This is a genomic window from Microcoleus sp. Pol8_D6, from assembly GCF_036700965.1.
Lineage (GTDB): Bacteria > Cyanobacteriota > Cyanobacteriia > Cyanobacteriales > Microcoleaceae > Microcoleus.
Window position 1 is genome coordinate 1 of record NZ_JAUBPW010000044.1, and the last position, 57,671, is coordinate 57,671.

At 46.4% G+C, this 57,671-nt stretch carries 46 protein-coding genes and 1 pseudogene; 21 read left to right on the forward strand and 26 right to left on the reverse strand.

Features of this window, described 5'->3' with window-relative positions:
* Positions 1-173 precede the first annotated feature (173 nt).
* Positions 174-494: a hypothetical protein gene (locus QUA10_RS17965; RefSeq protein ID WP_333083880.1), complete on the reverse strand. Its 321-nt coding sequence runs from the start codon at positions 492-494 to the stop codon at positions 174-176.
* On the opposite strand from QUA10_RS17965, the gene QUA10_RS17970 reads away from it, so the two are divergent.
* A complete protein-coding gene (locus QUA10_RS17970) occupies positions 384-1,085 on the forward strand; it encodes an MBL fold metallo-hydrolase (RefSeq protein ID WP_333086331.1) in 702 nt (233 codons plus the stop codon). The two genes, QUA10_RS17965 and QUA10_RS17970, sit on opposite strands and share 111 nt — an antisense overlap.
* A gap of 293 nt (positions 1,086-1,378) precedes the next feature.
* A complete protein-coding gene (locus QUA10_RS29155) occupies positions 1,379-1,549 on the forward strand; it encodes a ScaI family restriction endonuclease (protein WP_445243589.1) in 171 nt (56 codons plus the stop codon).
* Here the strand turns inward: QUA10_RS29155 and QUA10_RS17975 are convergent.
* Positions 1,508-1,669 (reverse strand): hypothetical protein, encoded by a 162-nt coding sequence (locus QUA10_RS17975; RefSeq protein ID WP_333086329.1) that lies wholly within the window; start codon positions 1,667-1,669, stop codon positions 1,508-1,510. The two genes, QUA10_RS29155 and QUA10_RS17975, sit on opposite strands and share 42 nt — an antisense overlap.
* A 290-nt stretch (positions 1,670-1,959) precedes the next feature.
* On the opposite strand from QUA10_RS17975, the gene QUA10_RS17980 reads away from it, so the two are divergent.
* Positions 1,960-2,181: a helix-turn-helix transcriptional regulator gene (locus QUA10_RS17980; protein ID WP_333083872.1), complete on the forward strand. Its 222-nt coding sequence runs from the start codon at positions 1,960-1,962 to the stop codon at positions 2,179-2,181.
* Positions 2,182-2,793 carry a ScaI family restriction endonuclease gene (locus QUA10_RS17985; RefSeq protein WP_333083871.1) on the forward strand — a complete coding sequence of 204 codons (612 nt, stop codon included), beginning with the start codon at positions 2,182-2,184 and terminating at the stop codon, positions 2,791-2,793. It abuts the gene before it with no gap.
* Here QUA10_RS17985 and QUA10_RS17990 read toward each other — a convergent pair.
* Positions 2,785-3,633 (reverse strand): site-specific DNA-methyltransferase, encoded by an 849-nt coding sequence (locus QUA10_RS17990; RefSeq protein ID WP_333083870.1) that lies wholly within the window; start codon positions 3,631-3,633, stop codon positions 2,785-2,787. The genes QUA10_RS17985 and QUA10_RS17990 overlap by 9 nt on opposite strands.
* 170 nt (positions 3,634-3,803) lie before the next feature.
* On the opposite strand from QUA10_RS17990, the gene ribBA reads away from it, so the two are divergent.
* The 7 genes from ribBA (at position 3,804) to QUA10_RS18025 (ending at position 15,030) form a co-directional block, all read left to right on the forward strand.
* Positions 3,804-5,495 carry a bifunctional 3,4-dihydroxy-2-butanone-4-phosphate synthase/GTP cyclohydrolase II gene (gene ribBA, locus QUA10_RS17995; RefSeq protein ID WP_333083869.1) on the forward strand — a complete coding sequence of 564 codons (1,692 nt, stop codon included), beginning with the start codon at positions 3,804-3,806 and terminating at the stop codon, positions 5,493-5,495.
* A 265-nt stretch (positions 5,496-5,760) separates the two neighbouring features.
* Complete coding sequence (locus QUA10_RS18000) at positions 5,761-6,216, forward strand: HAD domain-containing protein (protein ID WP_333083868.1); 456 nt, start codon at positions 5,761-5,763, stop codon at positions 6,214-6,216.
* A 48-nt stretch (positions 6,217-6,264) separates the two neighbouring features.
* A complete protein-coding gene (locus QUA10_RS18005) occupies positions 6,265-7,704 on the forward strand; it encodes a pentapeptide repeat-containing protein (RefSeq protein WP_333083866.1) in 1,440 nt (479 codons plus the stop codon).
* A gap of 98 nt (positions 7,705-7,802) precedes the next feature.
* Positions 7,803-9,536: an ATP-binding protein gene (locus tag QUA10_RS18010; protein WP_333083864.1), complete on the forward strand. Its 1,734-nt coding sequence runs from the start codon at positions 7,803-7,805 to the stop codon at positions 9,534-9,536.
* A gap of 879 nt (positions 9,537-10,415) precedes the next feature.
* Positions 10,416-11,420: an RNA polymerase sigma factor, RpoD/SigA family gene (locus tag QUA10_RS18015; protein WP_333083863.1), complete on the forward strand. Its 1,005-nt coding sequence runs from the start codon at positions 10,416-10,418 to the stop codon at positions 11,418-11,420.
* Positions 11,421-11,807: 387 nt separating this feature from the next.
* Positions 11,808-12,305, forward strand: a complete 498-nt coding sequence (locus QUA10_RS18020; RefSeq protein ID WP_333083862.1) for a hypothetical protein — start codon at positions 11,808-11,810, stop codon at positions 12,303-12,305.
* Between the two features lie 187 nt (positions 12,306-12,492).
* Entirely contained in the window at positions 12,493-15,030 is a 2,538-nt protein-coding gene (locus QUA10_RS18025; RefSeq protein ID WP_333083861.1) for a CHASE4 domain-containing protein, read from the forward strand.
* A gap of 46 nt (positions 15,031-15,076) precedes the next feature.
* Here QUA10_RS18025 and cobO read toward each other — a convergent pair whose 3' ends face one another.
* From cobO to QUA10_RS18040, 3 genes are all read right to left on the reverse strand, one after another.
* On the reverse strand, positions 15,077-15,700 hold the full coding sequence (gene cobO, locus QUA10_RS18030; RefSeq protein ID WP_333083859.1) for a cob(I)yrinic acid a,c-diamide adenosyltransferase: 624 nt from the start codon (positions 15,698-15,700) through the stop codon (positions 15,077-15,079).
* Between the two features lie 59 nt (positions 15,701-15,759).
* Positions 15,760-16,338 (reverse strand): Uma2 family endonuclease, encoded by a 579-nt coding sequence (locus QUA10_RS18035; RefSeq protein ID WP_333083858.1) that lies wholly within the window; start codon positions 16,336-16,338, stop codon positions 15,760-15,762.
* Positions 16,339-16,503: 165 nt separating this feature from the next.
* A complete protein-coding gene (locus QUA10_RS18040; RefSeq protein ID WP_333083856.1) occupies positions 16,504-17,121 on the reverse strand; it encodes a hypothetical protein in 618 nt (205 codons plus the stop codon).
* 117 nt (positions 17,122-17,238) lie between these two features.
* Between QUA10_RS18040 and QUA10_RS18045 the strand changes: the two genes are divergently transcribed.
* From QUA10_RS18045 to rimM, 3 genes are all read left to right on the forward strand, one after another.
* Positions 17,239-18,513, forward strand: coding sequence for a molybdopterin-binding protein (locus QUA10_RS18045; RefSeq protein ID WP_333083878.1), 1,275 nt, complete (start codon positions 17,239-17,241; stop codon positions 18,511-18,513).
* Between the two features lie 86 nt (positions 18,514-18,599).
* Positions 18,600-19,232: a response regulator transcription factor gene (locus tag QUA10_RS18050; RefSeq protein ID WP_333083855.1), complete on the forward strand. Its 633-nt coding sequence runs from the start codon at positions 18,600-18,602 to the stop codon at positions 19,230-19,232.
* A 190-nt stretch (positions 19,233-19,422) separates the two neighbouring features.
* On the forward strand, positions 19,423-20,064 hold the full coding sequence (gene rimM, locus QUA10_RS18055; protein WP_333083877.1) for a ribosome maturation factor RimM: 642 nt from the start codon (positions 19,423-19,425) through the stop codon (positions 20,062-20,064).
* A gap of 69 nt (positions 20,065-20,133) precedes the next feature.
* On the opposite strand, the gene QUA10_RS18060 is transcribed toward rimM, so the two are convergent.
* The 10 genes and pseudogenes from QUA10_RS18060 to QUA10_RS18105 all read right to left on the reverse strand — a co-directional run.
* Positions 20,134-20,592, reverse strand: a complete 459-nt coding sequence (locus tag QUA10_RS18060; RefSeq protein ID WP_333083854.1) for a phosphate-starvation-inducible PsiE family protein — start codon at positions 20,590-20,592, stop codon at positions 20,134-20,136.
* 366 nt (positions 20,593-20,958) lie between these two features.
* Complete coding sequence (locus tag QUA10_RS18065) at positions 20,959-21,270, reverse strand: RNA recognition motif domain-containing protein (protein WP_332948676.1); 312 nt, start codon at positions 21,268-21,270, stop codon at positions 20,959-20,961.
* A gap of 16 nt (positions 21,271-21,286) precedes the next feature.
* Positions 21,287-21,490, reverse strand: a complete 204-nt coding sequence (locus QUA10_RS18070; protein WP_333083853.1) for a hypothetical protein — start codon at positions 21,488-21,490, stop codon at positions 21,287-21,289.
* A gap of 409 nt (positions 21,491-21,899) precedes the next feature.
* Complete coding sequence (locus QUA10_RS18075; protein ID WP_333083852.1) at positions 21,900-24,071, reverse strand: nitrate reductase; 2,172 nt, start codon at positions 24,069-24,071, stop codon at positions 21,900-21,902.
* Positions 24,072-24,443: 372 nt separating this feature from the next.
* Positions 24,444-26,015, reverse strand: a complete 1,572-nt coding sequence (locus QUA10_RS18080) for a nitrate ABC transporter ATP-binding protein (RefSeq protein WP_333083851.1) — start codon at positions 26,013-26,015, stop codon at positions 24,444-24,446.
* 104 nt (positions 26,016-26,119) lie between these two features.
* On the reverse strand, positions 26,120-28,144 hold the full coding sequence (locus tag QUA10_RS18085) for a nitrate ABC transporter ATP-binding protein (protein WP_333083850.1): 2,025 nt from the start codon (positions 28,142-28,144) through the stop codon (positions 26,120-26,122).
* Between the two features lie 174 nt (positions 28,145-28,318).
* On the reverse strand, positions 28,319-29,188 hold the full coding sequence (gene ntrB / locus QUA10_RS18090; protein ID WP_333083849.1) for a nitrate ABC transporter permease: 870 nt from the start codon (positions 29,186-29,188) through the stop codon (positions 28,319-28,321).
* A 170-nt stretch (positions 29,189-29,358) separates the two neighbouring features.
* The gene (locus tag QUA10_RS18095) at positions 29,359-30,693 is read right to left on the reverse strand and encodes a CmpA/NrtA family ABC transporter substrate-binding protein (protein WP_333083848.1); all 1,335 of its coding nucleotides are present in this window, start codon (positions 30,691-30,693) and stop codon (positions 29,359-29,361) included.
* 91 nt (positions 30,694-30,784) lie between these two features.
* Positions 30,785-31,111: a 2Fe-2S iron-sulfur cluster-binding protein gene (locus tag QUA10_RS18100; RefSeq protein WP_333083875.1), complete on the reverse strand. Its 327-nt coding sequence runs from the start codon at positions 31,109-31,111 to the stop codon at positions 30,785-30,787.
* 18 nt (positions 31,112-31,129) lie between these two features.
* Positions 31,130-32,668 (reverse strand): annotated as a pseudogene (locus tag QUA10_RS18105) (ferredoxin--nitrite reductase); the annotation flags it as partial.
* A 612-nt stretch (positions 32,669-33,280) separates the two neighbouring features.
* Between QUA10_RS18105 and QUA10_RS18110 the strand changes: the two are divergent.
* On the forward strand, positions 33,281-33,496 hold the full coding sequence (locus QUA10_RS18110) for a hypothetical protein (RefSeq protein ID WP_333083847.1): 216 nt from the start codon (positions 33,281-33,283) through the stop codon (positions 33,494-33,496).
* Between the two features lie 937 nt (positions 33,497-34,433).
* Positions 34,434-35,336, forward strand: a complete 903-nt coding sequence (locus QUA10_RS18115; RefSeq protein WP_333083846.1) for a PEP-CTERM sorting domain-containing protein — start codon at positions 34,434-34,436, stop codon at positions 35,334-35,336.
* A gap of 160 nt (positions 35,337-35,496) precedes the next feature.
* On the opposite strand, the gene QUA10_RS18120 is transcribed toward QUA10_RS18115, so the two are convergent.
* The 7 genes from QUA10_RS18120 to QUA10_RS18150 all read right to left on the reverse strand — a co-directional run bounded on the left by QUA10_RS18120 (position 35,497) and on the right by QUA10_RS18150 (position 46,884).
* Positions 35,497-39,291: an FG-GAP-like repeat-containing protein gene (locus QUA10_RS18120; protein WP_333083845.1), complete on the reverse strand. Its 3,795-nt coding sequence runs from the start codon at positions 39,289-39,291 to the stop codon at positions 35,497-35,499.
* Positions 39,255-39,572, reverse strand: coding sequence for a DUF4347 domain-containing protein (locus tag QUA10_RS18125; RefSeq protein WP_333083844.1), 318 nt, complete (start codon positions 39,570-39,572; stop codon positions 39,255-39,257). The genes QUA10_RS18120 and QUA10_RS18125 overlap by 37 nt, the downstream gene beginning before the upstream one ends.
* Before the next feature lie 702 nt (positions 39,573-40,274).
* Complete coding sequence (locus tag QUA10_RS18130) at positions 40,275-42,929, reverse strand: C39 family peptidase (protein ID WP_333083842.1); 2,655 nt, start codon at positions 42,927-42,929, stop codon at positions 40,275-40,277.
* A 566-nt stretch (positions 42,930-43,495) separates the two neighbouring features.
* The gene (locus tag QUA10_RS18135; RefSeq protein ID WP_333083840.1) at positions 43,496-43,936 is read right to left on the reverse strand and encodes a peroxiredoxin; all 441 of its coding nucleotides are present in this window, start codon (positions 43,934-43,936) and stop codon (positions 43,496-43,498) included.
* Between the two features lie 399 nt (positions 43,937-44,335).
* Positions 44,336-45,823, reverse strand: coding sequence for a catalase (locus QUA10_RS18140; RefSeq protein ID WP_333083839.1), 1,488 nt, complete (start codon positions 45,821-45,823; stop codon positions 44,336-44,338).
* A gap of 352 nt (positions 45,824-46,175) precedes the next feature.
* The gene (locus tag QUA10_RS18145) at positions 46,176-46,658 is read right to left on the reverse strand and encodes a hypothetical protein (protein WP_333083837.1); all 483 of its coding nucleotides are present in this window, start codon (positions 46,656-46,658) and stop codon (positions 46,176-46,178) included.
* Complete coding sequence (locus QUA10_RS18150) at positions 46,651-46,884, reverse strand: hypothetical protein (RefSeq protein WP_333083836.1); 234 nt, start codon at positions 46,882-46,884, stop codon at positions 46,651-46,653. Before QUA10_RS18150 ends, QUA10_RS18145 begins: the two co-directional genes overlap by 8 nt.
* 656 nt (positions 46,885-47,540) lie before the next feature.
* Between QUA10_RS18150 and QUA10_RS18155 the strand changes: the two genes are divergently transcribed.
* The 3 genes from QUA10_RS18155 (at position 47,541) to ileS (ending at position 52,172) form a co-directional block, all read left to right on the forward strand.
* Entirely contained in the window at positions 47,541-47,951 is a 411-nt protein-coding gene (locus QUA10_RS18155) for an Npun_F0494 family protein (RefSeq protein ID WP_333083835.1), read from the forward strand.
* Between the two features lie 204 nt (positions 47,952-48,155).
* Entirely contained in the window at positions 48,156-48,320 is a 165-nt protein-coding gene (locus QUA10_RS18160; RefSeq protein WP_333083833.1) for a hypothetical protein, read from the forward strand.
* Between the two features lie 264 nt (positions 48,321-48,584).
* A complete protein-coding gene (ileS, locus tag QUA10_RS18165) occupies positions 48,585-52,172 on the forward strand; it encodes an isoleucine--tRNA ligase (protein WP_333083831.1) in 3,588 nt (1,195 codons plus the stop codon).
* Positions 52,173-52,255: 83 nt separating this feature from the next.
* Here ileS and QUA10_RS18170 read toward each other — a convergent pair whose 3' ends face one another.
* The 3 genes from QUA10_RS18170 to QUA10_RS18180 form a co-directional block, all read right to left on the reverse strand.
* Positions 52,256-52,528: a hypothetical protein gene (locus tag QUA10_RS18170; RefSeq protein ID WP_333086330.1), complete on the reverse strand. Its 273-nt coding sequence runs from the start codon at positions 52,526-52,528 to the stop codon at positions 52,256-52,258.
* A gap of 232 nt (positions 52,529-52,760) precedes the next feature.
* On the reverse strand, positions 52,761-53,273 hold the full coding sequence (locus QUA10_RS18175) for a dihydrofolate reductase family protein (RefSeq protein WP_333083828.1): 513 nt from the start codon (positions 53,271-53,273) through the stop codon (positions 52,761-52,763).
* 66 nt (positions 53,274-53,339) lie between these two features.
* A complete protein-coding gene (locus tag QUA10_RS18180) occupies positions 53,340-56,555 on the reverse strand; it encodes a leucine-rich repeat domain-containing protein (protein WP_333083827.1) in 3,216 nt (1,071 codons plus the stop codon).
* Positions 56,556-56,748: 193 nt separating this feature from the next.
* On the opposite strand from QUA10_RS18180, the gene QUA10_RS18185 reads away from it, so the two are divergent.
* The gene (locus QUA10_RS18185; protein ID WP_333083826.1) at positions 56,749-57,018 is read left to right on the forward strand and encodes a type II toxin-antitoxin system VapB family antitoxin; all 270 of its coding nucleotides are present in this window, start codon (positions 56,749-56,751) and stop codon (positions 57,016-57,018) included.
* Positions 57,015-57,434 carry a type II toxin-antitoxin system VapC family toxin gene (locus QUA10_RS18190; protein WP_333083825.1) on the forward strand — a complete coding sequence of 140 codons (420 nt, stop codon included), beginning with the start codon at positions 57,015-57,017 and terminating at the stop codon, positions 57,432-57,434. Before QUA10_RS18185 ends, QUA10_RS18190 begins: the two co-directional genes overlap by 4 nt.
* Positions 57,435-57,671 lie beyond the last annotated feature (237 nt).

Below are 57,671 nucleotides of genomic sequence, written 5' to 3' on the forward strand. Positions count from 1 at the left end.
GACTAATTATGAAATGGAACCGAAAGATAAAAAATAAAGGCAACTTAGTTAATGCAGTTTAGATGTTTGACAGCTTACTATTCTGATGTGCAGAGTTAAAGAAACTAAACATCGCAGATAATGACCTGATTGCAGCTGATAAAAGCGTGTTTATTTCTCCCAGTATTGGCGATTTAGCGAAGTTTTCTAATTGGATGCGAACTGAGGAATAAATGGTTCCCGCCTAAGTAATTTAGTACAGCACATTTATGCAAATTCATCATCTCAATTGTGGCTGTATGTGTCCCATTGGAGGGGCGCTTTTCGATGGCTTTAGTCGCGGCCTGACGGCTAACCTCGTCTGCCACTGTCTGCTTGTTGAAACGAATCAGGGACTGGTTCTGATTGATACCGGCTTCGGATTGCGGGATATCCAGTCCCCTTACTCTCGGCTCAGCCCGTTTTTCGTCCATTTTAATAATATCCAGTTTGATCGCAAGTACACGGCCATCCATCAAATTGAACAGCTCGGATTTTCACCAAGCGATGTGCGCCATATTGTGCTAACCCACCTCGATTTCGATCATGCCGGTGGTCTAGAGGATTTCCCGGAAGCCACGGTACACGTCATGCAGGCTGAAATCGATGCCGCACAGAATCGGCACGGTTTCATCACAAAAAGGCGCTATCGTCCGGGGCAGTGGGATGAAGTCAAACGCTGGAAATACTATTCGGCGGGTGGCGAACCTTGGTTCGGTTTTGAAGCAGTCCGCGACCTCGACGGGTTGCCGCCGGAGATTTTGCTAATCCCGTTGGTGGGTCACACGCGCGGTCATGCTGGCATTGCCATTGATACACCCGATGGCTGGCTTCTGCACGCAGGCGATGCCTATTTCTACCGACACGAGATGGATGCCGCTAACCGACGCTGCACGCCCGGTTTGCGCGCCTACCAATGGATGATGGAGGTCGATCGCAAGGCTAGGTTGCTCAATCAAGGCCGGCTGCACGAATTATCGGTGCAGCATAGTAAAGATGTGCGCCTGTTTTGCAGTCACGATGCTATTGAGTTAAAACCCTTCGTTGACGAGTCTAGGAGTTCTTAAAACTAGAAATTTCATCCTTACTATTGATTACGCAAAGTAGGCGGTTGGGGAAGTTGCAGCCGGACTGCGGTCTGAATTTTGAGACATCTTAAATTCAAAACTCATACTAAGTTGCGTTCAAAGAGCTTATTCTTAAATGTGGAAAATAAGTCATTTAGCGCCAGCGCTCCCGGTTAGATGGTAGATTGACAAGTCCTTGACCAAGTTCATCGACTACTACCTTAGACATTTACTTGAATATTCGGTTATTAAAGTAGTTTTCTGGTAAATCTTCCCACAGATGTTCAACTGGCATTAATTCCGGGCTATTTGAATCTAATCTAACGAGCAAAAACTATAAAATAGGTGTCGATTTATTTCCCAGACCCCAAATTATGGGGTACTTTTTGCACGAATTGCTGTTGGAGAGACAAAGCATTGGCTCATCCATGCATCTCTGGTGCCTTGCGAAACTTTTCCTGTAATTGCTTGTACGCAGTTTCTAAGGGGATTCCCTCACCCCGCGATAGTTCTGCCTCCGCTTCCTCCACCGAAGAGCGCACCTCCTCCACCCACTCCCAATAATGCTGGCGTGTTTGAGTCAAAGTCTGGAGGGCTTTTGTAATCACCTCTTCCGGCGAGCTAAACTGCCGCGCGTGCTAATTGCGCTTCGATCAATTTCATTTGCTCAGGACTCCAAGTAATATTGATAAGAATCTCCCGGAGTCTCGCTGACACAAATCTCTTTTCTAAGAATAGCGCTACTTTCTGGGCAGTGCGATCGTCCATAAAAATTGCTGGACAGTGCCGGATCTGCCAAGTTGATTGAAACTTTTTTAAAATTAACACTCATAGTGTGTAGAGTTAAAGCCGTTACAAGCTTTAGATTTTTTTAGTGATAAAAAATATAAAGCTTAAAATATTTGGCGAACAGGTTCGGAAATTGAGAAAAGCTAGGGGGCTAAGCCAAGAGGAGTTAGCTGAACTAGCAGAACTGCATCGAAATTACATTGGCGGCATTGAACGTGGCGAGAGAAATGTTGCACTTCTCAATATTGTGCGTTTAGCTAAAGCTTTGGAAGTACCGCTAAGCAAATTGTTGGAGGGGATAGAGTAAATGACTTCACCTTATGCGGGGCTTGCCACAGAAGATTGGGCAGTAAAAACGCGGGAACTGATAGAGATACATCCACTTAACCCGGATGAAATATATGAAGTAGTAATTCAAGTCTGGCGAGAAATATTTGAATCTAATCTAACCAGCAAAAACTATAAAATAGGTATAGATTTATTTCCCCACCCCCAAATTATGGGATACTTTTTGCACGAACTCATCCCATTAGAATTGGCTAGGCGATACCCAGAAATTTGGCGCCGCGAAGAAAATGCTACTGAAAAAGATCTGGTCTGTCTTCTAGATGATTGCTTTTCGATCGAGATTAAAACTTCTTCAAGTAATCGTAATACATATGAAAATCACAGTTATACTCAACTAAGCACTACTGGTATAGAAGGAAAGAAGAATAAATCGGGGTATTATCTTGTTGTTAATTTCCAGAAATTCAACCAAAAAATTCAAGGCTCACAACTACCGCAGATTAATTTAGTCAGATTTGGATGGTTAGACCGAGAAGATTGGCAAGGTCAAGTTACTGCAACAGGGCAACAAGCGAAATTAAGTCCTGCTGTTGAACGTTATAAATTGCTGCAATTACCAACTTTAGAATAAAGATAACTGTGCTTCTCTGAGTTCCTTGTCCCTCAAAAATTTATCTATTCTACTAGCGAAAATCTCACAGTAATCAGCCCTAATTTCAAATCCAATAACTTGACGCTGCAAAGCCAGAGCTACAATTGCTGTAGTACCGGAACCCATAAAGGGATCTAAAACAATTTCGTTTAAATTCGATGCAGACTTGATGATGCGATCGACAACAGCAACAGGAAATTGAGCGGGGTGAGGCGTGCGTTCTTTTGAAGATCGGTTTTTCCCAGACGTAACTTTTGGGAACTGCCAAACATCCGTCGGATTTTTGCCTTTTAAGTTTACTTTAATCTTGCCGTTCTTTTTCTGATTCGGGTATTTCACATTTGGATCGCGCACTTCATCCAAATTAAATGTATACTTGTCTTGATTTTTTACATACCAGAGAAACTTTTCATTGCGGGGTGAAAAGAACTTGCTGCCCGCGACTCCCGCGCCGTAATTCCAGACAACTTCTTGAATCAGATAAAAAGGCACTTTGTCCCAAAGCAGGTAGGAAATCGGAATTGCTTTTGCCCGATCGCGAATTGACAAATAACCTAAATTTAGCCAAAACGCTCCTCGATCGAGCGTTACCCGGTAAACCTCTGCTATCCACTGCTCGCACCAGTTTAAATACTCATCTAACACCAAGGATTTTTCGTACTCTTTGCCGATGTTATAAGGCGGGCTGGTAACGGTTAAATCTACAAATTGATCGGGCAGCAGCTTCAATGCTTCCAAGCAATCCATGTTATAAATTAAGCAATTAGGAGCTTGAAAGTACGGTTTACCTAAAATCTTCGCGATATCAGTCAAGCTCATGAAATATTGGGGAAATATTTTGTTGACAAAGTGTAAAAGTTATAGTAAGTGAGTTTAGAAATATTGTCAAACTCATCTGGACTGGGGAATCGCCCTGCTGGAAACAAAAGGTTACAATCACAAATACATTCTATTTCCATAACATTACTGTTTATAGCTTGAACTCCTCAGTGCCAAATAACAACTCCTCAACTCAATCCTTTCAATTTGACTCGATCGACAGCGCCCTCGCAGACCTCAAAGCAGGTCGCCCCCTGGTAGTAGTCGATGACGAAAATCGCGAAAACGAAGGCGATGTGATTTGTGCAGCCCAATTCGCCACCCCCGACAACATCAATTTCATGGCCGTGAACGCGCGGGGTTTGATTTGTCTGGCATTGAGTGGCGAAAGGCTCGATCGCCTGGAACTGCCCCTCATGGTCAGCAAAAACACCGACAACAACCAAACTGCCTTCACCGTCAGCATTGATGCAGTCAACGGCGTCAGTACCGGCATCTCCGCCGAAGACCGCGCCCGCACCATCCAAGTAGCCATCCACCCGGACACCAAACCTCAAGACTTGCGGCGTCCCGGTCACATTTTCCCCCTGCGGGCGATCGACGGTGGCGTCCTCAAACGCGCCGGTCACACCGAGGCCTCGGTTGACCTCGCCAGACTTGCGGGTCTGTATCCCAGCGGCGTCATCTGCGAAATTCAAAACCCCGACGGTTCGATGGCGAGGTTGCCCGAATTAATCGAGTACGCTAAACTCCACAACCTCAAAATAATCAGTATTGCCGACTTAATTAGCTACCGACTCAAGCACGATCGATTTGTCCGCCGCGAAACCGTGGCCAAATTGCCCACTCAATTCGGCGATTTTATGATTTACGCCTACCGCGACACCCAAGACAATTCAGAACACGTTGCTATTGTCAAGGGCGACCCGGCAGAATTTAAAGATAAACCCGTGATGGTGCGGGTGCATTCCGAATGCCTGACCGGCGATGCTTTGGGTTCCCTGCGCTGCGACTGCCGGATGCAACTGCAAGCGGCACTGAAAATGATCGAAAATGTCGGTTCTGGCGTCATCGTTTACTTGCGCCAAGAAGGTCGGGGTATTGGATTGGTAAATAAACTAAAAGCTTACTCGCTGCAAGATTTGGGATTGGATACGGTAGAAGCCAACGAACGGTTGGGATTTCCCGCCGACTTGCGGAACTACGGCGTCGGAGCACAAATGCTCAACGATTTGGGAGTAAAAAAAATTCGGTTGATTACCAACAACCCGCGCAAAATTGCGGGTTTGAAAGGTTACGGGATTGAAGTAGCCGATCGCGTCCCCTTACTAATTGAAGCCACAGATTACAACTCGATCTATCTGGCAACAAAAGCCGAAAAACTCGGTCATATGCTACTGCAAACTTATTTAGTAACAGTGGCGATTCAGTGGAACGAAAAAGGAGAAGGAAAAGAGGAAGATTCTGCCATTCAAAATCGGTACGAACACCTCGAAAAACTGCGGCATTTGGCGGCTAACCAGCACTTGCTACTGCAAGAAGAAGCGCGGCCGGTGGGAATAGCCCTTTTCGGAGAAGGCTCCCTCATCGTTCACCTAGGCTTCGATCAAGCCGGACTCGCAGCCCCCGACTGGTACTCGGATCTAAACCATCCTTACGTCAGAGCGATCGGCCAAATTCTCGGCGAAATCAGCATTGAGCCGAATTTGCAAACATTAGAATTCATGGTTTCCTCCGGTGGAGATCCGCTCAAAACCCTGCAAGTCCAGCTCGATCGCGAGACATTCCTTTTGTCGGAATTAACCGGAATTTGCGATCGGCTCGAACCTCAAAAAATCTACAGTTTTGCTCCTCTTGCCTGAAGGCAGAAGGTAGAAGCCAACCCCCCCTACCCCAGCAGGGGGGAAGGCAGAAGCCAAGAAAAACTGTGAATTTTATAATCATACTTGTTGATACCCGCATCTTCCTTTCGTCAGAAAGCACCTACCAATAAAAACAGTGAATAACAATGTTGATTGCAGTCTAACAAGTCGATGTAGCGAACACTTGAGAGAGAATCGTCGCTGCATATTTATATTATTAAATAGTATTAAGAGTCATCAAATTATTCAAGAGGACTTTTAGTTAATGTTAATTTTTTTAGACATTGATGGTGTACTTATTCCAGACAGAAGACATGAAACATCGAGTTTGCCAACAGATATAATGAAATTTAATTCAGTTTGCCTTAATCACTTTGAAAATGTCCTTCGTTCCTATCCTAACGCGCGAGTAGTAATTTCATCATCCTGGCGTGAAATATTCCCCTTCGAGGTAATCCCGCCATTATTTTCACCAGATATCGCTATCCGTGTTATCGGATTCACCCCTTTTCTCAACCCCAAAAATATTCACCAACACAAATATTTACGACACCAGGAAGTTCTTGAGTATCTTCGACAAAATCAAGCAGAAAACTCACCTTGGGTAGCCATTGACGATATTCCAGAACACTATCCGCCAGATGCACCAGTTGTGGCTGTTGATGATTACAATGGTTTTGACCAGAACTCAGCAAAGGTACTTTCAGAATATCTAACTTGATTTCAAAGGTTAGGAAAAAAGTATCGGAATAGAGAGGGTAAATTTGACATGGAAATGAACGTTGGTGACTTTCTGCACCGACTCGATCTCAGGGGACAAGCACTTAAAGGCACCAACCTTGGCGGTGCGGAACTCCGGGGAGCCAACCTCAGAGGCACGGATCTCCGAGAAACCAACCTCAGCGGCGCTATGCTCAGGTATGCAGACCTGATTGAAGCCGACCTCAGCGGTGCTAATCTGAGCGGGGCGGATTTAGCTGAATCATTTCTTAATTTAGCTAACCTCACTAGAGCTGATTTGACTGGTGCTGTCCTCCGAGAAGCTAATCTCGTAGGAGCCGAATTCACCGGCGCCAACCTCAAACAAGCAAGTTTGATCAAGGCTAATTTAGTTGGAGCAAATCTCCACGAAGCCAACTTAACCAGAGCCAACCTTAGCGGGGCGGATTTACGCGGTTCTCAGTTGAGCGGCGCCATTTTAGACAAGGCAGTATACAACAACCGGACTATCTTTCCCGAAGATATTGATCCGGGTGCAATGGGAGCATTTTTGCTAGCTCCCAATGCTTCGCTCCCTGGCTTAAATCTGGCTATGGTAGATTTGACCGAAGCCGATTTAAAAGGAGCCGATTTGCGGCGGACAAACTTATACAAAGCTATTTTATTTGGCGCAAAACTCGATCGGGCAAACTTAGCAGGAGCCAACCTCAGCGCAGCGGACTTGAGGGAAGCCAGTTTGAACGCCACGATTTTAGAAAAAGCTGTTTACAGCAACAAGACTTTGTTTTCCGAAGGCATTGACCCCGCTCTGGGGGGAGCTTATTTAATTGCTCCCAATGTATCGCTGCAAGGGGTAAATTTAACCGGAGCCGACTTAAACGGGTCAGATTTAAGCGGAGCTAATTTGAGCGCTTCTAACTTAACTTCGGTCAATCTCAAAAATGTAGACCTCAGCAGAGCTAGCTTAAAAAAAGCTTACCTCAAAGGTGCAAACTTGGAGGGAACTGATTTAAGAGGAGCCGATTTAAGCGGCGCAATTTTACACCAAGTAAACTTGAGTTCTGCTGACCTCCGGGGTGTAGACTTAACAAGGGCTGACCTCAGCGGCGCTAATTTAAGGGATGCCGATTTGAGGGAGACAGATTTCACCGGAGCTACTTTGCTGTTCGCTAACTTGAGCGGGGCTGACTTGAGAGGTGTAGACTTGACAAAAGCTGACCTCAGTGGCGCTAAGTTAAACGAAGCTGACCTCAGAAAAGCAGATTTGATGAGAGTTAATTTGGAGGGAGCAGATTTAACTGAGGCCGACTTGAGCGATGCTCATTTATTCCGAGTTAATCTCAGAGGTGCTAACCTGAAAGGTACTAACCTCAAAGGCGCAAGTTTAAAAGGGGTATTTTTGACTGACGCTTATTTGAGCGAAACGGATTTGACAGATCTAGATCTGAGTCCAAGTTTTTTTGAATTGCCGCTAGAATCGGAATGGTAATTAGTTGACTGTTAACAATCAAAAATCTACAATCAAAACTCGCCCCGCGAAAATTGCTCGATTATTAACAATCGAAAATCTAAAATCTAAAATCTAAAATGGATCGACCGTTAGGCTCTGTTATTCAAGGTTCCCTAAGCAAGGGATTAGAAGTGCGACTGCACGCCGATGTTTCGGTGGAAGATATGAGGGTGGGGAAATTTCTAGTAGTGCGGGGGGTGCGATCGCACTTTTTCTGTATGCTCACCGACGTGTCTCTCGGAACTTCTAGCGCCCGCATTTTATCGAATCCTCCCAATCCCGACGACGATTTTCTGCTCGCAGTGCTAGCCGGTAGCAGCACCTACGGTACGATCGAACTGTCGCCGATGTTGATGTTGACTGCTGAGAAAGAAAAACAGCAGGCAATTTTCGACCCCACGAAAAACGGCGGAGTTCGCGAGAATAAGTTGGCGTTAGGAAATTTGGCTTCTTTTGAGTCACAAACGGGCGCGGATATTGAGTTGCTGCCGGTCAAAACTATTCCCAGCCACTTTTCGCAGGTGTTTGATGCCAAAGAAACGGATTTTCGGGCAGTTTTTGGCTGGGAAGATGACCCGTATCGCCGCAATTTTGCGATCGGCAAACCGATTGACATGGACGTTGCTGTATGCTTGGATTTAGACCGATTTGTGGAACGCAGCAACGGAGTTTTTGGCAAGTCGGGAACGGGAAAATCTTTCCTGACGCGCTTGCTTCTATCGGGAATTATTCGCAAGCAAGCTGCTGTCAATCTAATTTTTGATATGCACTCGGAGTACGGGTGGGAAGCGGTTTCGGAAGGGAAACAGTTCAGCACTGTTAAAGGTTTGCGGCAGTTGTTTCCCGATAAAATGCAGATTTATACCCTCGATCCAGAATCGACAAAACGCCGGGGAGTCCGCGACGCTCAAGAGTTGTTTTTGAGTTTCGATCAAATTGAAGTGGAAGACATCGCGCTAGTGCAGCGCGAGCTAAATTTGTCGGAAGCTAGTATCGAAAATGCGATTATTTTGCGAAATGAGTTGGGAAGTGGTTGGATCAACAAGTTGCTGGAAATGACCAACGAAGATATCCAAATGTTTTGCGAAGAAAAGCGGGGAAATAAGTCTTCGATTATGGCTTTGCAGCGGAAGTTAGAGCGACTGAATGATTTGAAATACATTCGCAAACGCTGTCCGAAAAATTATGTAACTGAAGTTTTGCAGTGTTTGGATGGCGGGAAAAATGTAGTAATTGAGTTCGGTTCCCACTCGGATTTGCTGTCCTATATGTTGGCGGCAAATGTGATTACTCGCCGCATTCACCAAGCTTACGTGCGGAAAGCAGAGAAGTTTTTGCAGAGTAAAAATCCGTGCGATCGCCCGCAGCCGTTGGTGATTACCATTGAAGAAGCTCACCGCTTTCTCGATCCGGCGATCGTGCGATCGACTATTTTCGGTACGATCGCCAGAGAAATGCGAAAATACTTTGTCACCCTGCTGATTGTAGACCAGCGTCCCTCCGGCATCGATGCCGAAGTCATGTCGCAAGTCGGCACCAGGATCACTGCTTTGCTAAACGACGATAAAGACATTGATGCTATTTTTACCGGCGTTTCTGGAGGGCAGAGTTTGCGTTCAGTTTTGGCAAAACTCGACTCCAAACAGCAAGCATTAGTTTTGGGCCACGCCGTACCCATGCCCGTAGTCGTGCAAACTCGCCCCTATGACGAGCAATTCTACAGAGAAATTGGGGATATTGACTGGCAAGAAATGCCCGATGAACAAGTATTTGCCGAGGCAGAATCTGCTAAAATGGATTTGGGATTTTAGATTGATAAGTGCTACATTCATTACAGAACTTAGGCGAATTTTCCTGTAAATTAGTCTTGGCGAACAATTGGCGAGCGCTGGCAATGACAGAAATATTAAGATTTTTGCTTCAGTTATAAACGAAAAAGAGCGATCAAACCTGAAAAAAATTAGCCCCCAGCTTTGAGTCAGAAGCTTTTCCCCTTTCACCCCCTCACCCCTCATCCCTAACTGCCCAAAATTTGCATAAGGTTAAACATGATGGAGATCATGGAGCCTCGCAGCACAATGAAAGTCAAACAGGGCAACAGCCAGCCTTTATACACCTTGTGGTTACTCGTAGCAGAATTTGCTTAGCATATTTAAAGGAAAATGTCAATAAATATTTTAAACAGTTACTCACATCTAATACGGCGATCGAGTTCGGTTATCTCGCATCCCACCATCTAGGCAGCGAGAAAATTTCAAGCGATGATGGAACAGAGAGCAAAACAAAGCCCTCGAATTGCATGAGTCTGTTTGCATGAGTATTGTGAAGTTGAGTGGCAGTTAAAACTAACAGGGAATTCAAAACCTTAAGGAAAAATGTAGAATCTTGACCTTAAGACAGAGGTTTTTACTCTTTACGATCCTCAAAATTGGGAATAATATTGAGAAAACTAAACTCTTGCTTCACTTCGCCTTGAACTAGCCGTTAAAGCTAGCGAGCTACCGAAAATCGAGGGGGATTACTGGAAAATCCAGCACAAAAGTAATCCCAAACAAAAAGCTTCTACCGATCGTCACCGATAAACAAGAGGGGAAATATCCCCCTTGTCGCAGTCTTTATCCCACTTGTAAAAGTGGGACAGGGTATCACCAACTTTTTATCTGTTGTTACAAGGAGTGCAATACTCACCCATGTCCACCACAACCCCCAAAAACAAAACAGTGAAAGCCGATCGCATGGGCAGCCGGCCATACTCCTCAACGGATACGGTTCGTACCTATCTGCACGAGATCGGTCGCGTACCCCTGCTAACCCGAGAAGAAGAAATTGTTTTCGGGAAGCAGGTGCAGCAAATGATGAAATTAATCGAAGCAAAACAAGCACTTGCTAAAGAATGGCAGCGGGATCTGACGAATCAAGAGTGGGCTGCCGAAATGGAGTTGACCGAACCTGAACTTAGCCGCATCTTACAAATAGGGCGGCGGGCCAAGCAAAAGATGATTGAAGCCAATTTGCGGCTAGTAGTGGCGATCGCCAAAAAATACCAGAAACGCAATATGGAATTCTTGGATTTAATTCAAGAAGGCACCCTCGGTTTAGAACGAGGAGTCGAAAAATTTGACCCGATGCGGGGATACAAATTTTCTACCTATGCCTACTGGTGGATTCGGCAAGCAATTACCCGCGCGATCGCCCAACACGCCCGCACCATTCGATTGCCAATTCACATCACCGAAAAACTCAACAAAATCAAAAAAGTGCAGCGGGAACTCACCCAGCAGTTGGGCCGGTCTCCCTCCCCTGGGGAAATTGCCAGCGCCCTCGAACTGCACCCTTCCCAAATTCGGGAATACCTGCTGATGGCAAGACATCCAGTTTCTTTGGACTTGCGCGTAGGAGACAACCAAGATACCGAACTGCAAGAACTCTTAGAAGACGAAACGGCATCTCCAGACAACTACATTACCTCGGAATTACTGCGGCAAGACCTCAATACTTTGATATCAGAACTTACCCCCCAGCAGCGAGATGTAATAATTTTGCGCTTCGGTTTGGAAGACGGCACAGAAATGTCTCTGGCGAAAGTCGGAGAACGGTTAAATCTCAGCCGGGAACGGGTGCGGCAGCTAGAACATCAAGCCCTTGCCCACCTGCGGCGCCGCCAATCTCAAGTCCGAGAATACTTGGCTAGTTAGTCACTAAAAAAGTTGAGATTTCCCAAAATCTCAACTTTTTTTTCGTGTTGGCGCTGCTGGGAAGGATACTTTTATAGCAGTTAAAAAAAAGAATGCAACGGTAGGCCCGTGCTCCAAACCCTTATGGAATAGGTCACACCAAATTATTCAATTCTTTAATCTAAAATTTAAAATCAAAAATGGTATTATTTGAGGGGTCGATCGCCCGATGGGGCGGACGCAAAATTTATCAAAACTAGTCTTAGATTTAACTTCAGGAACCGGGCGGGCGATCGTTCCTTTAAGTTTATAGTCAACATTAAGCCAAATACCCGGTTTCTCTACAATCTTTGTGAAACTGGTACAAGAGGCGCTTGGAACCAGCTATTTTAAATTTTGGGGTCTGGAGTGGTTTTGACTTATTTCATATTGACAGGAAGTTTAGAAGCGATCGCGATCGTGCTGGCTCTCTCGCCCGGTAACTTCAGCATCGCATTCCCCGCACGCCGGACACACAACTCGGACATCAAATCCGGCGTTTTAAGCTCGCAATCTCCGCCAAATCCTGGGGCAGATACAGCTAGCACAGGTTTAGCAGATGGCATTTACCTCTACGGCCAGTCGAGCCAGCCAGAGGAAATTAAACAAGAATATTTTGTATTTGAAATGCGGCAGAGTAAGGTAGTCGGCGCTTTTTACCTGCCTCGGTCTGCTTTTTACTGTTTTTACGGCACGGGCGATCAAACTCAGTTAAATTTAACAGTAGTGGATAGTTACGACGGCAGTCGCTCTCCCTACTCGGTAAACCTGCAACAGTATTACCCAATTTCTACCATCAGCGAGAACGATCGGCGCATCTTGGGAATTTGCAAAGAATCTCACAAACAGCAGGTGTGGGAAAAGTAGGAAACACGCGCTGCGCCACCAGTCAATCGATTTTAGATTTTAGATTTTAGATTTTAGAATTGAAGAAAGCAACCCGACTGATAAATCGGACGCCCCCGGAGCAAATTGCTTTCGGTCAGGGTTCAGGAAACAGTAGTAAAATTGCTCCTGAGTTGAGATTTCGGACGGACACCACACACATGGCAAGATGAAACTGCGTCGGAAAACACTATCGATCGTTGGCATTACCATCGCTGCATTGACTGGCATTCTGTATGTCGCCTCCTCAAGCATCCTCTTGGGCAGCCTGATCAAAGCAGAGGAACAAGAAGCCACACAGGTTGTCAAGGGAGTGCTCAGCGTGTTCGGGCAAACCGCAGATGACTTCAACTCGCGCTTTGCCGACTGGTCGTCCTGGGACGACACCTACACTTTCATCCAAAACCGCAACTCAAAATTCATTGCCTCCAATTTAATTCCAGAAGGGCTGGCTAATATAAGAGTTAATATAGCCATTTTTGTCAATACTTCTGGCAAAATAGTTTACGCTACGGGTTTAGACAGCGAAAAGCTCAAACTAACGCCTGTTCCAGAACCATTAAAACGGCGCATTTCTCTCAGCGACCCGCTGTTGCAGCACCCCAACGCCAAAAGCAGCCTCGCTGGTATCCTGCTGCTACCGTCAGGGCCAATACTGATTACTTCCCGGCCAATTCTCACGACTAAAAGCACCGGCCCGATCCGGGGTACGCTGGTATTCGGGCGCAATTTGGATGCTGCGAGCATTGCGAAGGTTTCTAAAATTACTCGCTTGCCACTCATTGTACACAGCGTTAATGAGACTCAGTTGCCTGCAGACTTCGAGAAAGCGCGGGAGAAACTGTCGGAAAAAAAACCTATTTTTGTGCGTCCTTTAAGCGAAGAGTCGATCGCGGGTTACACTTTGATCCGGGATATTTACAACCAACCTGCGCTGCTATTGCGGGTGGATATCCCCAGAGAAATATATCGGCAAGGTCAAATTAGTTTACTGTACCTGCTGGGGTCTGTAGCGCTAGCGGGAGTTGGGTTGGTCGGCTGCACTCTGCTGCTGCTAGAGCATCTGGTGCTGTCTCGGTTGAGCGGTTTGGCGAAAGCAGTCAACCACGTCAGCAGCAGCCAAGACCTCTCGGTGCGACTACCTGTGACGGGCGAAGATGAGTTGTCCGACCTTGCCCATACTATCAACGGAATGTTGAGTGCGATCGCCCAAGCCGAAAGCGAACAACTTGAGGAAAAAGCCCGCTACAGAGCCGTAGTCGAGCAAGCTACAGATTGCATTTTCCTGTGGGACGCTCAAACCAAACGTCTTTTGGAAGCCAATACAGCGTTTACAGACTTGCTCGATTACAGTCTTGATGCGATTTCGCAACTGACTATTTACGATATCATCGCTTACTCTAAAGACCTAATTGACAACAATATCGAGTTGCTGCTGACGGACAAACAATTCAGAATTGGCGAAGTCCTCTACCGCCGCCGAGACGGTTCCTGCGTGGATGTAGAAGTGAGCGGGAGCGTGATTTCCTACGGAGGCCGCGAGATTATTTGCACTGTTGTCCGCGACATTACCGAGCGCAAGCAAGCAGAAGCCGAACTGCGAGCCTCGGAAGAACGCTACAGACTTTTGTTTAAAAATAACCCCCATCCGATGTGGGTTTACGATTTAGAAACTCAGGAATTTATAGCCGTCAATCAAGCTGCTATCGAACACTACGGCTACACTCGCGACGAATTTCTCAACATGACCGTTGCGGACATTCGTCCCTCCCAAGAGCTGCCGAAATTGCTAGAAAATATATCCCAAGTAGATGCTGGTATTGAGTTTGCAGGTGTGTGGCAGCACCTGAAAAAAGACGGAACAATTATTGATGTAGAAATTACTTCTTATGCCATGCTATTTGATAGCAGAAATGCTGAATTAGTGCTTGCTCACGACGTGACCGACCGCTTGCAAGCCGAGGCCGAACTCTACAAGGCCAAGGAAGCTGCAGAAGCAGCTAGTTTGGCTAAAAGTCAGTTTTTGGCTAACATGAGCCACGAACTACGAACTCCTCTGAATGCGATTATCGGTTACAGCGAGATTCTGCAAGAAGAGGCTTTAGATTTGGGCGCAGAAAATTTTGTGTCTGATTTAGAGAGAATTCACAATTCAGGCCAGCTTTTACTAACCTTAATTAATGATATTCTGGACTTGTCAAAGATTGAAGCCGGTCACGCGGAAGTGGAATTAGAAACTTTTGACGTGTCGGAGGTCGTTCAAGATGTAGCTAGAACTGTTGAACCGCTATTTTTGCGAAATACAAATCGCCTGAATGTGGAGTGTCCTAATAATATTGGCGAATTGTATTCCGATCAAATTAAGCTTACTCAAATTTTGTTTAATTTGCTCAGCAATGCAGCTAAGTTTACTCATAAAGGAACAATTACACTCAGCGTTGAAAGAATTCAAAATGATAAGAATAGTTGGGATTATGAACAGTTAATTTTCAAGTGTACTGATACGGGGATTGGGATGACTCCTGAACAGCTACAAAAGTTATTTCAACCTTTTACGCAAGCTGATGCTTCGACTACCCGCAAGTACGGAGGTACGGGTTTGGGTTTGGCAATAGCGCAGAAATACTCTCAGATGCTGGGGGGAGAAATTACTGTGAGTAGCGAATTTGGCAAGGGGTCAACTTTTACTTTAACGTTGCCAGCATAGCTCTCTCTTAAATTTTATATCGGGGAAAAAGTCTTGACAAACAAAATTAATACTCAATACCTGGTTGAGCTTTAATCCCTTGTTCTCGGAATGGATGCTTAACTAATGTCATTTCTGTCACTAAGTCTGCCCGTTCAATTAGTGCATCCGGCGCGCCTCTGCCTGTTAAAATAATGTGGGTTTCTTCTGGCTTTTGGTCTAACCCGGAAAGCACTTGCTCGACTTGCAAATAACCTAGTTTTAATGCTATATTGACTTCATCTAAAAGCACTAATTTAAATTCGGGATTGCAGATAAAAGTTAGGGATTTTTCCCAGGCTTTTTGAGCTGTCGCGATATCTTGATCGCGGTCTTGCGTGTCCCAGGTAAAGCCTTCTCCCATTGCGTGGAATTCTAGCTGTTTTTCCCAGAGTTGAAAAACGGCTTTCTCTGCGGGTTCCCAAGCTCCTTTGATAAATTGTACTATAGCGACGCGGTATCCGTGGCCGAGCGATCGCACAACCATTCCCAAAGCGGCTGTAGTTTTGCCTTTACCGTTACCAGTATTGACTATAATTAAACCTTTTTCTTTGGAGGAGTTAGCGATTCGCTGTGATTGCACTTCTTGGCGGCGCTGCATTTTCTGTTTGTGCTGTTCGGCTGTTAAGCCAGTGGTTTCTTTAGTTTCCATTAGATTTTTTTTAACCGCAGATGAACGCCAATAAACGCTGATGAATGCAGACTTGTTAGTTATTGCCAGACTAGCTGTAAGTTTAGCACGAAACCGGGCAAAACATCTTCTCCTGAAAGTTCTGCGGGAGATTCCAGTATTTCGACTTCTTGTCCTTGGCGATAAATTTCGACTCGGCGGGTTTTGCGGTTGATTAACCAACCTAGTTTTACTTGGTTGTTCATGTATTCTTGCATTTTGTCTTGGGTATCTTTTAAACTATCGGTGGGCGACATTAATTCCAAGACAAAATCGGGGGCGATGGGAGGAAATTTTTGTTTTTGTTCGGGAGTAAGTGCCTCCCATCTTTCCTTTTTTATCCAAGAGACAGCGGGAGAACGATTTGCACCGCTGGGCAGTTTGAAGCAAGTTGAAGAATCGAAACAAATTCCCAGTTGAGTTTGTCTGTTCCAAATCACAAAGTCAGCATTAATTTCTGAGTTGTAATTTCCAGTTTCTCCTCCTGTCGGTGGCATAACGATTATTTCTCCTTTGGCATTGCGTTCAAATTTGACATCTGGGTTTTCGCGACACAATTGATAAAATTGGTCGTCGGTTAGTTTAACTATGGAGTTGAAGTTGATGGTAACTGCTATCATGGTATTTGATCAGGATGCGTTGGGATTTTTAAGCCACATAATGTATCTGAATGCGGATAAATGCCGAGCGATGCAGATGCTGTAAATATTATTGATGTGGGAAGGAGGATTTAAGTCGTAGTTTTTGGTAGGCACTTGCGATATTATTATATCACCTACTTATAACTAGCTATCTATAGTTTTATAAAAAGCTTTTTGGAGAAAACACTTACACACATACCAATAATAAAATGCAATGTTGATTTCACTAAACAATTTAGGTACTCCCTCTAGTAAACTGGAGAATATCTTGTTTTTTAAATGCAGGGAATCTACGCCGATCGCAAAAAACAACAAACCCAAACCAGCTAACAGTATTTGGTAGGGAGTTAACTGTAGTTCTCGCCGAAAAAACCATCCGTAGGAGGACAAAACAACGGCGTATAAAAGACTTACTCCTAGCTTAGGAATTCCTAATGCTATCATATATATATGGATTCTGTAAATTTCATTTAGCAGAAATCCACCTGTTAACAAAGCCGAAAAGAGAATAAATCGATTTTCAGAAGTGCGCGGTTGAAAAGTTTTAGCTAATTTATAGGTAAAAGTACAAACAATGACGGGTACAGAACATAAAATCTGGAAAGTCCGAGTTAACAAAGCGACATTGGGATTGGGGGAAAAATAAGGGTGAAAGAATAAATCGCTGACTTTTAAGCCGGAAATTTGAGTAAAAATTATCAGCAGCGCCACTAGGAAGAAGGATAAACAATTTAGTCGGACAACCAAGCGAGAAATAGTCATAAGCAATTAATACCAAAAATTATGTCTACTGCCAAAATACAAAAAAAATATATCACCAATATCACTGGAGATTTTGTTAAACTTAATCATGAGTGTTATCAAAATAAGGAGACAGTCATGCTGTCAGTGAAAGAAGCAGAATCGATGGTTCTAAATTTGGCGCAACCCCTCGACAGTCAGGGGGATGTAGAAACTGTAGACTTACTGGCAGCATCGGGGCGCATTTTGGCTGCTGCCGTCACTGGTTCCCTGGATTTTCCTTATTGGGATAATTCAGCAATGGATGGGTACGCGGTGCGCTTTGCTGATGTGGAAAACTGTAGCGCCGAAAAACCAATGGTACTCGAAGTAGTTGAAGAGATTCCAGCCGGATATCAGCCTCAAAATACCGTTCAATCCGGGCAAGCGGCGCGAATTTTTACGGGTGGGGTGATGCCTGCCGGTGCTGATACTGTGGTAATGCAGGAAGAAACAAGGCGTGAGGGCGATCGTATTTTTATCTTAGTTTCTCCTGAAAAACCGCAAGCATTTGTCAGGCACAAAGGCGCTTTTTATCAAGCAGGAACAACTTTGCTAACTCCCGGTACAGTTATCAATGCCCCAGAAATGGCGGTGTTAGCAACTGCCCAGTGTATTCAAGTTCCCGTTTATCGGCGGCTGCGGGTGGCAATTTTTTCTACTGGTGACGAATTGGTATCGCCAGACGAACCTTTGGCACCGGGGAAACTGGTAGACTCGAATCAGTATGCTTTGACAGTTTTGTTGGCGCAAATGGGATTTGAACCGATTCGATTGGGCATTGTTCCTGATAATGAAGATGCGTTAAATAATGCGATATCCCGGGCTGTTGCGACGGCGGATGTGGTACTTTCTACGGGGGGCGTCTCGGTAGGAGACTACGATTATATTGAGAAAATATTGGGGGATTTGGGAGGAAAAATTCACATTAGTTCTGTGGCGATTAAGCCGGGAAAACCTTTAACAGTTGCTGCGTTTAAACGAGGTGAAAAGAATGATGATTCGCCGAGTTTGAGTTCGGATTGTCTCTATTTTGGTTTGCCAGGAAATCCGGTTTCGGCTTTAGTCTGCTGTTGGCGTTTTGTTGTGCCTGCTTTGAAAAAGATGTCTGGGCTTGCCCTGGATGCTTGGGGGCCGGAGTTTCTCAAAGCTAGGTGTAATGCTGAATTGCGATCGCCTGGGCAGCGCGAAACTTATGTTTGGGGTAAACTACATTTAGTTGCCGGAGTCTGGGAATTTGAACCTGCTAGCGGCAGCCAAAATTCAGCGAATTTAATTAACCTCGCCAATACGAGTGGTTTAGCAGTTTTGCCACCAGGGGACACCTGGATTGTACCGGGCGAATTCGTGGAGGTTTTAAAAGTTAGTCATTAGTCAGTTGACAGTAGTCAGTTGGCAGTAGTTAGTTGGCAGTCAACAGTCAACAGTCAGCCGGAAAAATTACCAATTGCCAATTAATTATGAGAATTTTAATTGTTGAAGATGACCCGATGATGCAACTGGGATTAGAGCAAGTTTTAGCCGATTCCCCAGAAATAGAAATAGTAGGACAAGCAGAAGACGGCTATTTAGGCGTAGCAGCCGCACTGAAACTCAAACCTGATATTATTGTAATGGATATCGGTTTGCCGCGGCTCGACGGCATAGCAGCGACGCAGCAAATTAAAGCACAACTGCCCGAAGTTCGAGTCGTAATGTTAACTTCTCACACGGCAGAAACTGAAATTATTGCTGCCCTTTCTAGTGGTGCTGATGCTTATTGTATTAAAGGTGCTTCTGTAGACAGGCTGTTAGCAGCGATCGCAGCCGCAGCAGAGGGCGCTACATATCTTGATCCTCAAATTGCCCGGACTGTCATCGAACACCTCAAACCCCCGACACCTGCCTCTACAACTACTTTTGGTCAGTTGTCGCAGCGGGAATTGGAGGTGTTAAGATTAATGGTGGAAGGTAACAGCAATCCCGAAATTGCAGCGGCGCTTTACTTGAGTCCAAATACTATTAAAACTCATGTTCGCGGTATTATGAATAAGTTGGCAGTGGATGACCGCGTGCAAGCAGCAGTTGTAGCGCTGAGAACTGGATTGGTGTAAAGAAGGAAGAGGGAAGAGGGAGAAGGAAGAAGGAAGAAGGAAGAAAAATAATTCACCGTTTTTCCGTTACTAATTCGCAATTTCCAATTCGCAATTAAATTCCCAATGCCCAATGCCCAATGCCCAATGCCCAATTCCCAATGCCCAATGCCCAATTCCCAATGCCCAATTCCCAATTCCCAAAAAGTTTATGTCTGAGTGGATAGAAATCGGTAAAATTGTAGCAGCTCAAGGTTTGGACGGGGAAGTGCGAGTGTATCCCGATTCTGATTTCCCGGAAAGGTTTATCGAACCGGGGAAGCGGTGGATTTTGCGCCCTAACAAAAGTGAACCGGAACCGATCGAGTTTTTGGGCGGTCGCTACATTCCGGGCAAAGGCCTGTATGCTGTAGAGGTAGAGGGTGTGGAAGACCGCGATAGTGCTGAGGCGCTGCGGGGCTGTAAGTTGTTTGTTGAAAAGACCGATCGACCTTACCTCGAATCTGATGAGTTTTACGTCCAAGATTTGATCGGTATGGAAGTTTTTAACCAGTTAACCGGGGAAATCCTAGGCAAGGTAAGTGATATTATTCCCGCAGGTAACGACCTTTTAGAAGTAGAAACGAATCTAACCGCGCCGGAAACTGTCGCTGCAGAATTAGAAAAGCCAAAACAGCGTGAAACTCCCCAAGCCAACGCTGACCCCAGAAATACCCGCAAACCACGGAAAATTCGCGTTAAAGAGCCTAAATCCACAAAAATATTGATTCCTTTTGTGGAAGAGATTGTGCCAGTTGTTGACTTAGAACAAGGCCGAATTGAAATTGTGCCTCCTCCTGGTTTATTGGAATAATATCATGTCCGGTCGCTCGACCGGATCTGATATTAATTATTAACAATTCCCACTTCTCAATTCCCGATATTAATCTTTTCCTTTATTTGTCGACCGCACTATCAAGTAACTGATGGAAAGCGCGAAAATTGCAGTCGCCAAACCAATCAAGTCGGCTGCGGTTTTCTTTTCCAGGTCAAGAATGATGATTTTTCGAGATACTGCTATCAAAGAAGTTACAATAACTAGCTCTACTTGAATTACGTGCTTTTTCAGATAAGCTGTAATATTTTCCAAAATTTCCAGAGCAATTAAAACATTTAAAAATAACCCAAATATCACAAACAATGTGTCTTTTAACAAATTATCAGTGTGGTTTACCAATTCTTTTGCTAAAAAAATCAGCAAATCGCAAACGCTGAGGAGAATTACCCAAATCATCGCCAGTGATAAAATTTTCGATATTACTACTTCTACACTTTCTGTAAAATGCAGAAAATTTTCATCACTGCTTGACTTGGAAATTTGCCTAAATATTTTTTTCAGCATAAAAGTGATTTAGTCTTCATTCTTAATTAATGATTTTGTCATTGTTCGGTACACTTTGCAAGCGCAAAACTCTGTGATTGCCTGGTTTTACGGCATCACCCGGGTACTTGGGAAAAGGTGGCTCTCTTTGCCTGTTATATCTTATAGTTTTTCGTGCCAGCTAGGAATCGATCGCGTGCGATGAACTCCTGCTTAATAAATTTTTGCCATAAAAAAACCTCAAACTATTGTCTAGCAATATTTTGAGGCTTTTAAGGCGCGGTGCGACCACTGAACTAACTATCTCTTCTCAACAGAGAATGATTGTTGACTCCCAGCTTGCTCCGACGCGCTATAGAAGATAGCTAAAAATTTAGCTCGGGTGGTTTAGTAGCGACGAGAATTGCCACCGCGATCGTTGTTACCCCAGTTACCGCTGTTAGAAGAACCACGTTCTTCGCGGGGTTTTGCCTTATTGACCTTGAGGTCGCGACCCATCCACTCAGCACCGTCAAGAGCCTCAATGGCTGCGGCTTCTTCGGCTTCGGTAGACATTTCTACAAAAGCGAAACCCCGCATCCGACCTGTTTCCCGGTCAGCAGGCAACTGAACGCGCTTTACTGTTCCGTACTCTCCAAAAGTTTGGTTGAGGTGCTCCTGCGTTACTTCGTAGGATAAATTGCCGACATAGATTGACATTGAACATTCTCCAGAATCAGAGGGTGTAGAGATTTAAATCCGGAGGAACGCCGATCGAACGAACTGTACTGCCGAAAATAAAGCCTTGTAAAACCATTATAGCACCTTGAGGTGCAAACGGCAATTGTCTGACACGATTAATTAAAAAGAAAGCAGAAGCTATTCGCCAGAAGGCATTCTGCGGAAGCAAAAACGCCCAATCAAAGAAGGAAAAACTCACAATACATAAATTTACATAAATTTAATTTTCCTTATTCCCTGGCTCTGCCGGGGAAACGCAGTTTTTAGGCTGCGTAATGGCCTAACGATTTTAGGTTTTAGATCTGGGATGTGAGATTTAAGATTTATGTATAGGGTATGTCCGGATTCAAAATTGCTCGATCGAGAGAGGTTGTTACTCCAAAAAACTGATACAAGCCCCGGACTCCTGTCGGGAAGAGTGCAAAATTTTCGACTCTTGTTCAATATCCCAGATTCATCTGTGGAGTAAATCTTCAATCGTTCGACTGAGCGTGATTGACTGAGCGCTCGCCGAACGTCAACCAAGTTCCTCTCGTTTCCTTGTCTATCCCCCGCGGGTTCCCGCTCGTTCTTCGGTGATTTGTAACATCCCGTAGTTGGACGGCAGCTCAAGAAGTAACGGCGAGGGTGGATTTTGCCCAATTAAATTCCTCAACTTCTGCGGCAGTTTCTGCCCCAACCACCACCAACTGCACCGCACAAGCTTTTAACTCAGGCTGTTTGGAATCTGGACAGCTTGCAGAATGAGTCATGGCATTGGCTTCAGCGCCTTCTGCCCACAGAGAACCCCAGTGCATGGGTACAAATAGCGTACCAGGGGCGATCGCCTTTGTGACTTTTGCTGGAAACTGCGCCTTGCCGCGGCGCGATCGAACTTCCAGCAAATCTCCCTCCTTAATCTGCAATTGGGCAGCATCGCGGGGATGAATTTCCAAAAACGGATCGGGGTGCAATTGATTAATTTTCTCTGTTCTACCCGTCCGCGTCATCGTGTGCCAGTGTCCGTAAAGTCTCCCTGTCGTCAACACAAACGGATAATTGGGATCGGGAGGTTCTGCCAGTCCCCGCGAGTGATAGGCCGAAAATCTTGCCCGCGCGTCAGGAGTGTGAAAACGCCTGTCAGTATACAGCCGTTTCGCTTCGTTCGCTGGATGCACAGGCTCGTTTTCCCGGCAAGGCCACTGCTGTGGCCCTTCTTGGCGGATGTATTCGTGGCTGAGACCGGTCATGTCGCAAGGCTGACCCCGCGTCAACTGCGCGTACTCTTTAAACACCTCCGCACTGTTCTCGAAAGCAAAGTGTTGGGCAAAACCCAACCGCCGTCCCACCTCGGCGAAAATGCTCCAGTCGTCGCGGGCTTCCCCGGAGGGAGTGTCGAAACCGGGACAAAAGGTAACGCGGCGTTCGGAATTCGTCATTACTCCGGTTTTTTCGCTCCACTGCGTTGCTGGCAGCAGGATGTGAGCGTAGGCAGAGGTTTCAGTGGGATAGTAAGCTTCTTGATAAATAGTAAAGGGCGATCGCAGCAAAGCGGCTTTAGTGCGTTCCAAATCCGGCATACTCACCACCGGATTGGTAGCTGCAATCCACAGCAACTCGACTTCGCCAGTTTCCAAGCCGGTAATCATCTCCCAAGCTGTGCGGCCCGGATTTGGGGAAATGCTTCCCGGTGCGATTCCCCAAAACTCTTCGACTTGGGTTCTGTGTTCAGCATTTTTCACAAATCGGTAGCCTGGGAGCAAGTGAGACAGTCCTCCCGCTTCCCGCCCTCCCATCGCGTTTGGCTGCCCGGTGAGGGAAAACGGGCCGCATCCCGGTTTGCCGATTTGACCGGTCATCAAGTGCAAATTAATCAGCGATCGCACCTTTGCCGTGCCTTCCGACGACTGATTCATTCCCATCGACCACAGCGACAAAACCCGCTGCGACTGTTCCCAGTAGTTTGCCGCCGTTTCTAACTCGCTGACAGTAATGCCGCAGCGCGAGGCTACAAACTCCGGCGTGTAGCTGCTAATAACCTCAGCAAAAGCTGAAAAATTCGCCGTGCATTCTTCAATAAACTCAGCATCTATTGCTTGCCTGCGTAACAGCAAATATGCAATTCCATTAAGCAAATCTATATCCGTACCCGGTTTAATTGCTAAGTGCAAATCCGCCGCTTCCGCAGTCGGAGTCCGCCTTGGATCTACCACAATCATCTTGACATGGGGATGCTTTTTGTGGTACTTAGCTAATCTATTGAATACAATCGGATGGCATTCCGCCGTATTGCTGCCGATAATAAAAGCGCAATCTGTTAATTCTAAATCGTCGTAACAGCAAGGCGGCCCGTCCGAGCCAAAGCTTTGAACGTATCCAGAGACTGCTGAAGACATACACAAGCGAGAATTAGCATCAAAATTATTAGTACCCAGACAACCTTTCATTAGTTTCTGGGCAATATAATAATCTTCTGTTGCGAATTGACCCGACCCGTAAACGCACAAAGCATCGGGGCCGCTGGTGCTGCGAATTGTTTGGATGCGGTTAACAATTGCATCGAAAGCTTCGTCCCAGCTAGCGCGGCGGAACGGTTGGTCGAGAGTATCTCGCATCATTGGATACAGTAGCCGATCGCTCCGAATGGACTCTGCTACGGTTGCTCCCTTAATACAAACCATGCCCTGACTCGATGGGTGATTGCGATCGCCCCGCACTTTCCAACTTTGTTTTTTGTCGGGAACAACTTCTAGACCGCAACCTACACCGCAGTATGGGCAAAGAGTTTTTATAGTTTCCATCTGGTGATTTTAGATGCTAATTTTTGAAAGCTAATGGGTAATTCGTAATTTGTCATTATAGTCGGAACTGAGGGCTCCTGCAAATAACGTGTCAATCATTACTAACTTACCGCATATATGCTTCACAGAAACGGACAATACCCTGATTTAGAATTACCCGCTATCTTACTAAAAATCTGGCTTGCTCTCGCTTTTAGTCAGCTTCTGGCTGCTACTCAATCTTCCTCACACATAGGAAATTTATACCTAACTCTTGTCACCCCCAGGATGGGGCTAGGAGGAATTATTGCCTAGTTAAAACAGCGCGCAGGTACTACTTTTGACCTGGTTGTTAATACCAATTCGAGATTTAGTGCGGAAGTATTATGTCGCCTACTTCTTTGTTTTAACTTCTAATACGCCACCGTTGGTGGGGCTAAAAGTTACTTGGAACTCAGCAGTTTTTTCAGAGCCTGCTGCGGCATCTGCAGGAGTTTGCAAAACCGGCAGAGGAGTTTCTTTGACGAAATCTTTAGCTGCTTTATTTGTGGGATCGAACTGTAGTATCTCCCCGTTTTGTTTTACTTTGACCCGATAAGTCAAGCTTTCGGTAAATGTCGGAGTTGTTCTCCATTTTTGGTCGATTTGTGCATACAACTGCTTTCCGATCGCATCGAGTTCGGCTTGGTCAGAAATCACTGATGCGGCAGTGGTGGCAGCAATGGGTGCAGGACTTGCAGCAGCAATGGGTGCAGGGCTAGCAGTCGGTGCGATCGAACTTACTGCGATTTGCGGGCTGGGGGGAGAACTCACAATCGCCCCGGCAGTCGGCGCCTGTGGTGCAGTTTCTGCTAGTTTCGCTTGCTTTAGCTGGCTGGAAACAACAGACATATTGACCGCAGCTAAAGTAAACATTGCTACGAACCACGAGGCTGCCAGGATGCCGCGTTTGATCGACGAGGCTTCTGAGGGTTCGGCAGCGTGAGACACAAAAGGTGCAGGTGCAAGAGGCCTGTCAGCAACCGCAGGCTTTTTGCTAGCAGGTAATGGCATCGGTAGCGCGACGGCTTCTGTCTCCGAGTCCGTTTCTTCACCTTCTTCGTGGTGGGCGTAGCGAGAAAACAGAAACTCCAAAGCAAAGTTACGCAGTTCGTAATATTTCGGGTCTTCCATAATCCGCGCCCGATTGCGGGGACGGCTGAACGGAACGTGCATATCTTCGCCGATGGAAGCAGCAGGCCCGTTGGTCATCATCACGATGCGATCGGCCAAAAACAAAGCCTCATCAATATCGTGAGTAATCATAATGACGGTAATTTTTTCCTTCCGCCAAATTTTCAGCAATTCTTCCTGCAACTCTTCCCGGGTAATTGGGTCTAGAGCTCCGAAAGGTTCGTCCAAAATCAACAGTTTGGGACGAGTTGCCAGAGCTCTGGCGATCGCCACCCGCTGTTTCATACCCCCGGACAATTGGCCCGGTCTTTTGTTACAAGCTTCGGTCAGCCCCACTAATTCCAAGTGTTCCTTGACGATCGTATTGTGTTCGTCTGCGGACTTTTCCGGGTAAACATTTTCAACGCCGAGGTGAATATTTTCTGTAGCAGTCAGCCACGGTAGCAGCGAGTAGTTTTGAAACACCACCATGCGATCGGGGCCTGGTTCAGTAATCTGCGAACCTTCCAGGGCTACTTCTCCGTTTGTCGGCCCGTTGAATCCCGCAATCATATTCAGCAAAGTTGATTTGCCGCAGCCAGAGTGACCGATCAAACAAATAAATTCGCCTTCATTAATAGTCAGGTTTACACCGTCGAGAACCACGTAAGGGCCTTTAGGAGTTTCGTAGACTTTCGATACGTCTTTAATCGTAAGAAAGTCTTGCTTAGTCGTTTGAATTTTGGTTTTTTGGGGAGTTTTTAGAGTTTGCATATTTTCAGGATGTGGATTTTGGGTTGAGGAATTAGACATGACAACTTTGGATTGAGAATTTGAAATTAGGGACTTAGGAAGCGGGAAAGGTGGAGTCTTGTTTCCTGATTTCTTGCTCCTCATTCCCTCTTCCTATTTGCTGGTTATGCTGGCAGTTTGATGGAACACTGACTGCCTATTTGTTCAATTAAGATTTCTTCAATGCGGACGGCACGTTTGATTTTGACATTGTGAAGATAGTCGATCGGGTCGTCGAGATTAAACACAGTGCCGTCAAATAGCTCGATCGTCCGGCGATCTCTGGCAATATCCGGCAAACCCAATTCGCGCACTGCTTGACCAAAAACATCGGGCCGCAAAACTCGATCGACCACTTCCACCCAGTTTTTCGGGAACGGGATCAGTCCCCAGCGAGCCATCTGCGCCATCACCCACACCATTTCTAGGCGGTCTGGAAAATTGGTTTTGTCAACAGAGAACTGGTTGAAATTGTAGAGCATTTCTGGTTCTGCCTCCGTACCGGAGTTGTACGGATCGATGAACCCTGGACGGATGTCTTTCGGATCGGCGCCAATGTATTGTTCTTGGCTAATCAATGCTAGGACTTCTTCGCGGTTGCGCCGGTCATCGCAGTATTCGCAGGCTTCCAAAAGCGCTTTGACGAGGGCGAGGTGGGTTTGAGGATATTTCTGAGCCCAATCTTCGCTAACACCGAGAACTTTTTCGATGTGTCCGGGTAGAATATCGAGGGAACGGGCCATAACAAAACCCGTACCACTGTTGACTGCGTGGGAGTTCCAGGGGTCGCCTGAGCAGTAGCCGTCAATGTTGCCTGCTTTTAAATTCGATACCATCTGCGGGGGCGGAATCACGGTCAAGCCCACGTCGAGGTCCGGGTCGATGCCGCCGGCGGCCAGCCAGTAGCGGAACAGCAGATTGTGCATGGAGGCAGAGTGTACCATGCCCAAGGTGTGAACTTTATCGGGAGTCTTGGCGATCGCAGCTTTGAAATCCTCTAATGTCCGAATGCCTTGTCTGTAAAGGTCTTTGTTGAAAATAATCGAATTGCCGTTGCGAGAGAGCGTCATGGCGCTACAGACGGGTACAGGGGCTTCACCGTCGAGGCCCAACAGCATCCCGATCGGCATTCCTGCGACCATTTGCGCTGCGTCCAGCCGTCCTTCGGCGACTCCTTTGGCGATCGCTTTCCAGCCCGGTTCGCGGCTGAGGGTGACTTCTTCCAAGCCGTGGGCTTTGAAAAATCCTTTTTCTTTAGCTACTACTAAGGGGGCGCAGTCGGTGAGGGGAATAAAGCCGATGTCGAGGTTGATTTTTTCCAAGCCGTTGCGGGCGATCACAGGCGGTTGTTGTTTGGCCCGGCGCTGTTTGACCCGCTTTTGCTGGTTGAGGAAGTAAACCATTTCGTTACGCAGCGCGTAGTAACTCGGATGGTTGACAACTTCCATGCGCTTGCGGGGGCGGGGAATGTTCACTTCGAGGATTTGCCCGATTTGCGCTTCCGGGCCGTTGGTGAGCATCACAATGCGATCGCTCAGTAATAAAGCCTCATCCACGTCGTGAGTTACCATCACGCTGGTGACTTTACTTTCTTCGCAAATTTTCATCAACTGGTCTTGCAAACCGCCGCGAGTTAAAGCATCGAGAGCTCCGAAGGGTTCGTCTAGCAGCAGCAATTTCGGGCGAATCGCCAGGGCGCGGGCGATCGCAACTCTTTGTTTCATCCCCCCAGAAATTTCGCCTGGGCGTTTGTCCGCGGCGTGTCCGAGTCCGACCAATTTAATGTGGTGTTCGATCACCAACTCGCGATCTTCTTGAGAGTTACCGCTGTAAATTTCATTTACTGCTAGGGCAATATTTTCGCGCACCGTCAGCCAAGGTAGCAGCGAGTAATTTTGAAACACCACCATTCTGTCCGGGCCTGGATCGCGGACTTCGCGTCCTTCTAAAGTAATCCCGCCCTGACTTGCTTTGTCGAGGCCGGCGATGATATTTAGCAGCGTAGATTTGCCGCAGCCAGAGTGCCCAATTAAGGTGATGAATTCTCCTTTTTTAATTTTCAGTTCGATATTTTTAAGAGCGATGTATTGCTCTCCATTGGGCAAGTTAAATACGCGGTCAACGTGGTCTACTTCAACAAATACTGACATGGTAATTTTAGGTTAGTTTGTAATTTGTATGATGCTGATTATTAATTGGGCATTGGGCATTGGGCATTGGGCATTAATTTACAACTAATTTCTACCAGTTTGTAGTTGGTAACCATTCCCCATGCCCCATTCGCCAGGCCCTATGCCTGATTCCCGATGCCCGATGCCCAAATTCTATTTCTGTTCTTCAGGAACAACTTTGGAAGCGATGAAACCAACGATTCTGTCTAAAATCAAACCGACGATTCCTACATAAAGCACTGCTAGAATCACTGCGCTGAGTCGAGAACTATTGTAAGCGTCCCAGATGAAGAACCCGATGCCGACGCCGCCGACTAACATTTCCGCAGCTACGATCGCCAGCCAAGACAAACCGATACCAATTCTCAAGCCAGTGAAGATGTAAGGAACTGAAGATGGCAGCAGGATTTTCCAGAAGTATTTTTGGTTAGGGAGGCGCAAGACGCGGGCAACGTTTCTGTAGTCTTGGGGGATTTGTTGAACCCCTACTGTGGTGTTAATTAGAATCGGCCAAATGGCGGTAATTAAGATTACGAAGAGTGCCGAAACTTCGTTAGCTTTCATCCCCATGCCTTCAAAGGGATTGAACTGTTGAAATACGGCCAGGGCGATCGGCAGCCAAGCCAGGGGCGGGATAGTTCTGAATACTTGAAACAGTGGGTCTAAAGCATCGAACATTAAAGAGTTTGTGCCGATCAGGATTCCTAAACTGATGCCGAGGACTGCTGCCAAACTAAAGCCGATCGCCACCCGCTGCAAGCTAGCAAAAATTTGCCAGAACAAGCCTTTGTCTGTACCGCCGTTGTCGAAGAACGGATTGATAATCAGATTCCAGGTTTCTTGGACAGCTTTGATTGGCCCCGGCAAGCTGGACTCTGGACTGTTGCAGAGGATTTGCCAGATTATCAGCAGAACTGTAATTGCTACCAACGGGCGGATGATTTTTCGGCGGTTTTTTTGAACATGATCCAGAACGAAATTTACGGGATTTTTGCTTTTAGTAACAGCGAGATTTGTTGCCATTTTTCTTTTTGCAGTATTGTGAATAATCGATTATTTGTAGATACTTTGAACAGAGTTCAACTGGTGTGGTTCGTGGAACGAACTATCCGTTCCACTCCGCGCAACACCATCAATCAATTTTAGGGGTTTGTCAACTGTTAACAGTCAACAGTCAACAGTCAACCAACTAATTATGCTTTTTTGATTGCCAGACTCTTCAGATATTCTTCTGGTTTTTCTGGGTCAAACTTCACGCCGTCAAAGAAGGTTTCGACACCGCGAGAAGTGGTAGTAGGAATTTGGGCTGCGGGAACGCCAAGTGTTGTCGCTGCTGCTTTCCAAATATCTTCGCGGTTAACTTTATCAACGGTTGCTTTGATATCGGTAGTTGCCGGGATATAACCCCAGCGAATATTTTCAGCTAAGAACCAAGCATCGTGACTCTTGTAGGGATAGGAAGCATTATCAGCCCAGAATTTCATCGCGACAGGGCTAGCGGCTTCAATGCGGCCGGTACCGTAGTCAATTTGACCTTTAGAGCGACCGATAATATCTGCTACGGGTACTTTTAACCACTTATCTTGAGAGATGATTTGGCACATCTCATCGTGATTTTCTGCCTTATCGCACCACTGCTGGGCTTCCAGTACGGCCATTGTAATTGCTTTTGCAGCTTTGGGGTTTTTGTCAACCCAATCTCCTCTTAAACCTAAAGCTTTTTCAGGATGATCTTTCCACATTTCTCCAGTGATTAAGGCGGTGTATCCTACCTTTTGAGTAACTAGCTGAGCATTCCAAGGTTCGCCTACGCAAAAGGCTTCCATGCTGCCAGATTTCATGTTCGCTACCATTTGGGGCGGCGGTATGGGAATCACGGAAACATCTGTATCTGGATTAATACCGCCGGCTGCTAGCCAGTAGCGTATCCACAAATCGTGGGTGCCGCCGGGAAAGGTCATAGCAATAGGAACGTTTTGATTTGCAAAAGCTGCTTTCAGAGGTGCGCTGTCTGTACCTACTTTTAAATCTAGGTATTTTTTGCTCAGGGAAATTGCCTGACCGTTAGTATTTAACCGGGCGACAATGTACATCGGCACTGGCTGATTGCCTTTGGTAATAGTGCCTAATGTCATGTGGTAAGGCATCGGAGATAAGATGTGGGCTCCGTCAATGCCACCTTTGTCGGAACCGAGTTCTAAGTTGTCGCGAGTAACTGGCCAAGATGCTTGTTTGGTAACTTGTACGTCTTTCATGCCGTACTTAGCAAATAACCCTTTTTCTTGGGCGATGATTAAGGGTGCTGCGTCGGTGAGGGCGATGAATCCGAGTTTGGCTGCGGTAACTTCTGGGGCGTCGGCAGGGTTGATGTTGACTGCTGGGGCAGCGCTGGGTGATGCGCCACCGGCTGCGGGGGTTGCACCTCCGTTAGATGTGGTTGAACCGGAACTGCAACCGTGGGCTAGGAGGGTGCCGGCTGCTGTTGCTCCGGCGGTGATGATGAATTTTCTTCTAGAAAGGTTGCTCATTTGTCTTGAATTGTTGTTGTACTTTGAGATGGTGGAAATGTGAGATGTGAGATTGATTCGCGACCTTTGCATCGCATCTCACATTATGAGATTAGGCGTCGATCGTCACTTTGCCGATCGCCCGCGCGCTGCAAGTTAAAATGAACCCTGGTTCTAAGTCTGTCGCCGCGTCGGGTTTGCTATCGTAGACTGTTTGGCCTTCTAGGAGTTTCTGCTGGCAAGTGCCACAGCTTCCCGACCGGCAATTGCTGTCAAGTTCGACTCCTGCCCGTTCGGCAACATCGAGAATGAACTCATCTTCGCTGCAAGCAACTTCTTTGCCCGATCGAGCGAAAATAACAGTAGATGTCAGAGGTTTGGCTGCCGGGACTGCCGTTTCGCCATCCTCAACCGTCAATTGCAGTTGCCGGTTCAGCACAGCTACATCCCCTGTAATCTGTTTGGGAACTGCCCCAAACTGCTCGACTAACAGTTGATGCAGCAGCGGTTTGAGGTCTTCGCAAGGGATGCCTTTTTGGACGCAAGCACCCAAATGAGCGTCTTTGCCAACTGTGCCTCCCATGTAAATGTCTACACCTTCGAGGGTTTTGCCGTTCTTGCGAACTTTTGTTCCCATCAAACCAATGTCTGCTACCTGGGGTTGACCGCAGGAATTGGGGCAACCCGTCCAGTGAATTCTCACAGGTTTGGGCACTGACAGTTCGGCTTCGAGTTCCTCAATCATTGCCACGGAGCGGCTTTTTGTTTCGATGAGGGCGAAGTTGCAAAACTTGGCGCCGGTACAGGAAACCAAGGCTCGCGTTAGCGGTGCGGGGTCGATGGAAAAACGCTGCAACAGCGGTTCTTTGACCAGCGCTTCAATCCGCGAGTCGGGAACGTTGGGAATAATCACGTTTTCTTCCACAGTCAGCCTGAGCTCGCCGCTGCCGTAAACCTCGGCGATTCTGGCCAAATCGAACAAATCCGATGCCTGCAGCCGTCCGACGGGAACGTGCAGGCCTACATAGTTGAGCCCTGATTGTTTTTGGGGGTAGATGCCGATGTGGTCGCGTTTCTCCCAGATGATTTCATCTTTCGGCGCGGCGGCGGGCAAAGTGCGACCTAATTCTTGTTCGACTTCGGCTCGGAATTGTTCGATTCCGAGTTCGTCAATCAGCCACATCAGGCGCGATTTTTGGCGGTTTGCTCTCGGGCCTTGATCGCGAAACACAGTTAAAATTGCTTTGCACAAATCTACAACGTCGCTAGGACTTGCCCATGCGTTGAGAGGAATTGCAGCTTCGCAGCGTTTGGCAGAGAAGAAACCGCCGACTAAAACGTTAAAGCCGATGTTGCCATCTTTGTAAGCGGGTACGAAGGCGATGTCGTTGATTTCGGCGTGGACTGAGTTGTCGCGGCAGCCTGCGATCGCAATATTAAACTTTCTCGGCAAATTTGAAAACGCGGGGTTGCCTTCGCCGCTGTTCGTAATCAAGTCTTGGACTTGGTTCGCCAGTTCCCGCGTATCTATCAGTTCGTCGGCGTCCAGGCCCGCGACTGGGGAACCGGTGATGTTACGCACGTTGTCCATGCCAGACTGGATGCTGGTCATGCCCGCTTCTTTGAGGCGGCGGAAGATGTCGGGTACGTCTTCGATGCGAATTCCGCGCAATTGCAGGTTTTGTCTGGTGGTGATGTCGGCGCTGCCGTCGTCGCCGTAGCGTTGGACTATTTCTGCTAGGGTTCTGGTTTGATTGCTAGTAATGATGCCGTTGGGCAAGCGCAGCCGCATCATGAATTTGCCGGGAGTTACTGGCCGAAAGAAGATGCCGAGCCATTTGAGGCGGTGCTCGCGATCGATTTCGTCCATTGCTTCCCAGCCGATGGCGGCGAAGTGGTCGAGTTCGCCTTTTAATGCTAAGCCATCTTTTTCGGCTTTGAGTTTTTCAAACTTGTTCAGGCTCGCTTGGGCTTTAGGTTCTACTGTTTGGGTCATCGGTTTACCCTCGCTGCTGACTTGTGTGGGGAGGTATTGACTTGGAGCATAAAGTCTGTGTTTCCTGCTAACCTTAGTGACTGTATGGATTTAAAACTGTATATTTAGTTACTAGATGGAATTTCTTTTAAGCATGGTTGGTCTTCTGTAAACTTGAGTTTGACTGGGCGCTGGCTCGAACGTCGCCAAACTATTTATGGTTATAGTTGCTACCGATGATTCGGTCGATCGCTACGTTTCGATGCACCTTTGTTATGAGCTAATGTAAAGCCCACGATTGTAAATATTCGTAGCTATTTTTACAAAATATTGAGTTTTATGAATATTTTGCATAAGGCCGATGCGTTTTATACATGGGAAATGGGTAAAGACGCCCACAAAATCGAAAAACATCTCTAAATCTTTAGATTTAGGACGGGAGAGGGGGAAATTGGAATATCTCAGATTAATGTTGTGAGTGCGATCGCAGACTTAAAACGAGATCGTCACAACATTAGAGCGGTCGCTGTCACACAGTTTGCCTCAAAACATCACATTGTGTGCTATGCCAGCGTCACTCTTGATTTTCCAAGAAAGAGAGATGATATAAGCATCGAATTCAGGGAATGTCTCATGTTTTTAGTTCAACTTCTCCCCGGCGCTATTTCCGAAATGCTTGCTTCTGTTACGGATACGGGTTGTTTGACTTTAGCCGATCGCTACGGCTTGATGGCTGCTGTTTTGGATGACTCTCTCGACGATGAATACAGACATTCGATTAACCGCCTGCTGCGTTCTGTACTCAAGGGAAGAGTCAAGATAGTCAACGAACTGTCGGCGATATATTAACAGCATTTAAAAATTTGATTGATTTATGCAGCGCTGCAAATGCAGAAACCACCGACGGAGTTAGAAGGAACCCACGATGCCTGCGGATGTAGGGGAGAAAGTTAATTGGGTGTTCTAAAAACGTGCGATAGTTCTTGCCGTATGATTTTTTTTGATTATCCAATTCTCGCTTTGGGCGGCACTTACAGAAAAAGTGCTGATTCATGAGAGCCTGTTGGGTTGAACGCTGATGGTAAAATTAGTAAAACTGCTGTGCGCGATCGGGATTTTAGAAGTTTGAGGAATGAAGTTCTCCCAACCAACGTAATTATAATTATTGAACAGCGCTGGGGATGAAAGACTATTTATTAAAATTATTAATCAAACAATCGAATTATTAAGAGAATCCGGCATCGGCATCTACAACATCACGCCCCTATTGTCAAAATTAATTGGTAATTGATAAAAAATCAATTAAGTCGATCGGCCTGACAAAACAATATGATATTGGAGAGGCGAGTACCGCTTATATTTGGAATAGCAGGCAGTTTATTGCTGTTCTCAACCGCCCAAACCCGGTAGTCGGTTTATTTGCACCTACAGCACTTATGCAGCCCCACTATAATACTGTACCTGCGTCAGTCCTATATAGCAATCCTAAATGATTTGTGTAATTCTTGTAGGGGATCTACCCACGCCCGGTTGCCCCGATGCAGGCTGAGGTAGGCACTCTTAGCACTACCCCTACATATTTTTACAACTGATGCGAGGATTGCTGTATTTAGCTACTCGCATGAGTTCGTTGTTTTAACCAATCTAGTTGATAGGATTTAGCCCGACAAAATATGTCGCGAAACTTTAAGGAATTCGGTCCGAATGTATGATTTACTAAATAAAAATTAAAAACTGTCGATCGATCAGACTGGACAATTTAACCATGATTCCCAGGGAGCATTTTATGAAATCAATTGCTAAAAACAGCATCCAATGGACTTACTCAGTGGCTCTTTTATGTGCCATTCTCGCACTACAGCAACAAAAAGCTACAGCAGCAACGCTATCTAACGGATGGAATTATGCGATCGATTCCTTCAACGACGGCGTGACAGGGCCCCAAATCGGCGGCGGGGAATTTGAATTTTACGGCCTCGCCGTCAAAGAAACATCAGATACAGCTTTCATCGCCATCAATTCTAATCTAAGTTTAGCAGGATATGCCGACTCACTAGCTCAAAGAGGCAACATCAACTACGGCGATTTATTATTCAATTTTTCCGGTAAAAACTTTAATACAGCTAACGCAAGCGGCAGCTTGTTTGGTATCCGCTTTGCCGAAGGAAATGACTCCGGCGTGGCGGGAACAGGCGTTTACAGTAACGTTACAGCGAAAAACGTTACCCAAACTAACTCTGGCTTTAGCAATTTAAACCAATTCAATACGGTAGTGGCATCTCAAGGCGGAACCCCATCAATGGGCGATTTAGCTGCCACAGACCCCTATTTTCTACAAACAGGAAACTCGACTATTCTCAACTCAATAGCTACGGGTACAAAAGTAGGAGAAATATTTTTTTTAACACCAGCAACTTTGAGCGTTCTCGGTCTGGATTTCGCTCAGTTTAATGCAGTAGGTTCTCAAACAATCGGATTCAGTTTCAATAAATCCTCAATGCCTTCGGGGAATTATATTGCTAACTTTTTTGCCGAGTGTGCTAACGATGCGATCGCCATTAAAGGATCGTTTGAACAAGGATCTGCTGAACCAGTACCAGAACCTGCTACTATCTTCGGTACTTTAGCCGGATTTGGGATTCTAGGCATTGGCGCAGCGAAACGCAAAATTCACCACAAAATTAGCTGAAATGAATTTCAGATCGATCCTTGTAGGGACACGGCAATGCCGTGTCCTGCACTTCATAAAGATGAGGTACGTAGTTGGGCTTGGGCCCTATACGTTTAGTGATTATATAAGCTGTCAGTCATACCTCATCTTTTTGAGAAACGCTATATCTACTACTCCTCTAAGCTTGATTGAAATCTGCCGCATTAATCAGGCTGGCAGACACCCCATTCAGAGAGGCTAAAATTTCACCTTTTGCTGACAAACGGATGAAAGTTGAACTGTTTTCTTGAGTAATTGAGAGTTGGGAGAAAGTGAGATTGTTGGCGAGTATTAGCAAATCTTTGCCATCCTCAAAATCCAAGATAGTATCGATGCCAGAATTGGTGGAGAGCAAGAATTTATCGTTGCCAGCACCTCCTGACAAAACATCACTTCCCAAACCGCCAGTCAGTAAATCATCACCGTTACCACCCAGTAGAAGATCGGTGCCATTACCGCCATTCAAACTGTCATCACCGCGATCGGCAAACAAAACATCATCACCGCTACCTCCCAGCAATGTATCGTTACCATTGCCACCATAAAGAGTGTCATTCCCAAGGCATCCATCTAGCAAATCGTTACTTTGATTTCCGCTTAAGAAATCATTGCCATCACCTCCGCAGATACTATCATCTCCGAAGTTACCGTAAAGACTATCCTCACCTTCGCTGCCAAAGATAATATCATTTCCCTTACCCCCCAATCCGATATCATTTCCTCGATCGCCGTCGATAAAATCAGCAGCGACATTGCCAAAAATTAAGTCGTTATCTTCCTTGCCATTTATCGAATCATTGCCCCGATCACCGAAAATGAGATCTTCACCTTCACCTCCCAACATAATGTCATTGTGTTTGCCACCCGACAGGATATCATCTCCCCGATCGCCGCTCACAAAATCATTTTGTTTGTTGCCGTAAAAAGTATCGTTGTTTTCGCCTCCGTATAAGTTGTCATTGCCGAAACCCGCATCGAATATGTTCGGATTTGAACTGCCGTAAAAAGCGTCATTGTCTGGAGTACCCAACTGAATTTCACCGCTGCCATTGCTGGTGATAATATTTTCAGCTTGATTGGGTAAATCCAAATTTGGATACTCAATAGTATTGCAAATGCAATCACTTTCAGTTGAAATTGGTGTCGGCGTTGGGGCCGGTGTGGGAGTTGGCGCTGGTGTCGGCGTTGGGGCCGGTGTGGGAGTTGGAGTTTCCGATGGCGCTGGTGTTGGCGCTGGTGTTGGCGTCGGTGTTGGCGCTGGTGTTGGCGTCGGTGTTGGCGCTGGTGTTGGAGTTTCCGATGGCGCTGGTGTTGGAGTTTCCGATGGCGCTGGCGTCGGTGTTGGCGCTGGAGTTGGCGCTGGCGTCGGTGTTGGCGCTGGCGTCGGTGTTGGTGGTTCTGGTGTCGGCGTTGGTATTGGTGTCGGTGTTGGCGTTGGTGGTTCTGGTGTCGGCGTTGGTGTTGGCGTTGGTGTCGGTGTGGGTGGTTCTGGTGTCGGCGTTGGTGTCGGTGTGGGTGGTTCTGGTGTCGGCGTTGGTGTCGGTGTGGGTGGTTCTGGTGTCGGTGTGGGCGGTGTCGGTGTCGGTGTGGGCGTTGGTGGTTCTGGTGTCGGCGTTGGTGTCGGCGTTGGTGTCGGTGTCGGTGTTGGTGCAGTGTAATTAATAATAGTTGTGGTAGCGCTATCAGCGGTAATTATCGGTGTTACCGCTGCGACGCCTGTGGGGTCTGACAGGGTGACGGTAATAGTTTCATCGGGTTCAACCGTGGTGTCGCCTAACACATCCAGAGTGATGGTTTTTGATGTTTCATCTGTCGCAAAATTAATCGTGCCAGTAGCAGTTTTTGCCCCAGAAGTGCCGCTGATATTGTTATAATCGCTGTCGTTGGTAGCAGTTCCGGCGATCGCATATTTGACGCTACTTGCCCCGTTAGTGACGTTGCTGCGAGTCACAGTGAAAGTTAAAGGTTTTTTGCCGCTATTGCCTTCGTCAATGGTGGCAGCATTGGTGGCAATGGCATAAGCAACAGCAACCGGATCTGAAATAGTTAGAGTTGTTTTTTTTGTAGATCCGGCAATGCCAGCGGTAATTGTGCCAAGGTTGAAAATTACTGTTTCGGGGTTTTCAGAAATACTGTCAGCCTTGATAGTAACTTCAATATTTTTGGTAAGTGCATCACCTGTTGCACCTGCGGGGAATGTAATCGAAGTAGGGGAAAAGGTGTAGTCTGAATTTTCGGTGGCTGTGCTGCTGGAGTCGAGGAGGATTGGCACAACTATATCGTTTAAGGGAGTGCCACCGGTGATTTTGACGGGAATATTAACTACTGTGTCTGTTGTTCCTTCCACACCGCTGTAAGTTGCCGCACCGAAATTAACTGTATTCGATGTATTCAGTAAAACCGAGACAGTTGAACCGGAAGCCGTAGCTATATCCAACTTGCCGTCAGCATTAAAATCTCCCGCAATAGAAAAAGCAAGATAACCATCAGTGTTCGGGGCATTCGGGAGCGTAAAGTCGCTGAGAGTACCAAATTTACCCGTACCATCTCCTGACAAGACTGAAAGTACCTTCTGCACGTAGTTAGACGTGGCTAAATCGAGTTTGCCATCGCCACTAAAATCCCCTGCAACCACAGATTCGGGACCTCCAAAGAAATAAGGTGTGACACTAAAGTTGTTAGCAGTATCAAAATTACCCGTACCATCTCCCAAGAAGACTGAGACAGATCGATTTGAGCTGTTATTAGCGGCAATATCGAGTTTGCCGTCGCCATTAAAGTCGCCTGTGACAACAGTGCGAAACTCAGTCCTGGGGGAGGTAAGGTTAACGGGGGAATTAAAGTTGCCATTACCATCTCCTAAGAAAACGGAGATGTTATCAGTCTCTGAATAGTTCGAGGTGACTAAATCAAGTTTGCCGTCGCCGTTAAAGTCGGCTGTGTCAAGAGTATACTTGGGTGTTTGTGTATTAATCTTAACGGCAGTGCCAAAGCTACCAGTACCGTCTCCCAAAAGTATTGAAACGAAGTTATCGAGATAAGGAGTTGTGGCTAAATCCAACTTGCCATCTCCATTAAAGTCACCGGCTACGATCGACCTATGATCTATATTTTCACCAAAGTTGATAGGATCTGCAAAACTGCCAGTACCTGTCCCCAGCCGGATCGAAACAAAATTGCCGTTACCTTGTGAATCCTGACGATTCGCTACAGCTAAATCGAGTTTGCTGTCTCCATTAAAGTCGCCCACTGCAACACCAGAGGGATTCTCCTTACCTGCTGGCTTAAGTAAGCTGATAGGAGTAGCCAAGCTGCCCGTAGTGCCCGTCCCCAATAATATGGAAATATCTCTTGGGAAGAAGCGATCCTGCCTACCTGTCACTACTAAGTCGAGGAAACCGTCACCATTAAGGTCGCCGGTATCCATGTCTCCAGCATTTGGTACACTATAGTTCCTGGCTTCACTGAAGGTTGCAAGGACGTGGCTGTATGCTGCTAGAACTTCGGGCCGGAATGCTAAAGAGGCTGCAATTTTTCCAGTTGTCACTTCTAGTTCCCAGTCGCCGCCTTTTGCTGCACTTCCGGTGAGGTTTTTGGAGGCGGCAACGTTGGTGTTTGTGAGTTGGGCGATGCGCTGGATGAAGGTGAAACCGTCTATTGGGTGTTTAGGATCGATCGCATATTCATTGTTGATCGCGTGTCGATCGTCTTTGGCGTATTCCTCCGATCCGCCGGGGGTTGAAACCCCCGTCTCATAGCGAAAGTCCTCTAAAGAGGACTGAATAGCGACCTTTTTTTTAGTCGGTTGAAACCGACTTGCGCTATGAGACGGGGAATTAATTCCCCGGCGGATTTTGGGACAAATGCGATATCCTGCTGCCACATTGCAACCGTAAATTAGAATTTCCCCCCCCCCCGCAAAAAAATCTGCCACTGCTGCAATTGCTGCGAATAAGTTGCCAAATTATCTAATGAAAACTCTCTCTTACCGATTTGCAAACTTCCCGGACTGCCGTGAGAAATGATGTGAATGCTGCTAATATTAGTCCGAGTTCCCAAAATCTCCGTAATTTGCTCGATCGCATCCCGATCCCGATCCAAAACAACTACTTCCGTCCCCAGTTTTACTCCGGCAACCAAACTTTGATAATCTTCTACTCTAGAGTCGATAAAGGCGATCGCACTTCCTGAAACTTGACAATTCAATTTTCGCATGATACTTATTCCTGGTTTAAAAAAGAGTGAAAATTTGTATCAAGCATAACGGTTGATTGCATAAAACTCTGTAAAGATTTGCTAAAGATGTATTGATACATATTCCCTCGATCGACCTTGGGAGTGCCAAGAGTGCCTCCCCCCCGCCCACGAGGGCAACCGCAGGGGGATTGCTTACAAAGAACGGGGATATACCAATGGGGTCGATCGCACTTTCTACGGTATTTTTATTAAATCAGGTGACTATTTGACAACTTGAGTGAGTTCTCATCAACTTTTCATCGACTTTTGATTAGACCTCTCCCATAATTAGGTTTTTGTGCAGATGGGACAAGGCGTAACGCAATGAAAATAGTTAAAATTATTAAGGAATGAGAATTAAATATAGCCTTTACCAAAAAGATGAGGTATGACTGACAGCTTATATAACCACTAAACGTATAGGGCTCGCATCCCAACTACGTCCGCGAATCTTTCTGAGAACCGCTATAACTTACAATTTGATGGTTCTTGTGGGATGGGCGGGACGCCCATCCCACAAACTTGTGTAAATTATTTAATTCGCGATCCTAAGTAATATTGCGGGCGATCGAGACTGCGATACAAAGGATATATCTAGAGGGTTTCAGTCTTAAGTTGACACAAATGTACTGCCAACTCTAGCCGGATCGACTGTCGCAATCTTGATCGCACTTAAAAAGATTATGGATCAATAAAATGTGCCCAAACATTCCCATCTGGCCCAGCCACTTGATTGACGTAACTGTAGGGATACATCAACTTTCTCCCCTCAGTATCGCTGTAGCCCGTGAGTGCATTTCCCCAAGGATCTTGCACGATATAACCCTGAGAATTGTAGCCAATTACAGTAAGAATGTGACCGGCCACAGTAAAATCTCCGGCTAAAACTACTGGCCGCCCATTCAGCAATTCCGATCGCACCTCGGCCCATGTGCGAGTCGTACTAAAACTCGTCTTAAACCCGTAAGCTTGAATCAGCGCCGAAAGCACGTTGTGATCCGTTTGAGAACCCTGGCCGGCATAATCGAAACACCACTGCAACAACTCATCCTCCAACTGTCCGCCCCACTGAGAACGAATGCCGTAATAATAAAGCACCATGGCGATCGAAGTTACGTTGCAAGTAGACCAGTCAAAACGCGGATTGTCCCGCTGCGAAAAATAGGGCACGTTCAATTCCACATTGTTCGGAACCGGATCGAAAATTTTATCTCCCCGCTTGAACTGAACAAAACTAGGAAAAACATAACCTGTATTGCCAAAATTAGGCAGTTCTTCAGTCAGGGAAACTTTCAGGTGAGATCCTTCCGCACCGTAGCTGTTCACGCCGTAAACTCTACCTAAAGGCAGCGTAGTTTTCTCGCTACTGCTCAGGCTAGCAGAATCTACTGGGCGTTTTTTAAACACAGTTGCTTGCAGGATTGTCATCGTCAAAGCATCGGGGTCAAAGGGAACTTCTTTGCCGTCTTTTTTAATTTTAACGTCCTGCCAATAAATAAATCCGATATTGCCGAAACCGGGAATTGGTTGGGCGAGAGTTACTCGGAAATGCCCCAAAATGCAGGCATAGCCAGTGATGGCATAGGTAGTGCCTAAAAGTAGGTCAGCCATTTGATCGGCAGGCAGTTTAGATGAATCTTCGGGCTTAGCTTTAATCTGAGTTGTTTGAGTTACCAACAGTTGAGCGCTGACGTTGCTATTGGGTACGTCAGCTAGGTTAAATTTTAGGATTTGAGTACCTTTTGCCAACTGAACGTCAGGTTCATAAAAATAGCCAAAAGTGCCGATCGGCCAAATTGCTGAATCCAGAACCACCTTGAGATGCCCGTCAATAAATCCGTATTTACTCACCCTCAAAGTCTGACCTGCTTTGACAAAAACTTTTTGCTGATTGTTGAGCCGGGAAGAATCAAGGGGAGCTACCTTAAACAAAGTGTCAGAAACTATCTTTAAGGTCAAACCTTGTCCGACAGTTAGCGGATCGGAAGTTACGGTAATGTAAATTATTTGGCTGCCAGTAACGTTGCCTTTGCTGTCAGTTGCCCGCAACCTAAGCCACCGAGCTCCCGCTACGCTAAATCCTTTAGACAAATTAACTTGCCAAGTGCTGGCTTCTTGGTTTAGAGTGACGGTTAGGGGAAATTTATCCTCAGCTATCACGTCAATTTTTGCTGCTTGTTGCCGATCAAAAGTACCCCGAAGGACGATCGGCTGATTTACTAAAACTTCTGACGGCCCTTGATAAGTTAAATTCACAGCGGGATTAAAAGATTTGCCACCGCGGCTGAATTGCACAAAATCGGGATAAATGAAACCCGTATTGCCAAATTGCGGCAAATTCTCGGTCAGCGAGACTTTAATGTGGCTTTGTTCGATCGAGAATCCGGCAATTCCGTAAATCATTCCCGCCGGCAAGGTAATTTTTTCTTGGGGTGGCAGGCTAGCGGCATTTATCGGCCGCTTTTTAAACACAGTCGTTTTGATGATTGTCATCGTAACTGCATTTCTATCATACTCAATTCCCCTGCCATCTCGCAAAATTTGGACGTGCTGCCAGTACAGAAATCCCGAAGTTCCTAGGTTAGGAACTGCCCGAGCAAAAGCGACTCGAAAATGGTTTTCTACGCAAGCGTAGCCAAGAAGATTGAAAGTTTCTCCCAGGTTAAATTGTAATTTCTGAGTTGCTCCTAAAGTTCCAGAATCTACGGGGGTGAACTTTAACCAGGTCTTTTTGATCACCCACAGTAACTGCATTCCAGGCGGCGGGACCGGCAACTCGGCGCGATCGAATATGAGAATTTTTGCCCCTTTGGTGATGAGTACGTGTTTTTCGTAGAAAAAGCCGGACTTTCCCACCGGGTAAATTGGATTATTTAGTTGAACATTCAGATGTCCGTCTTCTAACTCGTAGTCGCTAACTTGATAAATTTTCCCTGCTGGTATGTCCGCTTTTTGCAGCTCGTTGAGATTGCTCGCGGGTAGTGTTCCGGCTTTGAATTTGGTATCTGTGAGAGTAATTAAAGTGAAAAATTGAGCGGGTGACACAGACGCAGGATTAACTTTGATGTTAATTGTTTGTTGGCCGATAACTTTGCCGGTCTTATCAGTTGCCCTCACCTGCACTGTGCGAGTTCCTGTGCTATCGAATCCTTTTTCTAAACTGATGTTCCAAATGCCTCTAGAGAGATTTATCCCTACATTCAGGGCATTTGAGCCTTCTGTTGCTGAAATCGCTGCTACTAGATTTTTGTCAAAAGTGCCAACTAAGACAGCGGCTCTATTGACCTCAATTTCTCGCGGGCCTAAGTAACTTAAAATAATGTTGCTGTTTGTCATTATCTATCCCCCTACCTACTTAATTATTCAGCTAAAGCAAGGATAACTTCTGATTTTATTAAACACAATGACCTGAACCAGGACAAAACCGCCCCTAGATTTAGCCTACGGGCGGTTAATGCCTTTTCCAGCATAAGTTTTTAATTATTGGCGGGAGTTGCCCCACAAATCTCACTTTAGGCGTAGAATAAGCACCTTAACCGAATATATGCCTGTTTAAGCGGATTTGTGGTGTAAGTTTTGAGGGAAAGAATTTAGTTTGAGTAAGTTGGTTCCCCCTGTACCTTTGACCCCTCATATCAAATGCGTTAGCATCGGAATAGTAAATTCGAGTTGACTGTTGACTGTTGACGGTTGACGGTTCACGGCGTCAACAGTCAACCGTCAACAGTCAACATCATGTATGAGTGTAACCGGAAATGATATCACTGGCTGAGTCAGGACTTACGAAAAAAACCCGGTTCCTAGGAGAAGATTGCCTATAGCAACGAGGCATCTTAGGAAGGAACCGGGTTTTTAGCCGTTTGGTGCGTGCAGGAGTGTTAGTGCGATCGGCTAAACTTCGACTAAACTATGGTGACAAGAATATCTTGAGCGTGAGTGTCAACTTTCATGGTTTCGCCCTCATAAACTTGAATGATTTTGCCAGTACCGTCGATGACGAAAGTAACGCGCTTGGCATAATCGCCTTTCTCGACATCGTAAGCTTTGGTAATCGTGCCATCAACATCTGCTAATAGCTGAAAAGGTAAACCGTATTTCTCTGTGAACTTTTGGTGCGATTCTTCGTTGTCTCGGCTGACACCGAGAACTACTATATCTTTGCCTTTGTATTCTTCATGGGCTGCTTTGAAGCTTTGGGCTTGTCTGGTGCAGCCTGGAGTGTCATCTTTGGGGTAGAAATACAAGATTACGGTTTTACCGGCGAATTCGGAGAGGGAGACGGTTTTGCCGTTGGTGTCTTTGGCGGTAAATTGAGGGGCAGCGCACCCAACTGGTAATGTCATAGTTTTGTTTCCCTTGTTTGGTTTTTCTTGCAGTTCCTCAACTTATTTTAGTGGGTTCTGTCGCTTTACAAGAGACCTTTGTTAAAAATCGCGTGAAGCGAAGCTATCCCGCTCTTAATCGCCCCCAACTCCATGACGTTAACCTTTACTGCATTTAACTTGTACCTAAGACGCGGGGTAAGAGTGCCTATTACACGCATAGTTTCAATACTGAGATATTGCACCATGGTCAATAATTCTTTTTTTAATAGGCTTTCCGGTCTGTTCCACAAAGAGTAGATTTTCTTGTGGAACAGGCCGGAAAGCCTGTTCCGCGACAATAGTGCAAGATGTGAGAATAGACATCTACTAAAAAGCAGATGTCTAATTGAATGTTCGCGGATTCTACACACCAACCGGTTAAGCAGCGGGCATCATAGACGGATCGATCGCAATTCCTAAACCTTCTGCAACTTGGCGGCCGTAATTCGGATCGGCTCGGAAAAAATGGCACAGTTGGCGCATCTGAATCTCCGGTTTTGCTGCACTCAAACTTTCCACAATGTTAGCTATAAGCCGCTGCTGTGCGTCGGGTTTCATCAAGCGATAAAGGTCTCCTGCTTGGGTATAATCGTCATTGCCCTTACGGTGATCGTAGCGATCGACTTTGACATTTCCTAAGTCCCAAGCTGGGTCAGCATAAACACAGTTTTGCTTCGGCGCATCCTCGTGGCTGTTGGGTTCGTAGTTCGGCCCGCTACCACCGTTGTTACCCGGTGCCATTGCGCCATCCCGTTGATAGTGCATCACCGGGCACTTTGGTTGATTGACGGGCAATTGCTGATAGTTTGCACCGAGACGGTAGCGTTGAGCATCTGGATAAGACATGATGCGAGATTGCAGCACTTTGTCGGGAGAGAAGCTAATACCTGGAACGACATTAGAAGGAGAAAATGCCGCCTGTTCTACCTCAGCAAAAAAGTTTTGTGGATTGCGATTGAGTTCAAGAATTCCCACGTCAATTAACGGAAACTCTGAGTGCTTCCACACTTTTGTTAAGTCAAAGGGGCTTTCGCGATACTCGGCGGCTTGGGCTTCAGTCATTACTTGAATGCAAAACCGCCATTTGGGATAATTACCTTGGTCGATCGCCTCAAACAAGTCACGAGTGGCATGATCGGGGTCTTTGCCTTTGATCTGCGTCGCTTCTTCGGCGGTGAAATTTTCAATACCTTGCATGGTTTTGAAGTGGAATTTGCACCAAACCCGTTCGCCTTGAGCGTTGATGAGGCTGAACGTATGGCTGCCAAAACCGTCCATGTGGCGGTGGTTTTTCGGCGTACCGCGATCGGAAAACAGAATAGTTATTTGATGCAAAGCTTCTGGACTCAGCGACCAGAAATCCCACTTTGCGTCAGCATCTTTGAGATGCGTTTGGGGATGGCGCTTTTGGGTGTGGATCAAATCAGGGAATTTGAGCGGATCGCGGATGAAGAAAACAGGGGTGTTGTTGCCTACTAAATCCCAGTTTCCTTCTTCAGTGTAGAACTTCATCGAAAAACCTCTGGGGTCACGTTCGGCATCCGCTGAACCTTGTTCGCCGCCTACCGTAGAGAAGCGGAGGAGAACTTGAGTTTCTTTGCCAACTTCTGAGAATAGCTGAGCTTTGGTGTAGCGAGTAATGTCATGGGTGACGGTGAACGTGCCAAATGCAGCGGCTCCTTTGGCATGGACAACGCGCTCAGGAATGCGTTCCCGGTTGAAGTGAGCCAGTTTTTCCATCAGGTGAAAATCCTGCATGAGGATAGGCCCGCGTTCACCTGCTGTCAAGGAATTCTGGTTATCTGCAACCGGAATTCCGCTAGCGGTTGTCAATGTTTTGTCTTCGGTCATAGTGGGTAAATCCATTGCTGCATCCTAAGTATTCTATACCTTTCTGGGGCCCTGGTGTTTCTGCGGTGGTAATTCTCAGATGGGCGATCGGGTGTTATATTATTGGTGTGTTTTCAAAATTTACTGAATCAATTAAAACTAATTTACCAATTAAATATGATTAATTTATACATTGTTTTTTTTAGAAAAAAAGCTGATTATTTGGTTTCTTTGTGTACGGTTTCTATAAACCGGGCGAGGTGAGTTGATTTAATCGGGACTTACACATCAAAAGCAAAGAAACCGGGTTTTTTAGATTTCGGCGCGCTGTAATGCGTCTTCTGGGCAAAAAACCCGGTTCTGATTAGCTGTGGGTAAGCCTTATTAATTAAACTTCAGTCGGTTGTTTTTGGGACTCTAGCCAGCGATCGTAAGCTGTGCGATCGCCTCCGAATGAATCAAGGGTGACGGGCGATCGCTCATATTGCTTGAGTGGAGTATTTTCTAGTGGTTTGTAAGCGCAATAGCAAATACAAATTGAGTCAAACTCTGCACCATAGGGGGCGGGAATTTCAGGAGTGTATTCGTGAACTTTCACAACTTCCCAGCCGCTGTCTCTGAAATGAGTTGATGCACTGGGAAACATTGGATCGATCGCACCCTCGACAACAACGCTTTCGGTTAAACGATAGCCCGGTGCTGGGGATGGCTTACCACTAGAGTCATAATGCTCGGCTATTGTCCCAATTAATGACTTAACCGATCCGGCATTAGCTACTCGGTAAAAGCTTTCTCCTACTTTTGTTTCGGTGAGTGAACGGTATTTTTCCAGTTCGCCTTTGTCTGCTCGGAAAATAATGTATTTACGCATTTTCTTTTCTCTCCTTCAGGTAATCACCTTGACTCAAGTCCATTGGCGACGGCGGAAACTCGCAATTTCCCTCAAAAATGCAATCAACGCTCAAAATAGAATTGCCAGTCTCTTCTACATTTTTAAGCTGCCAACCGTATTTTTCTTCCATATTAGTGCAAGCCTCTTCGCTTGTAGCTGCATGACGCGTCTCGTTTTTTTCGTCATGATACCGAGGTTGTGACATAATTAATATGCTCCCTTGTTGGTTGTTTCAACATTTGGAGTAGTCAGTCGTCTTGTCCGGGTGTTGCCGCAATCGGACAAGACGCTTGTCCTTGATTTATAGTATACAGCCAGCTATCTGTATAATATCTATCTTTAATTTTTCAGGTAAAATCCGATAGATTTTTACACTGCGCTCGTCATAAAAAGTTCCGATAGTTTGGTTTATTTCTGTGGAAAAAATGTTTTTTGGGGCAAGGTAATACTCCCGAAAAATCTCTTGATAAACTCAAAGAGGCTATTGAGTTAGTGGGTGATATATCCTATGAATCTGAAGTTGATTTCAGTCATATTTCTATTAATTAATTCTCCCAAATTATGAGTTTTGAAGACAAAAAAGCTTCAAATAATTATTAACTCAGAAAACTTGATTCCTAAAAATATTTATTTCGCTTTAAAGCCTGTAGAAAATTTTGTATAATTTTCATGACTCAAATTTGACTCTAAATCTGCAATCATAAAAAATATATAGCAATCCTAAATCAGTTGTAAAAATATGTAGGGGTAGTGCCCCCGTGCCTACCCCCCACGGATCGGGGCAACCACGGGGGGTTTGCCCCTACAAAAATTACACAATTTATTTAGAATCGCTATAGTGCCTATTCAGAGGTTCTCTCAATGACTTTTATCCCATCCGAAGCGTTTAAATCTATTAGTTATCCCGATCGCACTGTCAAAAGAGCCGATCGCGCCGTCCGCTGTTCCCCTTTTCAATTACACTTCTTCCAGACCATCCGCGATAACAGCGTTTTCCTAACTGCGATCGCCTCAAATTCCGGTGTCGAAAGCGGCTACACGCGATCGCCCGTATCCGAACTCGCAGCCGAAAATTCCCTGCTGTGGCTGATCCAAGTCGGCGTACTGCGACGGGAAGTAGACGGACAAGGCATTACCGACAGTTTTCGCCTCACGCCCCTGGGCCGCCAACTCGTGGAAAAATGGGAACAGGAAGGACAGGGAGTGCCGGCCGCGTCTTTGTGCGATCGTATGGGAAATGCCGTCAGCCGCGGGTTCGGACTATTTCTATGACCTTTTCTCGCTTGCTGCTACAGTCCGACAGGGAATGAATTCCCTGTCTCATAGCGAAAGTCGGTTAAAACCGACTGCAAGTGTCAATTCAATTCGATGTTGAGTTTCGCAGAAAACCGACTGCAAGTCTCAAATTAACTCGATGTTGAGTTTCGCATTGCACGTTAATCAACCTCCTCAGTCCTCTTGCAGAGGACTTGCGCTATGAGACAGGGATTTCAATCCCTGTCGGACTCGCCGTCAAACGAGTTAGACCGCGATCGCACCATAGCAGTTTTTGAAGAACCGGGCGATCGCATCCCCGTTCCAACCTTTGCCGAATCCTTTAATCTCACCGTCGCTGAAATGTTCAGTTGGCTGACTCAGTAGCGCCACCTCGATTTATGAATGATTTAACCGCAGAGGGCGCAGAGGGCGCGGAGGAGGGAGAAGAGAGATCGCCCTACGGATTTGCTCCGATCAAATGTGCGGTCGATCGCCTATACTAAAATATCTGGTTGTCAGCTCTTCAATGACGAGAGATGACTAAAGTTGTCACTACAAACTTAATTATGATTATTTAACCGGACTTGATATCATCTTTCAAATAACCGCTAACTACTAACAACTAACTACATAAAACGTTTCTCAAAAATGGAAGCTAAATCTTACAAAGATACGGTAAACCTGCCCAAGACCAAGTTTGATATGCGCGCCAACGCCGTCAAGCGCGAACCAGAATTGCAACAATTTTGGGCCGATCAAGAAATCTACGATCGCCTTTCGGAAAATAACCCAGGCGACTTGTTCATCCTGCACGACGGGCCACCCTACGCCAACGGACAACTCCACATCGGCCACGCCCTCAACAAAATCCTCAAAGACTTTATCAACCGCTACCAAATGCTGCGGGGCAAAAAAGTCCGCTACGTGCCCGGTTGGGATTGTCATGGATTGCCGATCGAACTTAAAGTATTGCAGAACATGAAATCGGAGGAGCGGCTCAATCTTACGCCGATCGAACTCCGCCGCAAAGCCGCCGCCTTCGCGCAGCAAACGATGGAACAGCAGCGCGAATCCTTCCAGCGCTACGGCGTTTGGGGGGACTGGGAACACCCGTATTTAACCCTGAAGCCCGAATACGAAGCCGCTCAAATCGGCGTTTTCGGTCAAATGGTGCTCAAAGGCTACATCTACCGAGGCTTCAAACCGGTTCACTGGAGTCCGAGCTCGAAAACAGCCCTCGCCGAAGCCGAATTGGAATATCCAGAAGGCCACACGTCGCGCAGCATCTACGTCGGCTTTCATCTGAGAAAATTGTCAAAATCTTTGCAAACGAAGCTCAAGCGCTATATGCCGAGCCTCTGGGCGGCGATTTGGACGACTACCCCCTGGACAATTCCGGCCAACTTGGCGATCGCAGTTAATCCCGAATTGACTTATGCGGTGGTAGAACCGCCGGCAAATTCCCACATCGCACAACAATTTATGTTAGTAGCTGTCGATGCGGTCGATCGGCTGTCGGCAACTTTTAACACTGAATTAAAAATACTTGCCACCTTCAAAGGCAAAGAATTAGAAGGCTGCATCTATAAACACCCGCTGTTCGATCGCGAAAGTCCAATTGTTGCCGGTGGTGACTACATTACCGCTGACTCAGGAACCGGATTGGTGCACACCGCACCCGGCCACGGACAAGAAGACTTTATAGTAGGAAAACGCTGCGGTTTGCCAGTTTTAACGCCCGTAGATGAGAACGGAAATTTCACCGCAGAAGCCGGACAGTTCGCAGGTTTAAATGTCCTCGGAAATGGCAATGCCGCAGTGATTGATGCCCTTGCCGAAGCAAATTGTTTGATTAAAGAGGAAAGTTACGCTCACTCTTATCCTTACGATTGGCGCACGAAAAAGCCGACTATTTTTCGGGCGACGGAACAGTGGTTTGCCTCGGTTGAAGGGTTCCGAGATGAAGCCTTAAAAGCGATCGCCGATGTGAATTGGATTCCCGCCCAAGGGGAAAATCGGATTACTGCCATGGTGGGCGATCGATCGGATTGGTGCATCTCCCGCCAGCGGACTTGGGGCGTTCCGATTCCCGTATTCTACGACGAAGAAACCAACGAACCGCTGTTAAATGAAGAAACGATCGCCCATGTGCAAGCCATCTTTGCCGAACGCGGTTCGGATGCTTGGTGGGAATTGTCGATCGCCGAATTACTGCCGGAATCTTACCGCAATAACGGTCGCACTTACCGCAAGGGAACCGACACGATGGATGTGTGGTTTGACTCGGGTTCTTCCTGGGCGGCTGTTGCCAAAGGTCGATCGGAATTAAACTATCCTGCTGATATTTATTTGGAAGGTTCAGACCAACATCGCGGCTGGTTTCAATCCAGCTTGCTGACCAGTGTAGCAACTAACGGCGTTGCTCCTTACAAAACAGTTTTGACTCACGGTTTTGTGCTCGATGAAAAAGGCCGCAAGATGAGCAAATCTGAAGGCAATGTCGTCGATCCGGCAGTCGTAATTAAGGAATATGGAGCCGATGTTTTGCGGTTGTGGGTGTCTTCGGTAGACTACTCGGCAGACGTGCCGTTGGGCAAAAATATTCTGAAACAGCAGTCGGATGTTTACCGCAAAATTCGCAACACAGCTAAGTTTTTGCTGGGCAATTTGCACGACTTCGATCCGGCGAAAGATGCCGTTGCTTACGAGGAATTGCCGGAACTCGATCGCTATATGCTGCACAGAATGTGCGAAGTATTTGCGGAAGTCCAAGATGCTTTTGAAAGCTTCCAATTTTCCCGATTTTTCCAAACTGTGCAGAATTTCTGCACGGTGGATTTGTCGAATTTTTACTTGGATATTGCCAAAGACAGACTTTACATCAGCGCGACAGATACCCTTCGCCGCCGCAGTTGTCAGACGGTGATTGCAATTGCTGTGGAGAATTTAGCAAGGGCGATCGCACCTGTTTTGTGTCACATGGCTGAGGATATTTGGCAGTACCTTCCCTATCCGACTCCTTACAAGTCCGTGTTTGAAGCGGGCTGGGTACAAATTGATGCTTCATGGCACAATCCAGAATTGGCTACTCGCTGGCAGTATTTGCGGCAAGTGCGCGGTGAAGTTAACAAGGTTTTGGAAAAAGCCCGGATGGAAAAGGCGATCGGTTCTTCTTTGGAAGCTAAGGTTTTATTGTACGTTCCCGATGTCGAGAAAAGAGAGCAATTGCAAGCTTTGAATCCCAGCAGCCAAGAATTGGTGGATTATGTGCGATCGCAAAATTCAGTCATCGAGTTAGCAGCAGAGGAGAAAGCAAAAGCAGCACAAGATCAACAGGAAGAACAAGCGGCAAAAGTTGCCAAAGTCTTGACAGAAAACACAGTTTATGTTGAGGCAGAAACGATAGAAAAGGGCGATCGACTTTCTCAGATAGTAGAGTATTCTGTCCCTGAACTGTCTGCTTCAGATTCGCAGCCAATCTTAGATCAAGCCGCCGAGTTTGTAGCTAATTTGCCTGAATACGCGGGCAACTTTTTTACAGAATACCAACAAGTTTTGGTAACACTTGGGCTGTTAGCCTCTGTGTTAGTAACGGGCAGAGTAACGCTGGCGATTTTGGATACGATGAATCAGATTCCGATGTTGGGAGGCTTCTTTGAAGTCGTCGGCATCTTATTTACAATCTGGTTTGCTTTCCGTCACTTGTTGTTTGCCGCCAACCGTCAAAAAATTGCAGAACAAATTGATTTCCTGACAGCAGATGTGGTGGGCCGGAGTACGGCGCTTGTACTTGCAGAAACCAAGGCGATCGTCCTCGCACCGGCATTAGATAGAACGCTTGTGCTTGTAGAAACACAGGCGATCGTACAAACAGCCCCAGCCGAAAAAGTGTTTGTAGAAACACCCCAAATCCCGCAAGCAGAAGTAATTGCGATCGAACCCAAACCCGAAATTCCTGCTTCCATAGCTGCAGGGCACGATTCTACAATGACCGGCAACGGTGTAGACGAACTGCGGTATTTGTTCATTACTTCGGAAGTGGAACTGGTAGAATCGAATGCAATCCTGCAAGAATTGCCGTACAGTTATCAGTCTCCCGAGTTGGCGATTGGTGTAGTGAAAGCAGACGGGGAAAAGTGCGATCGCTGCTGGAATTACTCGACTCATGTCAGCGAGTCGATCGAACATCCGCTAATTTGCGAACGCTGCGTATCAGCAGTAGACGGCAAATTCTAACGTAGGTGGCGCTTCGGGAAAAATTCTTGAGTTTGTGGTAGCCACATTCAGCCCGAAGCGCACCTTACAATAACTTCATTTGCTTATTTCTGATTAAAAAAACGGCAGACGATTTCGCCAGGGTTGTTTTGTCCAAACGCCAAAACAGTTCCATCTTTCTTAACTGTAGTGCGATCGCGGCAATTGTAGACTTCCAGAGGCTGTTTAACTCCATCAACACTCAGAATTACCCTGTATTCCCAATAGTTTTTCGCACTGCGTTTGATATCGACAATGCAAATCTCGCGCCCTTGATAATTGCGGCATACAGATGCCTCAGCAGCAAGCGCCCAGAAAAAAGATATTAATAGCAACAAGTAGCAAACACATTTCCTCATCAGCCAAATCACTAAGTTTTATCTTACGTTTTTTGATAATCAAGTGACAGTATAGTAATCCTCAATGATTCAGATAAATTTGTAGGGGTAGTGCCCCCGTGCCTACCCCCTATCTATCGGGCAACCGGGCATGGGATTGCCCCTACAATAATTATGCAAATGATGCGAGGATTGGTATATTTGGCAAGCGACTTAGCAACTGCGATCGCCCTCAAGTGGCAACATCGTAAGATAGCTGAACCATACCAGAACTATATGTCTGACATCCAGTTAACTGCAAAGCTGTAGTATTTATGGGATTAACAAATAAAGGAATTCCCTCGCCTAAAATAAGCGGATGAACCGAGAGAATCACTTCGTTGACAAAGTTTTGATTCAGGAAATCACGAATCAGCAGAGAACCTCCCACCAACCAAATATTTTTGCCCTCAAGCAATCGTAAATCATTGACAAAATTCTCTAAATCTGTTACCACTTCGACATCAGAAGTGGCTTGAAAATCTAGATTTTTCGTAAAAACATAACTCTTTTTTTCCTGGTACGGATACTCGCCAAAAGTTAGAACTTGTTCGTAAGTTTTCCGACCCATGAGAACCGTATCGATGCTATCTAAGAATTTAGTATAACCGTAATTTTGGTCTGTAAACAGCCAGTCAATATCGCCATTCGATCGCGCGATATAACCGTCCAAACTAGATGCAATGAATAGTACAATTTTACGCATGGCAAAACCCAGGTTTTTGGAATAATTGGGGCTATCGTCGCCCCAACTACCTTAATTTTAAATGATTTAGTGTCGTGACGGTAGCTTGAGTTCGATACCCAGCTTTTGACCCACATCGATCGCCGTATTAGCAAAATCAGTCACGCCAGCGATGCCAACTCCGATCGCAGTACCCGCCGCTACAAGAGCTGTTAAGCTTTTCTTTAATCGAGTTTTATTCCATTGATTTTCCGGTTTCTTGATTTCGGTTTCGACATCTTCAATATCGATAATTATCCCCTCGCGGATGTCTTCGGGAAACTGATCGGCGGTTTGACGCATCGAGGAAATCAGTTTGAAAAGTTCGGCGGTATTGGTGTTATTGTTTTGCAGGGATTGATTGCCAGCAACTTCGGCACTGTTCGACGAACCGCCGATATTGCCGGAAAAGTTAGCACCTTGAAAAGCACCTTGAAAGTTGTGGGTTTCAGAAGAATTTTGAGTCATTTTTGCTTCGGCTTTATTAATAATTGGTCTACTAACAGCTAGTTTAGCGATATCTACAAGGTCGTCATATTCTCTTCCGTATTTTTCCATTTCTCGATCGCCCATTTGGTTTCTGCGCCGAAGTTCGATCGACTCATACCCATCCAGCAACGGCCGCAAATCCAGTTTAAGTTTAAGTTTGCCAACGCGCACCGTATTCTCGCCCATCTCCTCCAATCCTAGCAACTCCTCGTAATCCAGCGGATCGGCATCGGGATAACCCGGAACCGGCACCCATTGACTGATTTCCAGATTCGCAAAAGAATTGTGGATTTTGCTAAACGTATCGCGGATCAGACTCAGAAAAGAACGCCGCGTCGATTCCCGCCCGCTAACAGCAATGAAGATTTTCTCATCTTCCGGGTCAGATTTGATCCGGGCGATGTTGTACACCTCAGCGCCTTCGGTGTACTCCAGCATAACCCCCGTGCGCCAGTGGGTGCAGTTGTGGATTTTCTCGTGCATGAGGACGATGAAGCGCGAGAGGATGCTGTCGGGGAGGATGCGGTAGTGATATTGAAATTCCAGGGTGTCGCCTTGGAGTTCGGTGTTTTCCGGTTGTTCTTTCGGCAAGATGCCGGGGATGAGGAAAGTCGGCGCGGGACAATGGCTGACGGGGAAGCAGAGTTCAAATTCGCCCATCAACCCGGTGAGGCAGTGGTAGCGGTGGCTGGGATATTTATTTGAGTCGAGGATGCGGCTGAGGTCGGCGTAGGTGAGAATGCCTTTGGTTTTGACTTTGAGTTCGTTGTCGCTGAGGAGGGCATAGATGCCTTCAGTCACCCAGTGGGGATTGAGGATGTTGGTGGATTGCAGGATGGGGTGTTCGCGGAAGTTGAGGACAATGCCCAGGTTGTGCAGCAGTCCGATCAGTTGGGTTTGGTCGGTTTCTTCAAAGATTTTTTCTTTGGCGCAGATGGTGGCGTATTCGCTGATGCTGATGATGTCTTTGTCGAGGTTTTCCAGGCGCTGCTTGACTTGGAACCAGCTTAGCCGCAAAGGATCGTAGACTTCTTTGAGTTGGGAGATTTCCGTGTGGATGGCGCTGCGGAGTTCGTCTATTCCCGTTCCGCTTTGGCAGGAGGTTTCGATAATCGCTTTGATGTTGGGATATTTGTCGCGCCAGGCTTTGCGGTTGAGATCCAGGGGTTGTTCGTCGCACTTGTTGCCCACGAGGATGACGGGGGATGCGCCGCCAAAGCTTTCGATCAGTTTCAGCCAGTATTCGAGGCGGTTTTCGTCTTCGCTGGTGCGGCAGTTGCACACGAGGAGGTAGAGGCTGCGTTTGGTAAGGAAAAATTGGTGGGTGGCGTGGTTGATTTCTTGTCCGCCGAAGTCCCAGACGTTGAGTTTGACCGGTTGGGTGTTGACTGTAATTTTCCAGTCTGTGATGTTGAGTCCGTCGGTTTGGGGCTCGTTGAGGTTGTATTTGTTGTCGATGAGGCGGTTGATCAGGGAGGTTTTTCCGACGCTGCTTTGCCCGACGAGGTGGACTTTGGCTTCGTTGAGGGGGCGGACTTCGCCGCTGCGGAGTTGGCGGAGGTAGTTGAAGATGTCAGCGGGAGTACCGGGTTTATATTTGTCGCCGAGGACTTCTGGAGAAATGGGCAGGGGATTGCCGCGGAGGTCGAGTTTTTCAAGTTTTGGCAGTGTTTCCCAGCATTCAGGAATTTTTTCAATCTGATTATTTCTGAGGTTAAGTTCTGTCAGATTCGACAGTTGGGCGATCGCCTCTGGGATGGCTGTAATCTGATTGTTACTGAGGTTAAGTTCTGTCAGATTCGACAGTTGACCGATCGCCTCTGGGATAGCTGTAATCTGATTGTTACTGAGGTCAAGATGTCTCAGATTCGACAGTTTGCAGATCGCATCTGGGATGGAGGTAATCTGATTGTTAGTGAGGAAAAGCAGTCTCAGATTCGACAGTTTGCAGATCGCATCTGGGATGGAGGTAATCTGATTGTTAATGAGGAAAAGCAGTCTCAGATTCGACAGTTGCGCGATCGCCTCTGGGATGGAGGTAATCTGATTGATCGTGAGGTCAAGCTCTGTCAGATTCGACAGTTGCCCGATCACCTCTGGAATTTCGGTAATCTGATTGAACATGAGGTGAAGCTTTGTCAGATTCGACAGTTGCCCGATCGCCTCTGGAATTCCGGTAATCTGATTGAGCATGAGGTGAAGCTCTGTCAGATTCGACAGTTGCCCGATCGCCTCTGGAATTTCGGTAATCTGATTGCCATGGAGGTCAAGCTGTGTCAGATTCGACAGTTGCCCGATCGCCTCTGGGATGGAGGTAATCTGATTGCTACTGAGGTCAAGCTGTGTCAGATTCGACAGTTGCCCGATCGCTTTTGGGATGGAGGTAATCTGATTGCTACTGAGGTCAAGCTGTGTCAGATTCGACAGTTGCCCGATCGCTTCTGGGATGGAGGTAATTTGATTGTTCCAGAGGTCAAACCGTGTTAGATTTGAAAGTTGCCCGATCGCTTGTGGAATTTGGCTGATCTGATTGTTCCAGAGGGAAAGTATTTTTAAGTTGGTTAATTGAAGAACAGCATCCGGAAACTCAGTTAACTTATTATCGAGCCATCCTTCTTTCTCCTCATCCCACTTCCCCAACACCAACGTCTCAAGCTGCGTGCACTTGCGAATCTCCGGCGGCAATTCCTCCAACCCCAAGCCCGCAAAATCCAATTCTGTCTGACCTTCCAAAGCGGCTTTGTCGATTAACTGCAACAACTCCTCTCTCGTCATGCCCTTTGTCTCTCGGTAGGATTCATTTTATTATGACAGGAATTTTCGCTTGGTGGGGAGTTGCCCGCGCGTCACAATCAAAGAAACCGGGTTTTTTTTGTTTCTACACTGTCATGCGTCTTCTGGGCAAAAACCCGGTTTCTGAGCGAGACATCACAACTATAATAAAATAACCGTTAAAAGAGGAAAGCCAATGGTGACGAGCCTGAATGTGGATACGGGACTGCTGCAAGAGGCGATCGAACTTGAGGGAGAAATTGAGTTCGAGACTCTAGTTGAAATTGCCTTGCGCGAATACATTCAACGCCGCAAACAGCCACAGAATCTCGAACTTAGCTTTGGAGAATCCCTCAGTGCATTTCGTGAAAAATATCAACTGCACGAACTCGGTTTAAATCCTGATGAAATTTGGGGAGAAGTTCGCGATCGAACTTTTGCAGGACGCGAGGTCATCTTTGAATGACCCTGCGTTATTTACTCGATACCAACATTATCTCGGAACCTGTTCGTCCTCTTCCGAATGCGAATGTGATGACTAAACTAATTGAGGCAAAATCCACAGTTGCGATCGCCTCGATAGTTTGGCATGAAGTTCTGCTGGGCTGTTATCGAATGCCAGATTCTAAGCGTCGCCGTGCGATCGAAGCTTATCTTCAGGAAGAAGTGAAAGTAAAATTACCGATTTTGCCCTACACCCAAGAAGCGGCTGAGTGGTTCGCTAAAGAACGAGCAAGACTCATCCCGATCGGGCTTACACCGTCTTATGCTGATGGGCAAATTGCAGCGATCGCTAAAGTCAATAATCTGATTCTGGTGACACGAAATGTTGCTGATTACGCAAACTTTCAAGACTTGGCAATCGAAAACTGGTTTTCTTAAACTTAATCCATTTAATCATCGGTTTGATGAAAAACTATAATGCGATTGATTTTTTCGCGGTGGCGATCGTAAGGAGTTTTTGGTTTAGTGGCGAGAAATACCCCGATCAACCGGGTTGCTCAGTTATGCCTATGATACCTACTTACTTAAACTTTAGCTAATCTAAATATAAACACATAATAAACCTCAATATGATGTTTTTTCTCAACAGATGACAAAGGGTGATAAGCTGGGAAT

Bases quoted from the DNA above. Each gene is read 5' to 3' on its own strand.
- QUA10_RS17965 (WP_333083880.1), bottom strand. From the start codon at position 494: ATGGATGGCCGTGTACTTGCGATCAAACTGGATATTATTAAAATGGAC.
- QUA10_RS17985 (WP_333083871.1), top strand. From the start codon at position 2,182: ATGACTTCACCTTATGCGGGGCTTGCCACAGAAGATTGGGCAGTAAAA.
- QUA10_RS17990 (WP_333083870.1), bottom strand. From the start codon at position 3,633: ATGAGCTTGACTGATATCGCGAAGATTTTAGGTAAACCGTACTTTCAA.
- QUA10_RS18000 (WP_333083868.1), top strand. From the start codon at position 5,761: ATGTTAATTTTTTTAGACATTGATGGTGTACTTATTCCAGACAGAAGA.
- QUA10_RS18005 (WP_333083866.1), top strand. From the start codon at position 6,265: ATGGAAATGAACGTTGGTGACTTTCTGCACCGACTCGATCTCAGGGGA.
- QUA10_RS18010 (WP_333083864.1), top strand. From the start codon at position 7,803: ATGGATCGACCGTTAGGCTCTGTTATTCAAGGTTCCCTAAGCAAGGGA.
- QUA10_RS18015 (WP_333083863.1), top strand. From the start codon at position 10,416: ATGTCCACCACAACCCCCAAAAACAAAACAGTGAAAGCCGATCGCATG.
- QUA10_RS18025 (WP_333083861.1), top strand. From the start codon at position 12,493: ATGAAACTGCGTCGGAAAACACTATCGATCGTTGGCATTACCATCGCT.
- cobO (WP_333083859.1), bottom strand. From the start codon at position 15,700: ATGGAAACTAAAGAAACCACTGGCTTAACAGCCGAACAGCACAAACAG.
- QUA10_RS18035 (WP_333083858.1), bottom strand. From the start codon at position 16,338: ATGATAGCAGTTACCATCAACTTCAACTCCATAGTTAAACTAACCGAC.
- QUA10_RS18040 (WP_333083856.1), bottom strand. From the start codon at position 17,121: ATGACTATTTCTCGCTTGGTTGTCCGACTAAATTGTTTATCCTTCTTC.
- QUA10_RS18045 (WP_333083878.1), top strand. From the start codon at position 17,239: ATGCTGTCAGTGAAAGAAGCAGAATCGATGGTTCTAAATTTGGCGCAA.
- QUA10_RS18050 (WP_333083855.1), top strand. From the start codon at position 18,600: ATGAGAATTTTAATTGTTGAAGATGACCCGATGATGCAACTGGGATTA.
- rimM (WP_333083877.1), top strand. From the start codon at position 19,423: ATGTCTGAGTGGATAGAAATCGGTAAAATTGTAGCAGCTCAAGGTTTG.
- QUA10_RS18060 (WP_333083854.1), bottom strand. From the start codon at position 20,592: ATGCTGAAAAAAATATTTAGGCAAATTTCCAAGTCAAGCAGTGATGAA.
- QUA10_RS18065 (WP_332948676.1), bottom strand. From the start codon at position 21,270: ATGTCAATCTATGTCGGCAATTTATCCTACGAAGTAACGCAGGAGCAC.
- QUA10_RS18075 (WP_333083852.1), bottom strand. From the start codon at position 24,071: ATGGAAACTATAAAAACTCTTTGCCCATACTGCGGTGTAGGTTGCGGT.
- QUA10_RS18080 (WP_333083851.1), bottom strand. From the start codon at position 26,015: ATGTCTAATTCCTCAACCCAAAATCCACATCCTGAAAATATGCAAACT.
- QUA10_RS18085 (WP_333083850.1), bottom strand. From the start codon at position 28,144: ATGTCAGTATTTGTTGAAGTAGACCACGTTGACCGCGTATTTAACTTG.
- ntrB (WP_333083849.1), bottom strand. From the start codon at position 29,188: ATGGCAACAAATCTCGCTGTTACTAAAAGCAAAAATCCCGTAAATTTC.
- QUA10_RS18095 (WP_333083848.1), bottom strand. From the start codon at position 30,693: ATGAGCAACCTTTCTAGAAGAAAATTCATCATCACCGCCGGAGCAACA.
- QUA10_RS18110 (WP_333083847.1), top strand. From the start codon at position 33,281: ATGTTTTTAGTTCAACTTCTCCCCGGCGCTATTTCCGAAATGCTTGCT.
- QUA10_RS18115 (WP_333083846.1), top strand. From the start codon at position 34,434: ATGAAATCAATTGCTAAAAACAGCATCCAATGGACTTACTCAGTGGCT.
- QUA10_RS18125 (WP_333083844.1), bottom strand. From the start codon at position 39,572: ATGCGAAAATTGAATTGTCAAGTTTCAGGAAGTGCGATCGCCTTTATC.
- QUA10_RS18130 (WP_333083842.1), bottom strand. From the start codon at position 42,929: ATGACAAACAGCAACATTATTTTAAGTTACTTAGGCCCGCGAGAAATT.
- QUA10_RS18135 (WP_333083840.1), bottom strand. From the start codon at position 43,936: ATGACATTACCAGTTGGGTGCGCTGCCCCTCAATTTACCGCCAAAGAC.
- QUA10_RS18140 (WP_333083839.1), bottom strand. From the start codon at position 45,823: ATGGATTTACCCACTATGACCGAAGACAAAACATTGACAACCGCTAGC.
- QUA10_RS18145 (WP_333083837.1), bottom strand. From the start codon at position 46,658: ATGCGTAAATACATTATTTTCCGAGCAGACAAAGGCGAACTGGAAAAA.
- QUA10_RS18150 (WP_333083836.1), bottom strand. From the start codon at position 46,884: ATGTCACAACCTCGGTATCATGACGAAAAAAACGAGACGCGTCATGCA.
- QUA10_RS18155 (WP_333083835.1), top strand. From the start codon at position 47,541: ATGACTTTTATCCCATCCGAAGCGTTTAAATCTATTAGTTATCCCGAT.
- QUA10_RS18160 (WP_333083833.1), top strand. From the start codon at position 48,156: ATGAGACAGGGATTTCAATCCCTGTCGGACTCGCCGTCAAACGAGTTA.
- ileS (WP_333083831.1), top strand. From the start codon at position 48,585: ATGGAAGCTAAATCTTACAAAGATACGGTAAACCTGCCCAAGACCAAG.
- QUA10_RS18175 (WP_333083828.1), bottom strand. From the start codon at position 53,273: ATGCGTAAAATTGTACTATTCATTGCATCTAGTTTGGACGGTTATATC.
- QUA10_RS18180 (WP_333083827.1), bottom strand. From the start codon at position 56,555: ATGACGAGAGAGGAGTTGTTGCAGTTAATCGACAAAGCCGCTTTGGAA.
- QUA10_RS18185 (WP_333083826.1), top strand. From the start codon at position 56,749: ATGGTGACGAGCCTGAATGTGGATACGGGACTGCTGCAAGAGGCGATC.
- QUA10_RS18190 (WP_333083825.1), top strand. From the start codon at position 57,015: ATGACCCTGCGTTATTTACTCGATACCAACATTATCTCGGAACCTGTT.